Origin of the sequence: Rhizobium sp. H4, from assembly GCF_003013335.1 — a bacterium.
Lineage (GTDB): Bacteria > Pseudomonadota > Alphaproteobacteria > Rhizobiales > Rhizobiaceae > Rhizobium > Rhizobium sophoriradicis.
In genome coordinates this window covers 112,561-168,338 of record NZ_PSOW01000008.1, presented here as the reverse complement: position 1 = coordinate 168,338, position 55,778 = coordinate 112,561, and the positions used below count along the sequence as shown (strand labels likewise).

Genomic DNA, 55,778 nt, shown 5'->3' with positions numbered 1-55,778 from the left:
CCGATTACAACAGGGCGCCTGTTCCGCCTGAAATGCAAGTGCCGGAGCGCTATTGAAGGCATGGCGCGACAGGTCGGCTGACGCAGCAGAAAGTCCAGGGACCCGATGGCCCTGGATTTCCTGTTATAATAGGCCAAGCGCAGCACGTGTGCCGGCCGCCGGCACGCTTCACATGCCGTCAGGCAGCGATATCGGCCATCCGGTTCAATTCCTCGATGGCTTCATCCGGCAGCACGAGCCCGGCGGCCGCGAGGTTCTCCCTAAGATGGCCGACGGAGGAGGTGCCGGGGATCAGCAGGATGTTGGGCGCGCGACGCAGCAGCCAGGCGAGTGCCACCTGCATGGGTGTCGCATCGAGGCGTGCGGCGACATTGGAGAGCGCCGAGGACTGCAGCGGCGTAAAGCCCCCGAGCGGGAAGAAGGGCACATAGGCGGTGCCCTCGCGGGCGAGTTCGTCGATCAGGCGATCGTCTGCCCGATGTGCCAGATTGTACTGATTCTGCACGCAGACGATCTCGGTGATTCCGCGCCCTTCGGCGATCTGCTTCGATGTGGCATTGCTTAAGCCCACGTGGCGAACCAAGCCCTGTCGTTGGAGATCGGCAAGCACCGTCAGCGGCGCTTCTATCGACCCTTCGGCCGGGCCATGCACGTCGAACATGATCCTGAGGTTGACGACGTCAAGCACGTCAAGACCGAGGTTGCGAAGATTGTCGTGCACTGCCTGCGTCAGCTCATGGCGCGAGAAAGCCGGAATCCAGGATCCGTCCGTGCCGCGCCTGGCGCCGATCTTGGTGACGATGACGAGATCATCGCGATAGGGGTGGAGGGCTTCGCGGATGATCTGGTTGGTGACGTGCGGACCGTAGAAATCGCTGGTGTCGATGTGGTTCACACCGCTGGCGACCGCCTCGCGCAGCACCGCAAGCGCGGCGCCATGATCCCTGGGCGGGCCGAACACGCCTGGCCCGGCGAGCTGCATGGCGCCATAGCCAAGTCGCTTGACGTTGCGGTCGCCGAGATTGAAGCTGCCGGCCTGATCGATAATTGACATGATCTCACTCCTTTCAAGAGATGCCGCCAAGACTACGCCTTGGCGGATCGTGTGAAAACCGGGTACAATCCGTACGAGCCGTGCGGAGTGGCGAACAGTGAAAGCAGATTTGAACGATCTCAATGCCTTTGTCGCCGTGGCGCGAGCCGGAGGTTTTCGCGAGGCGGCGCGGGCCAGCGGCAGCAGCGCCTCCTTCTTGAGCGAGGCGGTGCGTCGCCTCGAGGCTGAGCTCGGGGTCAGACTGCTCAACCGCACCACGCGAAGCGTCGTTCCAACCGAAGCGGGCAAAGGCCTGCTGGAACGGCTTGGCCCTGCTTTGACGGAGGTGGAGGCCGCGCTCGATGTAGTCAACCGATTTCGCGACAGGCCAGCCGGTTCGCTGCGGCTCAATGTGCCGGTCAGTGCGGCGCGCCTCGTGCTGCCAGCTATCGTTCCGCCATTCCTCGCCGCCTATCCCGATATTCGCCTCGAGATCGTCGCCGAGGAGAGTTTCGTCGACGTGCTTGCTGCCGGATGCGATGCCGGCATCCGCTATGACGAGCGGCTGGAGCAGGATATGATCGCGATTCCGATCGGGCCGCGCCAGCAGCGCTTTGCCACTGCCGCATCCCCCGACTATCTCGACCGTCATGGCCGGCCGCAACATCCGAGCGAACTTCTCGATCATGCCTGCCTGCTGGGCCGTTTTGACAGCGGTGCGCTGACGACGCCCTGGGAATATGAGCGGGACGGCGAAGTGGTGCGGGTCGAACCATCAGGACCACTGATCGTCAAAGTCGGCGGGGCGACCGATCTGTCTGTCGACGCCGCCATAGCGGGCACGGGCGTGATCAGCATTTTCGAAGACTGGCTGCGCCCGTATTTTGACAATGGTGTTCTCGAGCCGATTCTCGAACCCTGGTGGCAGCGCTTTTCCGGGCCGTTTCTCTATTATCCCGGACGGCGCCTGGTGCCCGCACCGCTCCGCGCCTTCATCGATTTCGTCAAGGCGTCAGCTAACCCGGCTTGAACGAAGTTGCCGGCGTTAGAGATTGACCGCGACGTTATCGCCCATGTCCGGTTTGCTGTTGGAGACCGCTGCGGCCGCCATTTTGATGTAGCTGATGATTGTGCCCGGGCTGTCCCAATATTCGGCCGAAGACGGGGTAATCTTGAGAATACGGATGGAAGGGTCGTCAGGGTTGTCCCACCATGCCTTTGCCGGCGTCGCCCATAATTCCCGGATCTTCTCGCGATCGTTCTGCACCTCGGCCGTTCCCGATACGGAGACATATTTCTGTCCCTTGCTGTCGGCGAAGGCGAGGCACACGTTGGGCCAGCGGGCGATCTCATCGTCCTTGTGGCTGGCGAGATCGGTTAGAAAATAGACCGCATTCTCAAGCTGTGCGCTATAGGCTGACATCGGTCGGGCGCGCAGGTCGTCGCCGTTGCGGGTCGTCAGCATGCAGAAGCCGATCCTGTCGATCAACTCCCACACGCGCGTCACATCGTCATGCTCGACCATTATTACCTCCATCTGTGCAAAAGACGGAGTAACCATCTGCTGACGTCGATGTTCCCGCGACTTACCGAGCCAACTCCCGGAAGGTAACCGAATAGCGCAGACGGTCGACGGGCGGGATGGAATGTTCCCAGAGCTTTCTTGACGCGCCGGCCAGAAGATAGGCTGAGCCGGGATCAAGCACGAGCGATTGCCTTTGCCATTTGTCGCCATTCCGACGTCTCAGCCTGAAGGTGCAGGACGAAAGCAGGGAAATGCCAATGACACGGCCGAACACCAATTTGTCCCTGTGCCAGCCGATCGGAGCCCCGGGTGCGTATTCGGTCACGAGAGCATGCTCGAGCGCCTCCGCCTCTATTCCCGCGAAACCTGCCGCGATCTCACGAATAGGTAGCAGCAATGACGGTATCGGCTCTATTTTCCTGATGCTCTGACTGTCGAAGTCATATTTCCAGCCGAAGGAAACCGTCCTGCGCTTGCCTTCGAACCCATGGAAGTCGAAGGCTTTGAACGGCAGGGCGGGTACCGCTTCGAGAATGGAGCGCTGCAGATCCGGGGGAACGACATCCGGCGAATATCGGAATCCCTCCGGAAAGCGGTCGCCGGCCTGCCCAAAGAGATCCTCCTGCCCCGTCACCATTCGTTCCTCAATGCACGCTTGGAGTTCCCGTGACCGTTGCGAAGTCTTCTGCGACCAGTTCACTAACGGCTATCAGGATTTCCTCCCGTGAAAAGCCCGATGTCAGCGCACGCTGGATCAGGTCCTGCAGATCCGGCTCGACCACATCACGGCAATCCTCGAGGCGTTCTTCTGAAACGACAAGACTATTCAATTCGTCCATTGTCTATCCTTTCGGGAAAGCTATCAACGCGCTGCCGTCTGCTTACGCCCGGCCAGCAGTCCTTCCCGCTGCATCTTCTTGCGTGCGGCCTTGCGCTGCCGGCTGATCGCCTGGGCCTTTTCTCTGACGCGGCGTTCGGACGGCTTCTCATAGGCGCGCCGTTCCTTCATTTCGCGGAACAGCCCTTCGCGCTGCATTTTCTTCTTCAACGCCCTCAGGGCTTGATCGATGTTGTTGTCTCTGACGAGTACCTGCATTCGCATTCTCCTTGTCTGGCTCCTTGTCTGGATGGCAGGCCGCTCCTCCGTCAGCCGCGTTTATCAGGCAATCAGGCCTGCATTCATGGCGGCTAAGAAGGGAAATCCCTTCACGCTCCAGCAGTTTGGGACAGGATCGCGACCCCTGCGCCGGCCGATCAACGACCGCAACCGCAGTCGCCATGTCGTGGTTCAAAGAAATCCTCTGACGGCTGCCGGCTAAATCAGCTTGCTGCTGGGATTGCCCATGGCCCGCCCGGATGGCGCAGCCGCCGATCCTGTTGCGTTCATTCACGTGTCGGCACCGCTTGGGTGTCCGGTCAGATCGACTGCGGCCACAAGGTAGGTGCCGGCGTCACGGATTGCAATGGTGTGCAGCCGGCATAGAAGCAGCGTCAGAAGAGCGCCGCCGCAGCATAGTCACGAGGGAGGTTCTTTCAAGTTTACCGGGTGTAAATTGGTCCAAATTGCTTCAAATTTGATTGAAGGAGGTAACGTATTGGTCGCTTCTTAAGCGTCAACGCACGTTATGGATGAATGTTAACCTTGCGTTAAATACCCCATTGACTTGCATTGTTAATAAGTTGTTAAAGAAGCCGCTCGCAAAGGTCAAAATGACCCACTGAAAAACAATTTTAGGAGAAACTAATGGCTTCCCTGATTCACGCAACTGATGATAGTGCAACTTTTGCAGAAACCGACGTAATTTCCGGAAATCTTCTGTCCAACGATTCCTCCGACAACGGCAACCTATTCCTGCGCGCCTTCGACCAGCAGACGGTCGGCGCCAAGCGGGCCGGTCAGATCACCGAAATCCAGGGCGACTACGGCACGTTCTTCGTCAAGGCCGACGGCAGCTACACTTATGTGCTGAGCGATGCTGCCAAGATCGGTTTCGCCAACGGTGAGACGCTGGTCGAAAAGGTTTCCTACAAGATCTCCGACGGCGCCGGTCACACCGACATGGGCCTGTTCACCCTGAACATTCAGGGCGTGACCCAGATCAAGCCGGTCGCGGTCGATGACACCTACGACTTCACCGAAGGCCAGCCCATCGGAGGCAACGTTCTGGACAACGACATTGCTGGCGACAACGGCAAGATGTTCCTGCGCGAGTTCCTGAGCACCAAGGTAGGCGCCGCTGCCGACGCCGTAACCGACGTTGCCGGCACGTATGGCATGTTCCATGTCAAGTCGGACGGCACGTTCACCTACGACCTGACGGCCGATCTGGATGCAGGCGTGACCTACACGGAAGTTCTCCGCTACTACAAGATCTCCGACGGCGAAGGCCATACGGACACTGCCAAGGTAACGCTCAATATCCTCGGCACGGACGCTCATCCCGACGGCGTCGGTGTTTAATCTGAAGCATCAATGAGACAAGACGCCCGCCGCACGATCGGCGGGCGTTTTCGCATCCGCGTTCCTCATATATCCTTCTTGGAGAGGGCGTTGTCACGTTGTTTGAGGACGCATGAAGCGCTTCTCTTGAACTCAGACAGTTGCTGCGGTCACTGCTTTCCGCTGCGCCCGAACGTAGCCGTCTTGGTCAACGGCGCGCCAAAGCCAATGTTTCCGGCCGCCGATGGACACCACCACCTCGTCCAAATGCCAGATATACTTTTGCGACGGCTTCTTTCTACGCAACTGCTTGGCATAAGCCGCCCCGCCGGCCCCATCGCCGGATCGTTTCGTAAGATCCGACAATGCCCCGCTCCAACAGCATTTCCTTCGACCAGCCGCAGGCTCATGGAAACTGGAAGTACAGCCACACCGCATGGGTGATGATTTGCGGTGGAAAGCGGTGGTTCTTGTAGCTGATCGTCGGCGAGCTCATCCTCGCCCATTATCCCTCAACCGTTAAGCTGCAGACAACGTCACATCGGTTCCACGTGGTATGAACAGGCGACCGCATGCTGATTCCGGTGCTTCGCATTATCATTCTACCTTGGGGATACGGACAGACCACCGAGTTTCGGCCAAAGGGTTAAGGCACTCGACGCTGCCGATAATGTTCCTATGTTCCACTGCGTGTGGTGGCAGGAAGCCCACGCGCTTGTACCCAAGTCGGAGGGATTATGTCGGTCATCGCAAGGAACAATGTCACCGTGCGGGGTGAAGGACGGCGTGCCATGGTCTTTGCTCACGGCTTCGGCTGCGACCAGAACATGTGGCGGCATGTCACGCCGGCCTTTGAACAGGACTACAAGGTCGTCCTCTTCGACCATGTCGGGTGCGGCAAGTCCGACCTCGGCGCCTATGAGAATGCCAAGTATTCCAGCCTTGCAGGCTACGCGGCTGATATCGTCCAGATAGGTCAGGCACTGGATATCACAGGTGGCGTATTCGTTGCACATTCCGTCAGCGCGATGATCGGCATTCTCGCCTCAATCGACGCACCTGATCTGTTCAGCGAGCTTGTCCTGATTGGACCATCGCCCCGCTATATCAACGAAGAAGGATATGAGGGTGGCTTCACGCGGGAACAGATTGAGGAGCTGCTTGAGTTCCTGGACGATAATCACATGGGATGGTCTGCCGCCATGGGCCCCGTAATCATGGGCAACCCTGATCGCCCCGAGCTCAGCGAAGAGCTTGTGAACAGTTTTTGCCGTACCGACCCGGATATTGCCAAGGCGTTTGCGCGCGTCACCTTTCTGTCCGACAATAGAGCGGACCTTCCACGCTGCCAGGCACGGGCGCTTGTGATCCAAAGCAAGCAGGATGTCATCGCCCAGCAGGGGGTGGGGGAGTATGTGCGGGACCATCTGCCGAACGGGGAAATGATCGTGATCAACGCAACAGGGCATTGTCCGAACTTGAGCGCGCCTGCTCAGGTTATTTCCGCGATCAAAGCCTTTGTGTAAGGCTGGGCCTCAAGGAGGGCTGGAGGGCACCATGGAGGATCTGGACGACCTCTACGAGAATGCCCCGTGTGGCTACGTCTCCCTCGCAGCTGACGGCGTGATCGTAAAAGTCAATCGAACGCTTGCAGGATGGTTGGGTACGCAGAGTTTTGAGCTCCTCGGCAAGCGGTTTTACGATCTGCTGAACGTGCCGGGCAAGATTTTCTACGAGACACACTTTGCTCCTTTGTTGCGAATGCAGGGGTACTTCAATGAAGTCGCACTGGACCTCGTCGGTCCGGACGGGCGGAAGCTGCCTGTTCTGGCCAATGCGGCCGAACGCCGATCGAGCGACGGAGGTGTTCAGTTTACGCGCATAACCCTGTTTCAGGCGGCGGATCGACGGCGATACGAGCGCGACCTGGTGGACGCGAAGAACGCCGCCGACCGAGCCCGCCGAGAGCTCGCGGACCTGAACAGAACTCTGGAAGAGCGTATCGATGCAGGTATTGCCGAGCGGCTCCAGCTTGAGCAAGGGCTGCTTGCGGAAAAGGAGGTGGCTCGCTTAAGGGAGCAGTTTGTCGCAATCCTGGGCCATGATCTGCGCAATCCGCTCGCGTCGATTTCAGGAGGGCTCAACATTCTGTCGCGGGAACCTCAGACCGACAAGGCACGGCGCGTTCTGACGATGATGAGCCAAAGTACCGAGCGCATGTCCAGCCTGATCCGGGACATGCTCGACCTTGCGCGCTGCAGAGCTGGGCAAGGCATCGCTATCAATCCGAACCCGACCGACTTGCGGGCCGTGCTTGAGCAGGTTGTCCACGAATTACATACCGCACATCCCGGCCGAGACATCCAGAGCTCGCTTGATATCGGGATCGAGGTACGTTGTGACGGCGGCCGGGTCGCTCAGCTGGTATCCAACCTGCTGGGTAACGCATTGGCGCATGGGGCCCCCGACCGGCCGGTGACGGTCGTCGCGGCATCGGCCCTGAATGAAATCCTGATAACGGTTGCGAATGAGGGCAAACCGATCCCCAAGCACGTAAAGGACCACCTGTTCGAGCCCTTCTTCCGGGTCACAAGCTCTGCGGAGAAGCAGGGGCTTGGCCTTGGTCTGTTCATCTCATACGAGATTGCTCGAAGCCATGGCGGTAGGCTTGAGGTCCACTCCGACGACAACCATACCGCATTCCTGTTTCGGATGCCGGTTTAACAGCGGCAGCAGAAAATTTGCGCGACAAAGGCGGGAACGACTCGAGGGTGGCACGGATACCGTGCCCCGCATTGCGCTAGCGCCGTTAAAATAGCTGGCATTGTTCGCCCAGCCGCGGGCACAGCTTACACATCAGTTCTCGGCCTCCCACTCCGTATTCGCGGGCTTGGACGTTGTTGAGGTGCGCGGCGTCTCCGCGCCCCTCAATCTGTCGATCATGCAGATGGTAAGGTCGCCTTGCCGAGTTTCACGGAAGGCTCGCGACCCCAGACGCGCAGCTTGCCAAGCTCCGCCACGAAAGTGGAAAGGCCTTCCTCGCCTGACAGGGCAAGGACACCCTCATCGAGCGCATTGGCGACGCCGGCCTTTTCCAGGAGAGGCAGTGCCGACTGGTCGTAGCCGATGAATTTGCAATGCTGGAAGGCGTCGGCGACAAAGTCGCGCGCGGCAGCTTCGTTGACAAGGTCACCCATTGCTGCCGGAGAGGTCAACAACGCAACCGCATCAAAGAGGACCGATGGACCACCGTCGATCATATGGTGGGCCTCGATCCAGGTACCATCGGAGGCCGTCACGCCACCGACCTTTGGTGCTATCAGCTCGCATACGGCTTTTTCTTTAGCGATCGCCGTGGTCAGACCGTTCAAAAGCGATGCGTCCACACCGTCGGTGATCAAAATGCCCAGCTTGCGCCCTTCGAATCGCTTGGGGCCGCGCTCAACGATGCTGAGGGCCGGCGAAGGCTCGAGATCCTGACGGGTCGGCATCGCCGCATCCGCAGGCTTCGGCATGGATTGGAAGCCGAGCTTCTGGGCAACGGTTGTTGCCAACGTCTCGTCGATGTTGAGGAGATGAGCCACCATGCGTTCACGGATGACCGGCATCTCAACCTTGCTGAGTTCGAATGTCAGGGCCATGGCGATGTGCCGCTGTTCCGGCGGCGTCTGGCTGATATAGAATTGCCGTGCCTGGCTATAGTGATCGGCAAAGCTTTCGGGACGAAGCCGGACCTTCGGACCCCGTTCCTCAGACGCGAAGTGCCGAAAGCCTTGGACCGGCGACTCCCGCGGCCCCCCGTTGCGCGAATTCGGTTGGTAATTGGTTCGACCGACCGGGTTGCGCATTGCCATGTGGCCGTCCTGCTGGAAGTTGTGGAACGGACACTTCGGGGCGTTGATCGGCAGATGGGTGAAGTTCGGACCACCGAGGCGCTTCAGCTGCGTGTCGAGATAAGAGAAGTTGCGGCCCTGCAGCAGCGGATCGTTGCTGAAGTCGATCCCCGGCGGCACGTTCTGGGTCATGAACGCCACCTGCTCGGTTTCCGCGAAGAAGTTGTCGGGCATTTTGTTGAGAACAAGGCGGCCGATCGGCTGGACCGGCAAAATTTCCTCGGGAATGATCTTGGTCGGATCGAGCACGTCGAAATCGAAGCTGTCGGCGAACTCCTGGTCGAAGAGCTGGACGCACAGTTCCCATTCCGGAAAGTTGCCTGACTGGATCGACTGCCAGAGGTCACGGCGATGGAAATCCGGATCGGCGCCGTTGATCTTGACCGCCTCGTTCCAGGCCACCGACTGAAGACCCAGCTTCGGTTTCCAGTGAAACTTGACGAAAGTTGATTCGTCCTTGGCATTCACGAACCGGAAGGTATGCACGCCGAAGCCTTCCATGAAGCGGAAGGAGCGGGGGATCGTGCGGTCCGACATGATCCACATGACCATGTGCATGCTTTCCGGTGTCAGGCTGATAAAGTCCCAGAAATTGTCATGGGCGGTCTGCGCTTGTGGGAAAGCCCGGTCCGGCTCCTGCTTGGCGGCATGAATAATGTCGGGAAACTTGACGGCGTCCTGGATGAAGAATACCGGAATGTTGTTGCCGACGAGATCCCAGTTGCCCTCCTGCGTATAAAGCTTGACGGCGAAGCCGCGAACGTCGCGCGCGAGATCGGCGGAGCCCTTGTTGCCGGCGACGGTGGAAAAGCGGACGAAGGCCGGTGTCTTCTCGCCGTGCCGCTGGAAGAGGTCGGCTCGCGTATAGCTCGCTAAAGATTCATATGTTTCGAAGAACCCGTGGGCTCCATAGCCGCGGGCATGGACGACGCGCTCGGGAATCCGTTCGTGGTCGAAGTGGAAGATCTTCTCTCGGAAGTGAAAATCGTCGATGAGGGCAGGACCACGGGCGCCGAGACGCAGCGTGTTCTGATCGTCGACGACAGGTCCGCCCTGAGCGGTCGTCAGGAGGGGTTGACCGTCCTCCGCGAACTGATGGAGTTCGCCGCCTTGACCTCGATGGAGCGTCTGGTCGTGGATTGTGGCCGTCGCCAGTTTAGGGCTTGCTTTGGAAGCCGTCGTCTTCTTGGCCATGGGGAGTCCTCCGTAACGTCTGTTGGGGGAAGGCATGCTCAAATGAAAAAGCCGCCTTCAAAAGGCGGCCTGATTAGGAGGACCAAGGCTTAGCTGGCCTTCTTCTGCGAGCCCTTGGGATTTGCCGAGGCTTCACCGAGCGCTGTCAGCTTCTGGTCGGTGGCAATCTCTTCCTGAAGGTTTGCATCCAGCAGCGGGATCGCGTCGTTGAGGCCCAGCTGCCTTGCCCAGGATTTCAGGGTGCCGTAGCGGGCGATCTCGTAGTGCTCGACGGACTGCGCCGAGGAGATGAGACCGGCGTCGAGCGCTGCGGTTCCCTTGTATTCTTCCATGATCTCTTCGCCTTCAGCGATAATCCCCTGGATGGCTTCGCAGGTCTTACCGCGGGCAGGCTTTCCGAGAAGCTCGAACACCTGTTCTAGGCGTTGGATCTGGCCTTGAGTTTCATCGCGGTGCTGCAGGAAACCGGCCTTGCCTTCTTCCGCTTGCGCCGCGCGCGCCATCTTGGGCAGAGCTTTCAGGATTTGCTTTTCGGCAAAATAGATGTCTTTGAGAGTGTCGAGGAAGAGGTCATCGAGTGTTTTTTCCATAGCCATGGGCGAATCCGATTACCGTTTCGAGTGTGGGGACCAGACTAACTCTTGAAGTTGGTCGAAGTTCCTTGAGGGCCACAGCGCTGGCGCCCCTGCGATCCCCCAGTTAGCCGCTCCTCATAACCTCTTGATTTGCATCCCATATAACGATCTCTCCTGACGAAGCCTCCCTCAAAGTGCGTTGCGGTAATCAGCCCACCATTGCCGGTCGACCTCATTAATCATCACTTCGAGAACGACGATCTGGTCTTGCTCGACGACAGCGCTATTGGCGACCTCCACAGAATCAGGCAGCGACTTAAACACTGCGGAGGACAATGAGATCGTTTTCTAGAACGTGACGGCTGCGAGTCTTCCACCGGTGAATGTGCTATTCTTATGATTAGCTTGTTCTCACCGGCCGCTTGACGCCGCCAGGAGGTTCCCGCTAAATCCCGGACTGCGCGGCGGTCATGCCTGTCTTTTTCGAGGATCGCCTGGTACGAATCTTGCGCGCGGGGGTCACCAATGATGCTGGTGCATCGGCGCGTGCCTCGCAGGCAGCTGAGGTCAAGGTCGTGGCAACGAAATCCGCCTCCCGAGGCGTAGGCGGTTGCCGTTCCTCCTGGTTTTCCACCCAAAGGACCGCGCCGACGCGAATGGCCGGGTATATGCGCTTGAACCGACGAATAAGTATGCTGGCGTGCCGTGCCGAGTCCTCGTTGAGGAAGCAAACCACGATGGCGTTCGATTGTTTCGGAACGAGGCTCATGGCGCGCCGATTGGGGATGTCAGAATGCCTCGCTGCGACCACCTCGGCTCCCTGTACCTGAAGAACCTGGGCGAGCATCGCAGCCGACGCGTCGTCGAGCGGACCCCTGCCTCCGATGCAGAAGACGGTCTTGCCACGTCCGTCAGGGAGTTCGCTTTCATTTTCATTGCCTTCTTTCGGCAGGGTGCTGGGCCGACCTGCCGATGATTCCTTCTCCTTCTGTTCTTCCTCTTCCTCTTCTTCTTGTTCTTCTTCCTGCGCGATTTCCGCAAGGTTCGAGACCAGCGTGATGGCGGTCCCGAACACCTGTTCCATCTGCTCCGCGGTCAACACGCCTCGACGCCTATCTTTCTCCGCCAGTAGAAGGGCGGGAATGGCAACCTTGCCGTAGTAGTCCTCGAGATAATCCTCCTCAAGGAATTCCTCAGCGTAATCGGTCGCCTCGTCCGGATCGCCGGCAAGGAGCCGCTGGTACAGCCGCTCCTTGGGATCGAGCACCGGGTCACTACCAAAAACCACCTCAAGGAACTCGAACTGCGGGACGTACCGCCCCAGGACTGCAAGACACACCGTCAATGGCGTGGACAGGACAAGACCGACTGGGCCCCACAGCCATGCCCAAAAAATCGCCGCGACGATGATTGCCAGCGGAGAGAGTCCGGTACGAGAACCATAGAGCCAGGGCTCGATGACATTGTTGCTGGTCAATTCCAGCACGACGAAAATGGCCGCAACCCAGAGAACAAGGCTCCAGCCAGGGTCGACTGCAAAGGCCAGGAACAGCGGCAGAACTCTCGCGATGACAGGGCCGATATAGGGGACAAATCGAAGGACGATGGCCAGCATCCCCCAGAGCGCTGGATTTGGTATGCCGACCGCCCACAGTCCGAGCGCCAATGGAACGCCGTAAGCGCAGTTCACCACCAACTGCATAAGAAGATACCGCGCGACGCGGCTTCCCGCCTCCTGGATGGCTTCTGTTGTGCGATGCAGATCGCCATAGCCAACGAGCCGAATAAAGCGATCGCGAAGCTCTTCCCGCTCTAACAGCATGAATATTACGACGACGATGATCAAACCCAATGAGGCGATGGGGCCAAGCAGAGGACCAATCAGGCTAGTAAGCGTTTCAATTGGTCTGCTCGGCGCGAATATTTCGACGAGCACGGGCTCTCTTGGTCTTGATGCGTTACCGGGAGCAACTGGGCGCTCCTCCGCATTGCTGAGCTCACGACCGACGCTTTCAACGACGGATGTCAGGCGCCGCACAATACCGCTGTCCGTTCCACTTTCCTGGAGAGACCGGATTTTTGCAATGATGTTGCCCTGGTAGGCCGGAAGGTTCTGGGCGACTTCGGCAATGTGTCCCGCTACGACAAGCCCGAACAGGACGAGGACAAGAAAAGCGAGCACGACAGTGATGATGACCGCCGGAATACGAGGCAGGCCAAGCTTTCGAAGACGAGAGGAAATGGGAGCCAAGGCGAACGTCAACAGGACTGCGATTGCTAGAGGAAGAAGTACTTCCTTGCCGAAATACAGAATAGCAATAACAGCGAGGACACTCGCGAAGGCAGGCATGCGTGAAGGGGAGGATGGCGAGGTCGAATAGACGCGACGGGGGCCGAGGTCATTTTCCAATTCCGCCTCCGTGATCTTTGGCGTTACTCGAAGACATCGATGCACCGGTCGCTCTCGCCAAGTCTTTGCAATTAGGGCGCAGTGTGGCCTCGGCAATGGTTGCGACGTACCTCACTTGACTGCCTTTATGCCGTCGTGTGCGGAGGTGACCGCACGGGCAAAGAGGACGTACAGCAAAAAGCCGCAACAAATGTCACGACGAGCACTGCCGGTTTCCTTCACGATAGTTGACCCCGTCTAGGTTTGCTCCTTGGCCATGGGGGAAATGTGTGCGAGCGAGCTGCCGAGAGGGCATTGTCACGTTGCTTGACTGAGGACGCATGAAGCGCTTCCCTTGAACTCAGACAGCTGCAGCGGTCACAGCTTTTCACTGCGCCATTGCGCGAATTCGATGAATGTGGGGGTCCAGGGCTGAGCGTTTACGGTGCGGGGCGAAAAGATTCTGCCTGCGGAGAAGACCGAGATGAAACGTTGCAAGCCTTCGACAAATCGGAAACCCTGCATCACCCGCTCTCGTTTTCGGAGCGGCAGATGGGAATTTTCCGCACGATTGTTCACGCCTTTGTGTGAGCGATGTTCGACGCCCGGGCATTCGATCGCGCCTTGCTGCTCCATATGAGCGCGCAGTTTGTCGCTGACGATGCGCTTCGGCGACAGGCCCTTCTTCTTCAGCGGCCTGACCAGCAATCGCTTGGCAGCCTTGGTATCGCGGCGGGCCTGGACGATCTCGTCGAGAACGTAGCCGTCTTGGTCAACCGCGCGCTAAAGCCAATGTTTCCGGCCGCCGATGGACACCACCACCTCGTCCAAATGCCAGATATACTTTTGCGACGGCTTCTTTCTACGCAACTGCTTGGCATAAGCCGCCCCGCCGGCCCCATCGCCGGATCGTTTCGTAAGATCCGACAATGCCCCGCTCCAACAGCATTTCCTTCGACCAGCCGCAGGCTCAATGGAAACCGGAAGTACAGCCACACCGCATGGGCGATGATTTGCGGTGGAAAGCGGTAGTTCTTGTAGCTGATCGGCGGCGAGCTCATTCCTGCTTGATTATCGCCAACCTTAAGCCACTGACAACGTGACATCGCCTTAGATATAGTTGCTCGTAATCCTTTTTAGCTAGTTCTTATAAAATCCTCGGGGGCGTAGTCTTGATGCTCGGAGGACACGCCGTTGACTGAACACATCGAACCCAGGCAAATCGAAACGGACGATCTGATGAAAGTCTGGTCCGTCACGGAATTCTGCGCTCGTCACTATATAGATGCCGAGGAACAAGCGATGCTGCTCAAGCTTTTCGGGCCCTTCGCGACAGCCTGCGAGCTGCTGCACAATGCCAGACGTGCACAGCGATTCCGATAGTGTCCTTCTTAATTCCTTCGCCCTTGCGTGCGGAACACGAGCGGCGCCGACATACGCCCTGACCTAGGTCCTGACCTTGCGTTTACGGGCGGCTGCTTAATGTGGCAGCGTCCTCTGCGCGTCTGAACGGACGCGCGGCGCTTAGGGCAATTTCCTGAATTGCTCCTCGCTTTTTGCACAAAATCTGCAATCCGGCGCGCCATCTTCCTGCCATGAGCAAGAACAGCAACCCGCCCCGTCCCGCACCCTTCGCTTTACCGGATCGCCTCCGTAATGACGGCTGGTGGCTGACGGACGGGTCTCAAAACGCGCCTGCCGCCGCGAGATCGGACACGAGGCTCATCGTGATCTCAACCCGGCCTTTGCAAGAGAGTAGCAATGGATACAGCCGATATTTTGACAGAGCCGATGCCGATCAAACGCGGCGGTGGCCGTCCCGTGGCCCTGCTTGCGCTGGTGGCGCTTGCGGATTTTCTGATCTTTGGCCGGGCGCTGGGGATAAACCTCTTCCTTTTTGCGCTCGCCGTCTGCGTCGGCATTCTGTTTTCGGCCAGGAAGAGGCCTCAGTTTCCGATGGCGGCTTTCCTGCTCGGTTTTTTGGTCCTGGCGTCGGCGCCCCTTGTGGAAATTCCCTCGCTCACGGGCCTTGCCCTTTGTTTCGGCGCACTGACGTGGATTGCTCTCGTCAGCGCCAGGCTGATGCCTCGCCGCCTTACCGCTCTGCCTCTGGTGTTCTTCCGCTTCGCTCTCGTCATTCCCTTGCGGCTTGGCGAGAGTATCCGGAAATATCTTGCGACGCCGGCCAAACGGTTTTCTTTTGCTGTGATCCGACAAGGCGCTGGCCTCTGGATCATGCCGGTCATTCTCGCAGCGATCTTCGTATCTCTCTTTTCGCGGACGTCGTCCGGCTCGACGCATTATTGCAAAGCGGCTGCGGGAACTGGCGCAGGCGGAAACGCCTGTGAGCGAGGGCGGAAGCAGTGTCGCCGGCATCATAACGTCACTGCGCGGACGTTTTCCCGCCCTTGATGTTTCGGCGGCCGGAGATGCGGAAACATCGATCGCGCTCCCGCACGAAGCAGCCGTCATTGTCTTTGCCAACCTCGCCGAAAACGCCTTACAGCACGGCGCCACGCTGTTGGAGTTCGTCATCTCGGCCGACGACCGCAAAGCCGTCTTTCTCGTCCGGGACGACGGCGGCGGTATTTCCGCGGCAAATCGCGAGCGCATCTTTCAACCGTTCTTCTCGACCCGCCGCGAACAGGGCGGCACCGGCATGGGCCTCGGTACTATCCGCGCCATGCTGAGTTCTCATGGTGGCACGATCCACCTTCGGCCGACGGTCGGCACCGGCGCCGAGTTCGAAATCACCCTGCCCGTGCCATCGCTGCGCAGTTGAGGTGGAGCCTCCTGCCCTCAGCTTTTCAGATAGCTGACGACGGCGTCGGCAATCATGCCGCGATGGCGTTCGATGGTATCGCCGTCCGAGAGATTGCGCCTGAAGATCGTCCCGAACGTATAACGGTTGGACACGCGGAAGAAGCAGAAAGCGCTGATCATCATATGGATGTCGATCGGGTCGGCCTTGCGCCGGAAGATGCCCTGGTCGAAGCCGCGCTCCAATATGCCGGCGATGGTTTCAATGACCGAAACGTTGAGATCGCGGATCGCCTCCGAACGAAGCATATGTGCGGCGTGATGGATGTTCTCGATGCTGACTAGGCGGACAAAATCGGGATTGGCCTCGTCGTGGTCGAAGGTCGTCGAGATCAGCGTCCGCAGCGCCTCTTCCGGTTCAAGGTCGGAGAGATGCAGATCGGATTCCAGCGAGCGGATCTTGCGGTAGGACTGTTCCAGGACGGCAAGGTAGAGCCCCTCCTTGCTGCCGAAATAATAATAGATCATCCGTTTCGAGGTACGCGTCTTCTCGGCAATCGAGTCAACGCGGGCGCCGGCGAGCCCATGGGTCGAGAATTCTTCGGTCGCAACGAGGAGAATGTCCTCCTTCGTCTGCTGTGGATCGTTCTTCCGGCCGTTTTCGCCCCGTTCCGCCATGGACCTCGTTACCGCGCTTTCTAATCTATTGTTTTATATTTCGAATTTCGGTCTTCGGCTTTGGTGGAAGCATGCGTTTCTGTTTCCGATGCCCGTCAGTCTTATTCACGTTGGCGACATGTTTCAATAGATGCTGCTTGACATACGAACTAGTTAGTACATTTTGGAAGGGCGAACAGTGGAGGAATTGATCGCGACGGCAATATTTCGGTCACGACGCGCTCTGGCGGGTCTGACGACGGTCGGCCAACAGGGCAAGGCCACGCTTGGGAGGAGCGAATGATCCGTATCATCGATTTCTATTTCTTCGCGCTGAAGGTGACGATCGCGCTCCTGCTGGCAGCTATGGTCGTGCTGGTTTTCGGCAATGTCGTGCTCCGTTACGCCTTCAACCAGGGCATCACCTCTTCGGAAGAACTCTCGCGCATCTTTTTCGTGTGGCTGACCTTCCTCGGCGCCGTCGTCACGATGCGCGAGCACGCGCATCTCGGCGTCGATTCCCTGATCACCCGCCTCCCCAAGCCCGTCGCCAAACTCGCCGTGCTTCTCGGTTATGGCATGATGCTCGCCGCCACCTGGCTGATGATCAGCGGCAGCTGGACGCAGACGCTGATCAATCTTCATGTGTCGGCTCCGGCAACCGGTATTTCGATGGGTGTCTTCTACGGCGCCGGACTTGCCTTCGGTGTGCCGGCCTTTTTCATCCTTCTGTGGGACGCCTTCGCGATCGTCACCGACCGCATCGATGTGACGACGGAAGCGCTCGTGCGCGACAGCGAGGAAGAGGCTGCGCTCGAAGATCCCGCCCACACGGCTTTTCCCGTGCTGAAGCCGAAGCACTGAGGAGGCCGTCATGACCGTCACCATTTTCCTCGGCGCACTTCTCGGCCCCATGGCGCTCGGCGTGCCGATTGCCTTTGCCCTCATCATAACAGGCGTGGCGCTGATGATGTATCTCGGCATGTTCGACGCGCAGATCGTCGCGCAGAATGTGCTGAACGGCGCCGACAGCTTCCCGCTGATGGCCGTGCCCTTCTTCCTTCTCGCCGGCGAGGTGATGAATACCGGCGGCCTTTCGCGCCGTATCGTCAATCTCGCCATGGCCATGGTCGGCCATATCAGAGGCGGCCTCGGCTTCGTCGCGATCTTCGCGGCCTGCGTATTATCCAGCCTTTCGGGATCGGCTGTCGCCGATGCCGCCGCCCTTGGCGCCCTGCTCTTCCCGATGATGCTGAAATCGGGACATGATCCGGCTCGCGCCGGCGGCCTGCTCGCCTCGGCCTCGATCATCGGTCCGATCATCCCGCCCTCGATCGGCTTCATCCTTTACGGCGTCATCGGCGGAGTTTCGATTACCAAGCTGTTCCTGGCCGGCATTGTTCCCGGCCTGCTGATCGCGGCTGCCCTCTGCGTCACCTGGCTGATCGTCGCCCGCAAGGAACAGTTCGCCCTGCCGCCGAAACAGAGCAGCGCCGTGCGGATGAAGGCCTTCGTGGAAAGCATCTGGGCGCTGATGCTGCCCGTCATCATCATCGTCGGCCTGAAATTCGGCGTGTTCACGCCGACCGAAGCCGGTGTCGTCGCGGCGGTCTATTCGCTGTTCGTGTCGATGGTCGTCTATCGCGAGCTGCCGCCGTCGCGGCTGTTCGAGGTCTTCGTCGCTGCCGCGAAGATCACCTCGGTGGTGATGTTCCTGGTGGCCTGCGCCGCCGTCTCGGCCTGGCTGATCACCGTCGCCGATGTGCCGGGCGAGCTTGCAAGCCTCGTCGAGCCGCTGATGGACAATCAGACGCTGCTGCTGCTTGCCATCATGGTGCTCATCGTCGTCGTCGGCACCGCCATGGACATGACGCCGACGATTCTGGTGATGACGCCGGTGCTGATGCCGATCATCAAGCAGGCGGGCATCGACCCGGTCTATTTCGGCGTGCTGTTCATCATCAACAATTCGATCGGGCTGATCACGCCGCCGGTCGGCACGGTGCTCAACGTCATTTGCGGCGTTTCGAAGCTTTCGATGGAGGATCTGATGAAGGGCGTCATTCCCTTCATGATCGCCGAGCTGATCGTTCTGCTTCTGCTCGTCCTTTTCCCTGCGCTGGTGACCGCTCCGGTCGCCTGGTTCGGACACTGATGTCGCCGATGACGGCGATGGAATTTCAACGCAGCCGGAGGGAGATGCCGGCTCTATCCTGGGAGGAAAACAATGCTGAATAGATTGACGAAACTGGCGCTGGGACTGGCCCTGCCAATTGCCCTCTTGGCAAGCGGCCCAGCAATGGCTGAAATCCGCGAACACAGCCTCAAATTCGCTGCCGCCAACAATAAGGGCCATCCCCAGGTCATGGGCATGGAGAAGTTCGCCGAGCTGGTGAAGGAAAAGAGCGGCGGCAAGATCGAGGTCAAGCTGTTTCCGGGCGGCGTACTCGGCGGCGACGTTCAGACGGTGTCGGCCCTGCAGGGCGGCGTCATCGAGATGACGGTGCTCAACGCCGGCATTCTCGCAAGCAACGTCAAGCAGTTCGGCGCCGTCGACCTGCCCTTCCTCTTCAACAGCGGCGAAGAGGCGGACAAGGTGATGGACGGCGCGTTCGGCACCAGCCTGATGAAACTCCTGCCCGACACCGGCCTCGTCGGCCTCGCCTATTGGGAGCTCGGCTTCCGCAACCTCACCAACAACCGTCATGCGGTCACCAAGCTCGAGGACATCAAAGGTCTGAAGATCCGCACCATCCAGTCACCGATCCCGATCGAGCTCTTCAATAGCCTGGGCGCCAATGCGGTGCCGCTGCCCTATACGGAACTCTATACCGCGCTCGAAACAGGCACCGTCGACGGCCAGGAGAATCCGGCTGCCAACATCATCAACGCCAAGTTCTTCGAAGTGCAGAAGTACATGACGGTGACCCGTCACCAGTACAATCCGCAGATCGTGCTCATCAGCAAAAAGTTCTGGGACGGCCTGAACGACGAGGAAAAGGCGGTCTTCGAGGCGGCTGCGACCGAAGCCCGCGACTATCAGCGCAAAGTTTCCAGGGAGCTCGACGCCAAGGCGATCGACGAAATCAAGAAGACCGGCATGGAAGTCGCCGAACTCAGCCCCGAAGAAACGCAGAAGCTGCGCGATGCCGTCAAGCCATTGGTTGACAAGTTCGCGGCTCAGATCGGCGCCGATACCGTCACGCAGCTCTTCAAGGAGCTCGACACGGTTCGCGGCAAGTAAGCAGATCGGGCCCGCGGGCGACCCCGCGGGCCTTCCCCATCACGAGCAAGACAGGAACTGGCGCATGGCCGAGACACTCCTGAAACCGTTGAAGGCCGGGCTGATAGGCTCCGGCATCCAGGCCTCGCTGACGCCTGCCATGCATATGAAGGAAGGTGCGGCTCAGGGGCTGGATTACGACTACGAGCTGATCGACCTCCTCAAACTGAATGCGTCGCCGGCCGATCTTGCGCGTTTGATCGGCGATGCCGAAGCGCGTGGACTTGCCGGTCTCAATATCACTCATCCCTGCAAGCAGCTCGTCATTCCCCTGCTCGACGAGTTGTCGCCTGAGGCCCGGGCGCTCGGCGCCGTCAACACCGTCGTCCTGAAGGACGGCCGGCGCTTTGGCCACAACACCGACTGGTGGGGCTTTGCCGAGAGTTTCCGGCGCGGGATGCCGCAGGCAGACCTTTCTTCCGCCGTACAGCTTGGCGCAGGCGGGGCCGGCGTGGCAACCGCCTATGCGATCCTGACGCTCGGCCTTAAGCGGCTGACCGTCTTCGATCGCGAGCACGAGCGCGCCGTCTATCTGGCCGAAACGATGTCCGCGCTCTTTCCCGGCGCCTCGGTCGCCGCGGGAAATGATCTGGAAGCACCGATGAATGGCGCATCCGGCCTGATCCATGCGACACCGACCGGCATGGCCAAATATCCCGGCGTGCCGCTTCCGCCCGAACTCCTCGAACCAGGGCACTGGGTTGCAGAGATCGTCTACTTCCCCCTTGAGACCGAACTTTTGCGGCAGGCGAGGCAGCGCGGCTGCCGGACGCTCGACGGCGGCGGCATGGCAGTCTTCCAGGCGGTTGGCGCCTTTCGGCTGATCACCGGCAGGGAGCCCGATGCCGGCCGTATGCTTGCGCATTTCAAGACGATGACGACCTAACGCGTATCGGAAGGACCACTGCGATGAAGACATCGATAGCGACCGTCTCGCTGAGCGGCGACCTCAGCGATAAGCTGGAGGCGATCGCCAAGGCCGGTTTCGACGGGGTGGAGATTTTCGAGAATGATTTCCTGATCTTCGACGAGAGCCCGAAGGAGGTCGGCCGCATGGTGCGCGATCTCGGCATGGAGATCACGCTGTTTCAGCCGTTCCGCGACTTCGAAGGCATGCCGGAGCCGCTGCGCAGCCGTACCTTCGACCGGGCCGAACGCAAGTTCGACCTCATGCAGGAGATGGGCACCGACCTCGTGCTGGTCTGTTCGAACGTCTCGCCGGCCGCACTCGGTGGCCTCGACCGGGCAGCGGCGGATTTTCATGAACTCGGTGAGCGCGCCGCCAGGCGCGGCCTGCGCGTCGGCTACGAGGCACTTGCCTGGGGCCGCCACATCAACGATCACCGCGATGCCTGGGAGATCGTCCGGCGGGCCGATCATCCGAATATCGGCCTGATCCTCGACAGCTTTCATACGCTGTCGCGCAAGATCGACGTCAATTCGATCCGCTCGATCCCGAAGGAGAAGATCTTCATCATCCAGCTCGCCGATGCGCCGCTGATCGACATGGATCTGCTCTACTGGAGCCGGCACTTCCGCAACATGCCCGGTGAAGGCGACCTGCCGGTGCTCGACTTCATGAAGGCGGTCGCCGCCACCGGTTATGACGGCTATCTGTCGCTGGAGATCTTCAACGACCAGTTCCGCGGCGGATCCGCCAGTGCGATCGCGGTCGATGGCCGCCGTTCGCTGATCTATCTCGGCGATCAGGTCAAGCGCCAGCAGCCGGAGAGCGCCCTGCCGGTGCCGGTGATGCCGCCGCGCGCCAAGGTCGAGGGCATCGCCTTCATCGAGTTCACCGCCGACGAGGACGAGGCGGCGGCGCTCGAGGCGCTGTTTGCAAGCCTCGGCTTCCGCAAGGCGGCCAGGCATAAGAGCAAGCAGGTGACGGTCTTTCGCCAGGGCGCGATCAATCTCGTCGTCAACACCGAACGCAAGGGTTTTGCCAGCGCCTCCTATGCCGTGCACGGCACCTCGGCCTATGCCGCAGGCCTGATGGTCGACGATGCCAAGGCGGCGCTGCAGCGCGCCGTCGCACTCGGGGCGGAACGCTTCGAGCAAGCGCTCGATGCCGGCGAGATCGAGATGCCGGCGGTGCGTGGCGTCGGTGGCGGTGTTCTCTATTTCCTCGACCGACAGAGCGAGCTTGCCCGCATCTGGGAGATCGAATTCGATGCGATCAACGACGAAGCCGCGCTGCAGCCGGCCGGGCTGCAGTCGATCGACCATATGGCGCAGACGATGAAATACGAGGAGCTTTTGACCTGGCTGCTCTTCTACACCTCGCTTGTCGAGGCCGAGAAGACGCCGATGGTCGATATCGTCGATCCCTCCGGCATCGTCCGCAGCCAGGTGGTGGAGAACAAAGAAGGCTCGCTGCGCATCACCATGAACGGCGCGGAAAACCGCAACACGCTCGCCGGCCGCTTCATCGCCGAGACCTTCGGCTCCGGCATCCAGCATCTCGCCTTCAGGACCGACGACATCTTCGCGACCGCCGCCGCCCTTGCCGCGAACGGCTTCGTGTCACTTTCGATCTCGCCGAACTATTATGACGATCTCGAAGCCCGCTTCGGCCTCGATGCCGAATTCGCCGAACGCCTCAAGGCCAACAACATCCTCTATGACCGCGACGAGGCCGGCGAATATTTCCAGCTCTACAGCCCGACCCATGGCGAGGGACTGTTCTTCGAGATCGTCGAGCGGCGCGGTTACCGCGGTTATGGCGCCGCCAATGCCATCTTCAGGATTGCCGCGCTGAGGAAACATTTGCGGCCGCCGGGACTGCCTCGCGCCTGAGGCGCCACGTCACGCCGAGGTCCGCAGCATGAGCTCGGCATTGAGAAGAATGCGGGCCGCCGGCGTGGTGGCAAGACCCTCGCCCTCGTCGAGCCTGCCGAGCAGCATTTCGATCGCAAGCCGCCCGATCTCGTTATAATTCTGCGCCACCGTCGTGATCGGCGGGCAGGCGTATCGCGACAGCGGGTGATCGTCATGTCCGGCGACCCGCAAGTCGTAATTGGCGCCATGGCCGACCTTGAGGCCGAGCTGGAATGCGGCGGCGATGACGCCGAAGGCGACGCGGTCGTTGGCGCAGAGCACGGTGCGCTTGGGAAAACCCTGGCCCGACGTCAGGATGCGGGTCGCTTCCTCGAAGCCGAAGCGCTCGAAGTCCCAGCTCTTGCTGTCTGTCAGCTCGACGATGCTCGGCGCCATCTTGAACTGTTCCATCGCCTCCAGATAGGCCGTCTGCCGCGTCAGCGCATTGGTGTTGACATGCGGCATGCCGAAATAGCAGGGCGGTTCGCCCGACCGGCAAAGATAGTCGACGATCAGGTTGAAGCTCTGGCGGTTGTTGGTGCCGACGAAGGAGGATGTCTCGTCGAGCGGCGAGTCGACATAGATAAGTGGAACGCTGCGGCCGAGCTCGTCGAGCGTGGCGTGGTGAGATTCCACGCCAAGCGGCGCGATGATCGCCCCGGCGACATTCATTGATTTCAGCGTCTTGATCGCCCGGTCCTCCATTTCGGCCTTGCCGTCTGACGACAGGACGAAGGCGAGGAAGCCGGCCTCGTTGGCGATCATCTCGATGCGGCGGGTGAGCGCCATATAGAAAGGATCGGTGGAATTGGGGATGATGACGCCGAGAATGTTGCTGCGCCGCCGGTTGAGGTTGACGGCGAAGATGTTCGGCCGGAAACCTGATTTCTTCAGCGCCTGCTCGATCGTCTCCCGCGTCTTCTGGCGCACCGACATCGGATCGCTGAAATATTTCGAGACGGTTGGACGTGACAGGCCGACGAACTCCGAAAAGTCCTCCATGGTTTTGATCGTCTTTCCCACCATCTGATCTCCTGACGCGGCGTCTCCGACGGTTTCTAGATGACTCATCGCCGGACGAAAAGCGGCGCTGTCGATCACCCGAACCTAGTCTATGGAGAACTGCACCTTCATCGTTGCCGGATCGGCGGACTTTTTGGTGATGAAGGGAAGCACTTCGCCAAGCGGCAGCCGGTGGGACACCAGCTGCGCCATGGCGCCAGTATCCCTCCTGAGAAGGTCGAGCGCCTGAGGAATGTTGCGGTTCAGCGAATGAGAGCCGGCGAAGCGGATCTGCCGCCGGAAGATTTCGAATGGCGCAATGGAAATGCGCTGATCGGGGGAGCAGACGCCGAAGACGAGAACCGTGCCGCCATCGGTGGCGAAGTCGATCATGCCTTCGACGACGCGGGCAACGCCGGTTGCATCGGCAACGAAATCAAAGCTGCGGCGGCGGCCGGCGAGCGCTTCGGAGCCGGAGACGGCCGTCTCCAGTCCCAGCCGTTCGGCAAAGGCCAGGCGGCCCTCGTTGATATCGGCAACCGTCACCGACGAAACGCCTTCGGTCTTCAGGGAAAGCGCCAGCAGCAGCCCGATCGGTCCGGCGCCGAAGACCAGCGCCGTTTCGGTTCCCGCCGCGCCGGCCCGCAGGCCGGAGCTGCCAAGGCCGTTCAAAACGCAGGCGAGCGGCTCGGCGAGCGCGGCGAGATTGAAGTCGAGATTGCCGATCTCATGCAAGTGGTCGGTTCTGACCAGGCTGTATTCGGCAAAACCGCCGTCCTCCGTCACACCATAGGCCTTCAGATCGCGGCAGAGGTTGGTCAATCCCTTGCGGCAGGCCCGGCACGCTCCGCAGGGAAGATTGGGATCGACGACGACGCGGGCGCCGACGGCAAGGCTGGAGACATCGCCGGCCACGGCCTCGATCACACCGGCATATTCATGACAGGGGACCAGCGGAAAGCGGCCCTCGCCGTAACGGCCGTGGAGGACGTCGATATCGGTGTGGCAAAGACCGGCGGCGCGCACGCGCACCAGCGCATGGCCGGGCCGCATTTCCGGCAGCGGCAGCGCCTTTGTGACCGCGATGCCCTTTTCGGTATAGCAGATGGCTTCCATTTCAGACTCCGGACTTCTTGCGCAAGGGCGATCAGCTCATCCAGTTGCCGCCGTCGATATTGTAGGTCTGGGCAAGGATATAGTCGCTGTCCGATGAGGCGAGGAAGACAGCGAGGCCCTTGATGTCGTCGGGTGTGGCGAAGCGGCCGATCGGAACGGATTTGGCGACGGCGGCCTTCTTCTCGCCGGGCTTCAGCCCCTCCCATTTGGCAAAATGCGCGTCGACGACATCCCAATGCTCGCCGTCGACGACGCCCGGCGCGATGGCATTGACGTTGATGCCGTGTTTGACGAGGGCCAGTGCTGCCGACTGTGTCGCCGAGATGATCGCCGCCTTGGAAGCGCAGTATAAAAGCACAAGCGCCTCGCCGCGCCGCCCGGCCTGGCTGGCCATATTGATAATCTTGCCGCCCCTGCGCCGCTTAATCATGACGTTCGAGACCGCCTTCATCATGAAGAGCGGCCCCTTCAGGTTGATCGAGAAGACCTTGTCGTAGCTGGCCTCGGTTATTTCGTTGACCGGAGCCATGTCGAAAATGGCGGCGTTGTTGACGAGGATGTCGATGCCGCCGAACTCCTTGTCGATCTCTGCAACGAGAGTGTCGATGGCCGGCAGATCCGTGACGTCGAGCTTCATCGCCTTGGCCGCAGGGCCCATCGCGGCGGCGGATTTCGTTGCCCGTTCGATGTCGATATCGGCAATGACGACCTTGGCGCCTTCCTTGACAAAGGCCTCGGCAAAGCCGAGGCCGATACCGCGCGCGCCGCCGGTGATGAGGGCGACCTTGTCTTTCAGTCTCATGTCGTTCTCCAGTCTAGCCGGTTTGATGCCGGTAATGCGAAATGCGGCCACTCGCCTGACCAGAAGGTCCCGCCAGTCGTGCCGCCGGGACTTTCCGGGAGGAACTCGCGGCAAACCGCGAGGATGAAAGGTTCACTTCGGGTAGCCGGCCTTCTTCATGTCGCGTTCGACCTGTTTCTGGGCATTGTCGAGAGCGGCATCGACCGATTGCTGCCCGGACAGCGCGGCGGCGATCTGCTGGCCGACGAGTGTGCCGATGCCCTGGAACTCGGGAATGGCGACGAACTGAACACCGGTATAGGGAACGGGATCCTTGGTCGGCTTGGACGGATCGGCCGAGAGGATCGCCTTCAGCACGGTGTCGGCAAAGGGGGCCGCCTTTTGATATTCCGGCAGGGCGTAGGTCGATTTTCTGGTGCCGGGCGGCACCGCGACCCAGCCCTCCGTCTCACCAACCTTCTTGACGTAGTCCTTGGACGTCGCCCATCTCAGGAACGATTTGGCCGCATCGAGCTTGGTCGAGGTAGCCGGGATCGCCAGGTTCCAGGACCATGACCAGCTCGATCCATTCGCAGTGACGGCGATAGGCGCGCGCGTGAAAGCGATCTTGTCGGCGACCTTGCTCTGCTTCGGATCGTAGACACGGCCGGCAGCCGACGTGGCATCGATCCATATTGCGCAGTGGCCGGTCGAAAATAGCGCCTGGTTTTCGTTGAAGCCGTTGGCGGTCACGCCGGGAGGGCCGTATTTGGTCATCAGGTCGACGTAGTCTGTAATTGCCTTCTTCCACGGCTCCGAATTGATTTGCGGCTTCCAGTCCATGTCGAACCAGCGTCCGCCATAGGCGTTGATCATGGTTCCGAGAAACGCCATGTTCTCGCCCCAGCCGGGCTTGCCGCGCAGGCAAAGGCCGTATTGTTCCTTCGATTTGTCGGTCAGCTTGGCCGCATATTCCTTGATCTGGTCGTAGGTCGGTTCATCAGGCATCTTGATGCCGGCGACATCGAAGAGGTCCTTTGCGGTACAGCGTGAACGAGCTTTCTGTATAGAAAGGCACTGCATAGAGCTTGCCGTCGACGGTCAGGCCCGTCTTGATCGGAGCGAGCAGGTCGTCATAGTCGTAGTCGGCGCCGAGATCGTCAACGGGCGCCAGCCAGCCTTGCTTGCCCCAGATCGGCGCCTCATAGCCGCCGATGGTGATGATGTCGTACTGGCCGCTCTTCGTAGCGATGTCGGTCGTCACCTTCTGGCGCAGGACGTTTTCTTCGAGCACCACCCCATTCACCTTGTTGCCGGTCTCCTTCTCCCATTCCGGCGACAGTTTCTGCATGATGATCATGTCGCCATTATTGACGGTGGCGATCGTCAGTTCCTCTGCAACCGCCAGTCCGGCGGTGAGCGCGAGGCAGGCGACGGATGCAGATAAAACGCAAATGATCTTGCTCATGGTCTCCGCTCCTCCTTTACGGATATTCACACGTAAAATTACATGCGTAAAGTTTATCCGTCATCTTGTCAACCTTGTCAAGGAGGTTTTGGAGGGGCAATCGGCCGGAATTCGAGCGTTTCGCGCGGAAATTTGGTTTGGTACGGGTCAAACGTGAGTTTCGCACGCAAAATAAACTCAGCCTTTCTCTATTGCAGCGCAATATTGAAATTATCGCGCGTAAAATTATTCTTGACTGGTTCTCCTAACCAAGTTACGGGCGGATCGAGGTTTTTTGACGAGTGCGCGGAGCGCAGATGCCGCAGCTTCCCGCATGAAGGAGTTTGCAGATGCCGTCACCGCAAAGGGCGATTGCGCCGGAAGCGCTTGGGCCGACGATCACCGTCGGCGAAATCCTCGTGGAGATCATGGCGACGACGGTCGGCGCGGGTTTCCTCGAGCCGCAATCCCTGACGGGGCCTTATCCGAGCGGTGCGCCGGCCATCTTCATCGACCAGGTTGCGCGTATGGGCGGAGCGGCCGGCATCATCGCCGCCGTCGGCAATGACGATTTCGGCCGCTTGAATGTCGATCGGCTGCGCCAGGACGGCGTCGATGTCTCCGCCATCGCAATCCATGAAGACTGGCCGACAGGCAGTGCTTTCGTTCGATACCGGCCGAATGGCGCCCGTGATTTCGTCTTCAACATCGCCAGATCTGCGGCCGGCCAGGTCGGTTTGACCTCTGCCGCTGAGGCTCTCATCCGGCGTGCCGGCCATGTGCATGTCATGGGAACGGCCCTTACCATTCCCGGTGCCCGCGAGGTGATCCTCTATGCCGTCGAGACGGTGCAGGCCCGCTGCGGTTCGGTGTCGCTGGATCCTAATCTCCGTAAGGAATTGCTGACCGATGACGGCGCGCTGGACAGCTTCAACCAGGTGCTTGCCACAGCCGACCTGCTGCTGCCTTCCGGCGAGGAGCTTTTCACCGCCGCCGGCAGCACTGACGAAACTGCGGCTGTCGCCAAGCTTTTGGAGAGCGGCATTGGCGAGATCGTGCTGAAGCGCGGCGAACTGGGCGCTTCCTTCTTCGGCCGTGGTCTCCCGCGCATCGATTGCGCAGCCCTCACGGTTGACGAGGTCGATCCGACCGGCGCCGGCGACTGTTTCGGCGCGGCCTATCTCACCTGCCGCCGCAAGGGCATGGCGCCGGATGCCGCCCTGCTCCACGCCAATGCGGCCGGCGCTCGCAACGTGACCCGGCTCGGTCCGATGGAAGGCGTCTCCACCCTTGCCGAACTCACAGCCTTTATTGCCGCAACCCCGAGGAGATAGACGATGGACCGGATGTTGACCCGTCTTGCCGCTGCCCGGCGCGAAGGCAGACCCTTCGGCATTACCTCAGTCTGCTCCGCCCATCCCCTCGTCCTCAGGGCTGCCATCCGGCGGGCGGTGCGCGAAGGCGGGCCGGTCCTGATTGAGGCGACCTGCAACCAGGTCAACCATCTCGGCGGTTACACCGGCATGACGCCGGAAGACTTCATCCGCTTTGCCGAGCGCATTGCCGCTGAGGAAGGCCTCGATCGCGCGGGGATGATCTTCGGCGGCGATCATCTCGGCCCCAATCCGTGGCGCAAGAAGACGCCGGAAGCAGCGCTTGAGCAGGCATCGCTTATGGTTGAAGCCTATGTCAGAGCCGGGTTTGGCAAGATCCACCTCGACGCCTCGATGGGCTGTGCCGGCGAGCCGGCGGCACTCGACGACCGGACGATCGCCGAGCGGGCCGCAGGATTGGCAGAGATCAGCGAAAGGACGGCGAAAGCGATCGGCGCGCCGCCGCCGCTTTATATTCTCGGCACCGAGGTTCCGGTGCCTGGTGGCGCCGATCATGCGCTCGAAGAACTCCAGCCGACCGCGCCGGAGGCCGCTCGCGCAACGATCGCCATCCATCGCGAAATCTTTTCGCGAGCTGGGTTGGAGGACGCCTTTTCCCGCGTCATCGCCTTCGTTGTCCAGCCGGGCGTCGATTTCGGCAGCGAGAACGTCATCGGCTACAGGCCCGAGCTTGCGACTGAATTGACCGCGCTTCTCGACGAGGAGCCGCAATTCGTCTTCGAGGCCCATTCCACTGATTATCAAACGCGGGAAGCCCTGACGCGGCTGGTGCGGGATGGCTTCCCCATCCTGAAAGTCGGCCCAGGCCTCACCTTCGCGTTGCGCGAGGCCGCTTATGCGCTCGACATGATCGCGACCGAGATGGTTCCCGGCTACGGCAACAGGCCGCTGGCCGCAACGATTGAGGCGGCGATGCTGTCGGCGCCCGGCGACTGGCAGGCTCACTATCACGGCGATGAGACGGCCTTGCGTCTGCAGCGGCACTATAGCTACAGCGATCGTATCCGCTATTACTGGAACCGGCCTGAGGCGGATAATGCCTTCGAAACACTGCTCGCCGCTCTGCGCGGCAAGACAATCCCGGAGACGCTGCTGCACCAGTTCCTGCCACAGTTCTCGCCGGCCGAAGCTGGCGATCCCGAGACTATATTGATTGCCGCGGTCGACCGCGTGCTTGCCGACTACCAGAGCGCCTGCGGCACCACGCCCATGAACTTCTGAAAGTGAAACAGCATAGCGGCTGGTCGGGACGCCGCCCTGCCCTCTCTAGCTTTACCGCGTCGTATAACCGCCGTCGATCACAAGCACTTCGCCGGTGACATAGCTTGCCGCCGGCGAGCACAGAAACAGGGCAGCACCGGCGACCTCCTCCGGCTGCCCGACGCGCCCCATCGGCGTCATGCTGCGCCAGGTCGGGAACCAGTCGGGATTGTCGATGCCGCCCCGCGACATATCGGTTTCGATATAGCCCGGCGCAATGGCGTTGACGCGGATGTTCTCGGCGGCAACTTCGCTGGCGAGGCTCTTGGTCATCATATGAACCGCCGCCTTGGACGTATTGTAGGCGACCTGGTTCTGCGGGATGTTGGAAACGATGCCTGAGATCGAGCCGATATTCAGAATGACGCCGCCGCCCTGGCGGCGCATGGGCGCGAGCGCGGCGCGGCAGGCGCGGAAGACGGCATCGACGTTGACGGTCATGATCTCGCGCCAGATGGCATCGGAAAACTCGCCGCTGTTGCCATGAATGGCGATTCCGGCATTGTTGACGAGGACGTCGAGCCGGCCGGTCCGCGAAAGGGTTTCCGTCACGAGCTCATCGGCAGCAGGCTCCTTCACCAGATCTGCGGCGATGAACTCGAACTCGACACCGGCCTTGGAGAGCCGTTCCTCAGCGGCTTCGTTGCGCGTTCGTCCCGCGACGACGATCTTGGCGCCCGCCTCGCCGAGCGCTTCGGCGATCGCCAGCCCGATGCCGCGCGTGCCGCCGGTCACCAGCGCCACCTGTCCATTCAGGCGGAATCTGTCGAAGATCATATCCGTTTCCTTTCTGCGTTTGCCGGACGGCTACACCTTCATCAGATGTCCGTGCTCTGCGGCAGGATGACGAGATCGCGGATCGTGACGTTGCGCGGGCGTGTCAGCATGAAGAGCACGGCCTCGGCTACTTCCTTCGGCTCCATCAGGCCGCCGGCGGCGAGCGCCTCATCCAGCTTTTCCTGCGGCCAGTCACTGAGAAGCGCAGTGACGACCGGACCGGGCGCGACGGCGCCGACGCGCAGGCCATGCTTGGCCACCTGCCGTCTGAGCGTGTGGACGAAGGCCTGAACCGCGTGTTTGGAAGCCGTGTAGATCGGCTCCCAGACGACGGGAACCATGCCGGCGACGGAACTCGTCAGGATGATGTCTCCGGTCTTGCGCTCGACCATGTGCGGCAGGATGGCATGCACGGAGCGGAAGGCGGCGTTGATATTCAGGTTGAGCATTCGGTCCCAGGCATCGGGATCGCCGCCCAGCACCTCGCCGCCGATATAGGAACCGGCATTGGCGTGGAAGATGTCCAACTGGCCAGCCTTCTGCAGGATTGCTGGCATCATCTGCGCCACGCTTTCGGGGTTCAAGAGGTCTACCACCAGCGGAATGGCGTCTGCACCGAGTGTCGAGCAGATTTCCCGCAAGCCTTCCTCGTTGCGATCGATCAGCACGACCCGGGCGCCGGAGCCAAGCATCGCTTTGGCGCATTCCAGGCCGATACCTGACGCTGCCCCGGTGACGGCCGCGACTTTTCCAGACAGATCCTGTCCCATTTGCTTCCTCTGCTTTCCTGGTTGTTTAGGCTCGACCGTGCGAAATGCGCGATCGGCGTGCCAGAGAGTCGACGATGACGGCGACGGCAAGAACGGCGCCGGTGATCATGTAGCGAAGCGATGACGACAGATCGAGGAGCGTCAGCCCGCTGGCGATCGACTGGATGACGATGATGCCGAGAAGGGCCGAATAGGCGCTGCCGCGCCCGCCGAACAGGCTGGTGCCGCCGATCACCGCCGCAGCGATGGCGTTGAGATTGACGTCGCCGGTGCCGGCCTGCTGGCTTGCGGTTGCCAGCCGCGCCGCCGAGAGCACGCCGCCGGTTGCGGCAAGCAGGGCACAGGCGACGAAGGCGCTGGCATAGATGCGCGACACATTGATGCCCGAGCGGCGGGCAGCCTCCCTGTTGCCGCCGACGGCCTGCATGGATCGTCCCCATTTCGTGCGCGTCAGCGCATAATTCATCGCGATGACGAGGCCGACGAAGAGGCCGAACATCCAGGGGACACCACGCGACTGGTTGAGATAGAAGGCTACCGCCTCCAGAGCAACGGTGATGATGACGGCGCGCAGAACAAGTCCGCCGGTCGATTTTGACGACAGGCCGGCCGCCCGCCGCCGCGCCGCGGTGCGGTAGCTGGAGAAAAAGAATGCAATGCCGGCAAAGGCTACGAGGGCATAGGCGACAGGATCCGGCATGACCATGATCTGCCCGAAATTCACCAGCCACGAGCCATAGGTCAGATTGATCGAGCCGGTCGATCCGAGAATGTAGAGCTGCAGCCCGAGAACCGCGAGCAGTCCAGACAGGGTGGAGACGAAGCTCGGCATGCCGAAGCGGTTGAAGAGGAAGGCGTAGAGCGAGCCGATCAAGGCGCCGACAGCCATGGCGGCGAGGATGGCGAGCACTACCGGCCAGCCCTGGTTAATCCAGAAGACACCGGTGAGCGCCGAGGCGAAGCCGCTGACGGAGCCGACGGACAGATCAATTTCTCCAACCATCAGAATGCAGACGATGCCGAGCGAGATGACACCAACCGTCGAGCAGTCGAACAGCATGTTGACAAGATTGGCGCTGGAGAGAAACACCGGATTGAGCGCCTGGAATACCGTCCAGATGATCGCCAGGCCGACGATGACCGGCAGCGAGCCGAGGTCCCCGGAGCGGATGCGGTCGATAAAGCCGCGGACCCATCCGGTGAGGCTATCGTCATGGCGTACTCGTTCATCACGCCGGTCTAGAAGCGGAGGTGCTGCCGGTTCGCTCTGAATGGTCTTCATCATGGCCTGCCCTCCTCGTTCTCTTGGCCTTGCGCCTTGCGGCGCATGGCGCGGCGGGAGACGGAATTGTTGGACGCGCCGGTGATCGCGCTGACTAGCGCTTCGTTGGAGGCATCAGGCATGAAGGTGCCGTTGTTGCGCCCGAGCCGAAGGACGACGATGCGGTCGGCGACGGCACGCACATCCTCCATGTTGTGGCTGATCATGATGACGCCAAGGCCGCGCTCGCGCACGCGTTCGATCAGATCGAGCACTTCGGCCGTCTGGGCGACGCCAAGTGCCGCGGTAGGCTCATCGAGCATGATCAGTTTCGGCTCGAGCAAAAGCGACCGGGCGATCGCTACGGTCTGGCGCTGCCCGCCGGAAAGCGACGCCACCGGCTCGCGCACGCTGGGGATTCGGGCCGAAAGCTCGTTCAACAGCTTCCAGGCGCGGATTTCCATGGCGACCTCATCCAGCTGGAAGGGGTTTAGCTCCTTGCCGAGAAAGATATTGGCGACCACGTCGAGATTTTCGCAAAGCGCCAGATCCTGAAACACGGTAGCGATGCCAAGATCAAGGGCAGCACTCGGACTCGACAGATCGACCTGTTTTCCCTCGAATAGGATGGTACCGGAACTGGGCTGGTGCACGCCCGCCAATATCTTGACCAGCGTCGATTTGCCGGCGCCATTGTCGCCGACGAGCGCCACGACTTCGCCGGCATGCACGTCGAGTTCGATATCGGTGAGCGCTGAGACCGCGCCGAAGTTTTTCGATATTCCGCGCAGGCTGAGAACGGGCTGGCGGGCGCCGTCGAGTATATGAGAGGTGTCGGACATCGCCTGGCCTTTCCGAAGCGAAATACGGCAAGCGCAACCGGCGATCCGGCCGCGCTTGCCTTGGCTTGATTAGTTGGTGATGCCGAGCTTCTTGCAGCCCTCGGCATAACGGCCGGTGCACAGTTCCTCGGCGGTGTTGATCTTCTTGTCGATGATCTCGGCCTTGAGGTTTTCGGCGGTGACGACAGCTGGCACGAAGAGCTGTGCCGGCGTGTCATAAAGCGTCATTTCCGCCTTGATCGTCTCTCCTGCCAAGAGCTTCACCGCGACGTTGGCCGCGGCCGCGGCGACGATTTCGCTCGGCTTGGAGATCGTGTTGTACTGATCCCCCGATATGATCAGCTGCAGTGCGGCGATCGTCGCATCATTGCCGGTCACCGGCGGTACGGGGTCGACACCGGCTGCCTTGAAAGCGGCGATGGCGCCTCCGCCGGTCCCGTCATTGGCGGCGACGACGCCGACAATCTGTTTGCCGAAACGGGTGATCTGGCCGGCTGCCCATTGCTGTGCGTTCGCCGGCTGCCAGTTCGGCGTGTCGAATTCGGCAAGCGTCTTGTAGCCGCCGCTGGCGAGGCCCTCGTGAATGCCGTCCTTGATCAGCCCGGCGGCCGCATCGGTCGGCGAACCGTTGATCTGCAGGATGCCGCCGCCGTCGGTCGGCACATTCTTCGCCTTCAGATGCTGGACGAGCGATTCCGCGATCGCCTTGCCGATCGCCTTGTTGTCGAAGGAGACGTAGAAATCGGCCCTGCCCTTCGGGATCGGACGGTCATAGGCGATCACCTTGACGCCCTGGCTCTGGGCGAGCTGAACGAGGGAGGCGGCCGCCGCCGAATCCACCGGATCGAGCACGATGACCTTGGCGCCCTGGGTGATCGCCGAGTTGAATTGCTGCTGCTGTTTGGCGATATCGGCATCGGCATTCTGATAGATGACCTTGCAGGACGCGCAGAGCTTTTTCATCTCCGCGACGAAGCCCGGATGATCATGCTCTTCATAACGGGTCGAGCCCTGGTCCGGCATGAGGAATGCTACCGTCGCATCCGCAACGGCGCTTTGCGCGAAGGCGGAAGTACCGCCGAGCAGGGATAGGGCAAGTGCCGCGGCGCCTGCCGCTTTTGTCGAGAATTTCATCATTTCCATCTCCTCCCATTGGAAAAATTGTGTCGTTTCGTTGTTGCGATGTTCTACTGAACGAGCCGCCTCGCCTGTCCCGGCGGTTTGCAGTTTTCTAAGGACAAGCGTCTGCTGTCGCGAACCGCTCATTGCGTGTTCGCGTTCAAACCAGTGTTAGTATTTGTCTCTCCTCCTCGTCCTCCCTGTCGCCATTTCAGCGGATGGTTGCTTCCTATTACCTGGAACCGTGCTCGTCCGGCGCCCTTATGCCGCCTTGACCACGTTGATATTGTCGCCCAGCAATCGTCGGAAGCGGGAGGGCGTCATGCCCTTTTCCGCGAGGAACTGGCGGTTGAAATTGGATAGATTGTTGAATCCGACCTCGAAGCAGATATCGGTGATCGATGCGTGATCGTCGCTCATCAGGATCTGACAGGCGAGATTGATGCGCAGGCGTTTCACATATTGCACGAGCGACATGCCGGTGTGGCGGCGGAAGGCGCGCGAAAAGGCGCCGGTGGATTGTTCGGCAATCCCGGCAAGATCGGCTTCGTCGAAGGATTTCGTCAGGTTCTCCCTGATATAGGCGAGTGCCTTGTTGATGCCGGCCGACATGTAACCTGACGGATCGGGCAGATAGCTTGGGCTGGCGAGAAGCTGGGCATCCTGCGCCCGGCTGAGCAGGCCGACGATCATCATGAAAAGCTCGATGCGGCGCACGCCGTGGGCCTGCTGCACCTCGTTCATCAGCGGCGCGACCTGCCGGCTGGTCTCGGCGCCGAAGAGCACCCCGCGGCGGGAGGCTTCCAGCACCGGCTCGAAGGGGCCGAGCTCGGCCAGCACCTTCATCGTATCGCTGATGAAATTTTCGCTGAACTGGATGAGCTGGCATCGGAGCGGAATGCTTGATCCCTTGGGGACGTCGCTGATCCAGTTATGGGGAAGATTGGGGCCGGCAAGCACGAGATTGCCCGGTTCGAACTCTCCGATGAAATCGCCCACGAAATAGCGCCCGGTTGTCGCCACGACGAGATGCAGCTCATATTCCGGATGAAAATGCCAGCGAACCGTATGATAGGGATAACCGTGAGCCTTCGTAGCGAAAGATTCGCCCGGCCTGATCTGTACGACTTCCAAGTCAGGTTCCATCGGCTCCTCCTCCGAGGACGGGTTCCAAGCCCACCCGCCAAATTCCCTTTTTGGCTTTATTATTGAGCGGAGTGTAGTGGTCTCGTTTCGCCCTTGCCACCACGATTCGCGGTCAAAACCGATACTTTTTTGACGATCGACGCCGCGCAGGCGGTGCAAAAGATGGCGGCAATCCGCATCGAAGATCGCCCAAACCTAACTCAGGCGGCCAGCGCGGCGATGACGTTCCTGACGAGCGCCGCCGAAGACAGCCGGCTTGTGGCGCAGCTCGGAGCGCCGATCGCCCCGACGCGTATGGAAACGCCGCCACGCGCATTGGCGATCGCAAACATCGACTCATCGGTCAGATCATCGCCGATGGTGATCGGGCACCGGTTCCTGAACGGGTCGGACTGGAAAAACCGCTCCAGCGCATCACCCTTGCTCGAGCGTGCCGGTCGCAGTTCGAACACCATCTTGCCGAGCTGCAGCGCCCAGTTCGGCCCTGCAAGCTCGGCATAATGATGCATGCGCTCTTCGAGCACCTTTTCATATTCGGGCGCGAGGCGGTAATGGGCGGCAACAGCCGCGCCCTTGTCCTCGATCAGCACACCCGGATAGTGCTCGGCTTCCGCGGTCAGCGCATGCTTCAACGCCTGAAACTCGGGTGACGCCTCGAGCGTATGCATCCCGGCGGCACTCCTGATCTCGGCGCCGTGCAGGCCCGCAGTCGGAAATGCAAAGGGTTTAAACAGGGCATCCGCATAGGCAAGCGATCGTCCGGTCACCAGCGCCAGGGCGCCGCCGAGCTTGTTCGACAGACGATGAAGTTGCCCGGGAAGGGCCTCCGGGACCTCGATCGCATCCGGCGTGGGCGCAAGGTTGAGCAGCGTCCCGTCGATATCGAGAAACATTGCCCAGTGCTCCGGCTCATCCAAAACCAATGAAAGCATTTCCTGTGTGGCGTCGTCGTCCTGCACGGTCTTCTCCTAACTCTGCAATCATTGAAGCTAGGTCGCCGACCGGCCGCGACAAGATGACTTGGCAGTCGGGAACATCCGGAGGCAAGTCAGCGTTTTATCTCGCCGCCCGTTCGAAGCACTCGCGTCGTAAAAGGTACATTGATGGCCAAAAGCAGTTCCAAGCATAGCGAGGAGGTCAATGCTCCGTTGGCGCATGGTGCGACTGTTCTGCCGCTGGTGACTATCGACGACTACAACAACGAACTGCGTGACAAGAACGGCTTCGTTGGCGACAACGCCAACAAGAAGACCTTTCAGCAGAAGCTCGACGATTGGAGAAAACATGTCCGCAAGTTCGGAGACGACCCGATCGGCAAGGTTGCAACCGCGAAGCTCTCCAAGAAAAAGATCGAGGCTCTGCTGAAGGGAGATGACATGGAGGCCGCCGCACTGATCATGGGCGCCATGGAAGATTTCGCGCAGGACTTTGCCGTGGTGATCAGGAAGTTCCTCAAGGACGAGCGCTGGTCCAAGACCGAACGCATCGTCGTCGGCGGCGGTTTCAGGCAAAGCCGCTTCGGGGAGCTGACGATCGCCAGGACCATGGTTATCCTCAAGGCAGCCGGAATCGCTATCGAGGTCGTGCCGATCGTCCATCATCCCGATGAGGCAGGATTGATCGGCTCCGTCCATCTCATGCCACCCTGGATGTTCAAAGGCTATGAGGCGATGCTGGCCGTCGATATCGGCGGCACAAACGTCCGGGCCGGCGTCGTCGAGTTTGGCAGGGAGAAAAAGCCGCATTTTGCCGACGCGAGCGTCTGGGAATCGGCCATCTGGCGCCACGCCGACGATGAGCCGAGTCGCAGTGCGACGGTGGAAAAGCTGGTGGCGATGCTGCAGGAGCTGATCGACAAGGCTGAAAAGGCCAATTTGAAGCCTGCTCCGATCATCGGCATTGCCTGTCCAGGGATCATCAAGGCCGATGGCTCGATCGAACGCGGCGGGCAGAATCTGCCAGGCGGCAATTGGGAAAGCGACAGCTTCAACCTCCCCGCTGCGCTGATGAAGGCCATTCCGGAAATCGGCGATCACAGCACATTCGTGATGATGCACAACGACGCCGTCGTGCAGGGCTTGTCGCAGATCCCCTTCATGAACGATGTGTTCAGATGGGCGGTACTGACCGTCGGCACGGGCCTAGGCAATGCCCACTTTACCAATCGCGAGGGGATGAAGGCGCGATAGTGCCTGATCTGTCCGTGACCATGCTTGTCGCAGACATGGACGTCTTATCCTTGCCCTTATGCCTGCAATCGTCACCAGAGGCTTATGGTAAATAGTCGGTAAATAATGAGGAATTCAGCAGACGGAAGCAAAGCCCGCCATAAGTTCCGCTAGAGACAGCTCATTCTCAGCAGGAATATCTGGATCGGCCGGGCTGAAGAGTGGCTGTCGTCCAAAACCATCTGTCGCGGTTGAGCATATCCATCGGCACCTGATTCGCCTAGCAGGAGCTTTTGTCATCTTTGTCCGGGCAAGCCTGCCCCGTATTGCAGGCGCTCTCCCTCCCCCTTTGAATCGAAAAGATGGTGATAATGCCGGCAGGCAGTTCACCGCAGGTTCAAATTGCGCTTATCTCTGTGGCTCCTCACAAGCCCATACGCATACGAAAGATGGAAGATGAACTTCAAGGGAATAAGCGCTCCGCTCAATGCCGGCCGTCTCGAACAAATGCTCGGCCTTGCCCCGTCACGCCGCGATCCCGAAGCCCAAGACGCAAATGACAAGTCCTCCAGCAATGAACCCGTCCGCGGGCTGGACGCCGAAAGCCTGTACCGTTCGTCTGTCTATAAGTGAGAAACGGCATCGTCAGCCGGGCCGTGCCGAGCGGCGGAGCCATTCGGCGATAAGTCAACAACCACGTTTGGCTGCTCGGCGGATATGACGGATGCGGTGTCTGCGTGTTGTCAGCTGACAACGGCGCTAAGAATCCGAAATTCCAGGTAGTTTTCTGGTCGAATCCAGTTTGTTATCGATTGGGTAACCAAGAAATCGCTTGACCGACTCGCCAGACTCACGATCATTTGCGCAAAATTACCCGATTTATCAGGATTTGCGTGAATGCCGACCAAGGCCGCGATTGTTGAGAAAGCCAAGAGAGCGAGTCAGGTCTCGATCGACGAGACGATTGCGCAGGACTCGACGATGCTCAGCAGCCAGTTGCAGGTGCTGTTCGAGCGGTTGTTTTCGCCCGATGCCCGTAAATCGCTGCGGCGGTTCAGCAGCATCGAGACCGCCAAGCTGCTTGGCGTCACCGACAGCTATGTTCGCCACCTCGCCGCCCAGGTGGAAAGCATCAATCCCGAAAAGACGGCGGCCGGCCGCCGGGTGTTTTCGCTCGAAGAAATTCATGCGATGCGCCAGCATCTCGGACGCACCAAGCCTTCCTATCTGCCGATGCGCCGGCAGGGCGATCATCTCCAGGTGATCGCCGTCACCAATTTCAAGGGTGGTTCCGGCAAGACGACGACCTCCATCCATCTGGCGCAGTTCCTGGCGCTTCGCGGCTACCGCGTCCTTGCCGTCGACCTCGATCCGCAGGCATCGATGTCGGCGATGCTCGGCTATCAGCCGGAATTCGACGTCGGCGAAAACGAGACGCTCTACGGCGCCATCAAATATGACGAGACGCGCCGCGACGTCGCCGACATCGTCCGCCAGACCTATTTCCCCGGTCTCGATCTCATCCCCGGCAATCTCGAACTGCACGAGTTCGAACATGACACTCCAAAGGCGCTGGCCGATACCAACCGCGACGACAAGGACATGTTCTTCATGCGGGTCGGCAATGCCCTGCATTCGCTGGAGCAGAGCTACGACGTCGTCATCATCGATTGCCCCCCTACCCTCGGCTTCCTGACGCTGTCGGCTCTCTGCGCCGCCACCTCCGTGCTCATCACCGTCCATCCGCAGATGCTCGACGTAGCCTCGATGAACCAGTTCCTGACGATGACCTCCGACCTTCTGTCCGTGGTCAAGCAGGCTGGCGGCAATCTCGATTATGACTGGATGCGCTATTTGATCACTCGTTATGAGGCCAATGATGGACCGCAGGCGCAGATCGTCGCCTTTCTGCGCAGCCTGTTCGGCGAGCGTGTACTTACCTCGATGATGGTCAAGTCAACGGCGGTTTCGGATGCAGGCCTGTCCAAGCAGACGATCTACGAGGCGGGACGCGAGACGATGCATCGCCAGACCTATGACCGCGGCGTCGAATCCGTCGACAGCGTCAATGCCGAGGTCGAGCAACTCATTCGCAGTGCATGGAGCAGGACATGAGCCCAAAAGGTCGCGATATCCTGAAGAGCATGGTCGGCGCGGTGGAGCCGGCACGGCCGGAGGCGCCGGGAGCGCCGCCGCCGCATAGGCCCTCCGGCGCGGTTAAAGCGATGAACCTGTCGCTTGGACGGCTGGGCGAGGAAGCAGCGGCCGCCAAAGCGCTGCGGGAATCGCTGGCCTCCGGCGACAAGGTGCTGGAGATCGATCCGGCTGCCGTTGAAATGTCCTTTATTCGTGACCGCATCCCGATCGACAAGGACCCGGAGTTCGAGCGGTTGAAGCAATCGATCCAGGAAAGCGGACAGCAGGTTCCGATCCTGGTGCGGCCGGATCCGGTCAAGGCCGGGCATTATCAGGCCGCCTACGGCCACAGGCGGCTGCGCGCAGCGGCGGAGATCGGGGTTCCCGTCAAGGCCGTGGTGCGCAAGCTGACGGATGAAGAACTGATCCTCGCACAGGGTCAGGAAAACGGCCCGCGTGTCGATCTGAGTTTCATCGAACGCGCGCTGTTTGCGCGCCGTATGGACGAACACGGCTTCAGCCGCGATATGATTGCCCAGGCACTGGCGACGGACAAGCCGGAAACGTCGAGGCTGCTGCAGGTGGCACAGACGGTCGACCCAGAGATCATTCTGGCCATCGGACCGGCTCCCAAGGTTGGGCGCCCGCGCTGGCTGGCCTTTGCTGAGAGATTCAGGGAAGCCGGCGGACAGAAGAAGGCGAAGGCTGCGATCCATAGCGCTGGATTCGATGCGCGGGACACCAATAGCCGCTTCGGCATCATCTGGGAGGCACTTGAGGAAAAAAGCGCCCCGCAGCCGGCCGAGCAGACGCTTCGCACACAAGGCGGCACGCAGCTGGCTTCAGTGACCCGTTCCGGAAGAAACTTTCGCATCACCGTCAAATCGGCGGCGTTTTCAGAATTCCTGGCTCGGCGGTTGGCAGGCCTCGCCACCGAGTTCGAAGAGGAAAATGAGGTAAAATGAGGCAGTTAAGCCGATTGTCAGCTGACAACTCGGATAGGAGATAACGCGCAAAAGAAAAAAGCCCCCGAACGTCACCGTCACGGAAGCTTTCCTCGTAGTCCTGAACACCTCCGAGAATCGCACTTCCGAGAATCGCTGTCAAGAGTTTTTGGCGCCGTTTTGGTGAGCGGATTTCTTTTGCCTCGTCGAGGTGGAAGACATGGAAACCGGAAGTATAGCGACGCCGTTCGGGCGGCGGTCGATGACGCTTGGCATGCTCGCAAGCCAGGTGATGGCAGGCGAAATCAAGCCTGATCAGTCGGTCGACAAATGGAAGCTGTTTCGTGCGCTGTGCGAAGCAAAGCCGCTGCTTGGCATCAGCGATCGCGCACTGGCCGTGCTCAATGCGCTCTTAAGCTTTTATCCCAAGAACGAGCTGACCCAGGAAAACGGGTTGATCGTATTCCCGTCGAATGTCCAGCTTTCGCTCAGAACACACGGCATGGCCGAGCAGACCGTCCGGCGCCATCTTGCAGCACTCGTCGAGGCGGGCCTTCTGCTGCGCAAGGACAGCCCCAACGGCAAGCGTTATGTCCGCAGGGACAGGGCAGGGGAGGTCAACGACGCTTTCGGCTTCTCGCTGGCGCCGCTGCTTGCCCGCGCCGAGGAGATCGAACAGCTGGCCGCCGAGGTGATGGCCGAGCGGCTGCATGTTCAGCGTCTGCGCGAACGCATCACGCTTTGCCGCCGCGATATCGCCAAGCTGATCGAAGCGGCGGTCGAAGAAGACGTTCAGGGGGATTGGCAGGGCCTGTACCAGGAGTTTCGGAATTTGGTCGAGGGGCTGCCCCGGTCGCCGACGACAGCACAGCTCGAACAATTGCTGGACGCATTGACAGCGCTCAGGGCGGATATCCTTAACCGGCTGGAAATTCGAGTTAAATCGACAAAACAGCGCGGCAATGCCGATTATATCGAGCGTCACATACAGAATTCAAACCCCGAATCCATTTCTGAACTTGAACCAAGCTTCGACACGAAGCAGGGCGCGATGCCGGAGCAAGACAATGGGCGAGGGTCCGTGACGCTGGAAGAGGGGAGGGCTGCGATTAAACATCCGGGCAGGCAGGAGGAGAGGCAAGGTCGACGACCGGGGACGCGCGATGATGCCGGCGGGCTGAAATCCTTCCCGCTCGGCCTGGTTCTGCAGGCTTGCCCGGAAATCCTTGCCTACGGGGCGAATGGCGAAATCCGCAGCTGGCGCGATCTGATGGCCGCGGCCGTGACCGTTCGATCGATGCTCGGCGTCAGTCCGTCAGCCTACGAGGAGGCCGCAAACGCAATGGGACCGGAAAATGCCGCGACGGTGATGGCATGCATCCTTGAGCGCGGCGGCCATATCAATTCGGCCGGGGGCTACCTCCGCGACCTGACGCGGCGAAGTGAAAAGGGAGAGTTCGCGATCGGCCCGATGCTCATGGCGCTCCTGCGGGCAAATGCGCCGGCCGGCCGAAAGGCGGGATAGTTTTCGGCGTTCGTCCGGGTCATCCATGCTCGGATAAGCGTCGGCGGCGATGCCGAAGGAGAGGGGATATGCCGAATGTTAGGGATGAGCCTTCGTTCCAGGAAGGTCTGCATGTCGCGACGTCCGTCCGCCACGCAGTAGACGGCGACCTCGGTGCCGATGATACGGTAGATCATACGCCAGGGCTTGTGGTGCAGTTCGCGGTATTCGGTGGGGCAGATAGTGGTGAGCTCTTTCGGAAAATTTCTTGATTCATCGACGTCGGCAGGCGCTTTCGATTTCGCTCAGGATGCGCTCTGCCGTCTCGGCGCCGTCGCGGGCTGCATGAGACGATAAAGATCCTCGACGGCGCGTTCCGCGTCTTCGGCGAGAGAACTCGATAACGCATCAGGACTGGTTGGCGGCCAGACGTTTGCGGATGCGGGCGAAGGATTCCGATGCAGGGCGCAGCTTGCCTTCCTCGACCTGTCGATTGGTGAGCGCCAGCACCTTCAGCAGCGCCAGCGTCTCCTGCGTTTCTTCATATTGGGCGACCTCCTGAAGGATCTCTTTGGCCTCGCCGTGAAGGGTAATGACGACGGGCTGCGGATTGTCCTTCAGCGTTCGGATAATCTCTGACGCATGCGCCTTGAGATAGCTGATCGGTTTGACCTGTCCTGACAGCTTCATGCGACTACTCCATTTTGACCAGGATTTAGGTCATTGAACGGTCGATTGGAAGATCGCGAGAATGGCGGAGCGCATTCCCGAATTCGATTTTCCGTCTCGGCTACGGCTGCTTTTTTCCTCCCAATGTCCGCGAAAGAGAATGTGATTTCTTATAATCATAATTGTCTACTGATTTTATAGAATACATATTGCAACTAGTGAGTGGATCGTGGCGTTATGACCTACCTCCTCAGCCTTCTCGACAAAAGCCCGATCGAACAGGGCCTCACCGGAGCGGATGCGCTGCGGGCGACGGTCAAGATTGCCACCCGGGCCGAGGAACTCGGTTATCACCGTTTCTGGGTCGCCGAACATCACAGCATGTCCAATCTGGCGAGCTCCGCGCCGGAGGCGCTGATAGCCTATCTTCTCGCGAAAACATCAAGGATCCGGGTTGGCTCCGGCGGCGTTATGCTGCAGCACTACAGCGCCTACAAGGTTGCTGAGACCTTCAATCTCCTGGCATCACTTGCGCCTGGTCGCGTCGATCTCGGCGTCGGCAAGGCACCGGGCGGCTTTCCGCTGTCGACGCGCGCCTTGCAGCTTGCCGTCGATCCGTCCAGGAAGCCGGATTTCGAAAGCCAGCTTTCCGATCTCAACACCTATCTCGCGGCCGACCCCAGTTACCAAGGCGCGCAGGCGACTCCTTTCCCGCCGACGGCTCCGGAGCGTTTCCTGCTCGGGGCCAGCGTCGAGAGCGCCGAACTCGCGGCCGCGAAGGGGTGGGAGCTCGTCTTCGCCGGCCATCTGAATGGCGATCCTGACAATCTGCGCAGGACCTTCGAGGCCTATGAGCGGGCATCGGGCGGCAAGCGTCCCATCCTGGCACTCGCGGCCTTCGCTGCCGAAAGCGAGGAATATGCTCGCGAGCGTGTCGGTAAGCTCAGGATCGTCAAGGTGTTCCTGCCGGAAGGTCAGACCGTCAATGTCGGCAGCGAGGAGCAGGCAGCCGAATTTGCCCGCCAGGCCGGCGTCACCGATTACCACATCGACGAGAAGGTGCCGAGCGTGCTGCACGGCACGGCAATGCAGATCCGCAAGGAACTGGACGAGCTGCATCGCCGCTATGGCGTCAAGGAATTCGTGCTCGACACGCCGGCGCTTTCAACCGCCGACCGCCTTGCCTCCATCGAGCTGCTCGCCGCCGAGCGGCTTTCCCTCGTCGCCTGACCCTTTCCAAGGAGGATCGATCCTATGGCTCAGAAATACGTCACGTTCGGCATCATGCTGCAGGGTCCCGGCGGCCATATGAATGCCTGGAAACATCCAAGCGGACCGGCGGATGCCAGCGTCAATTTCGACTTCTTCGTGAGGACGGCACGCAAGGCGGAGGCGGCCGGCATCGCTTTCGCCTTCGTCGCCGACGGGCTATACATCAACGAGCAGTCGATCCCGCATTTCCTCAACCGGTTCGAGCCAATCGCCATTCTCTCGGCGCTGGCGGCTTCCACCTCGAAGATCGGCCTCGTCGGCACGGTCTCGACTTCCTACAGCGATCCCTTCACCATTGCCCGCCAGTTTGCCTCGATCGATCTCATCAGCTGCGGCAGGGCAGGGTGGAATGCGGTGACCTCGCCGCTCGAGGGTTCTGGCAGGAATTACAGCCGTGAACATCCCGAGCACGAGCTCCGCTACGAGATCGCCGAGGATTATATCGACGCGATAAAGGGTCTATGGGATTCCTGGGACGATGATGCTTTCGTGCGCAATCGCGAGACCGGCGTCTTTGTCGACAAGGCGAAGATGCATCGCCTCAACCATAAGGGCCGGTTCTTCCGCATCGAAGGACCGCTCAATATCGGCCGCTCGAAGCAGGGCCAGCCCGTCGTCTTCCAGGCGGGCGCGTCGGATTCCGGCATCAGGCTTGCCGGCAAGCATGCCGATGCCGTCTTCACCAATGGCGGGCCATTCGAAGAGGCGCGAGGCTTCTATCGTCAGCTCAAGGATAGCGTCATCGCGCATGGACGGCCCGCGGTCGAAGTCGGCGTCTATCCCGGCATCGGCCCCATCGTCGGCAGGACAGCCGAGGAGGCGGAAGCCAAGTATCAGGCGATCCGCGATCTCGTCACGATCGAGGAGGCGCTTCTCTATCTCGGCCGGTTCTTCGATCATCACGATTTCAGCGTCTACCCGCTCGATGAAGCGTTCCCCGAGCTCGGTGATATCGGCAGGAACAATTTCCGCGCCACCACCGACCGGATCAAACGAACCGCGCGCGAAAAGGGGCTGACGCTCCGCCAGGTCGCACTCGATTCGGCGACACCGCGCACCGCCTTCATCGGCACGGGGGAGCATATCGCCGATGAGATCATCCGTTGGGTGGATCATGGCGCCGCCGACGGCTTCATTCTCGGCTTCCCCGTCCTCGCCGAAGGCTTCGACGACTTCGCCGAGCACGTCCTGCCGATCCTGACTGCGCGCGGCTATTTCGATCCGGTTCTAAAGGGCGAGACGCTGCGCGATCATCTGGGCCTGCCCTTCCGGGAAAGCCGGTATGCGGCCAGTGCCGATCAGCTCGAGCCCGGAAAGGCTGTCGGCGCCTGAGGCGCTGACGGTACCGTCATGGACGTCATCGCCCAGAATCCGCGCAGCAACGATCCGATCGAGAAGGGCATCGCCGCCTATCTCGGCGAGATTATCGCGCTTCGGCACGATCTGCACCAATATCCGGAGCTTGCCTTCCAGGAGCTCAGGACCAGCAAGCTTGTGGCGTCTCGCCTTTCTTCCTGGGGCTATGAGGTGGCGACCGGCATTGCAGGCACGGGCATCGTCGCAACCCTCAGACGCGGCGAAGGCCGGAAACGAATCGGCATCCGCGCCGACATGGACGCGCTGCCGATCGAGGAGGCGAGCGACCTTGCCTATGCCAGCAGCAATCCCGGCGTCATGCATGCCTGCGGCCATGACGGGCACACGTCGATCCTGCTTGCCGCCGCCCGCTATCTTGCCGAAAGCGGCAATTTCAGCGGCACGCTCAGGCTGATCTTCCAGCCCGCCGAGGAAATCGGCGCCGGCGCCCGCAAGATGATCGCCGAGGGCCTGTTCGAACGGTTTCCCGTCGATACGGTCTTCGGTTTGCACAACTGGCCGGGTGTGCCGGCGGGCCAGTTCGGCTTCGTCACCGGCCCGGCCATGGCGTCTGTAGACCAGGCGGTCATCAGGATCGTCGGAAAAGGCGGCCACGGCGCCGAGCCGCACCGCGCCGTCGATCCGGTGCTGGCTTCGGCCTCTTTCATCACGGCCCTGCAAAGCGTCGTCTCGCGCAATGTCGATCCGCAGGATATGGCGGTCGCCACTGTCGGCTCGATCCATGCCGGCTCCGCCTCGAATGTCATACCCGAGAGCGTGGAGATGAAACTCACCATGCGGGCCTTCAGCGAGCAGGTTCGCCGGCTGCTGCAGGAGCGCATTCCAGCCCTTGCGCGTGCCCAGGCCGAAAGCTTCGGCGCGGCGGCTGATGTCCACTACCGGCTCGGTTTTCCGGCGCTGGTCAATCATCCCAAGGAAACGGCCTTTGCCCGCGATGTCGCCTATGACGCGCTCGGCCTTACGGCAATCGAGAAGGATTTCCGCCCGCGAACCGCGAGCGAAGATTTCGCCTTCATGCTGCAGGCCAATCCAGGCAGCTACCTCTTCGTCGGCAACGGCGACAGCGCGCCTCTCCACAGCGCCCACTACGATTTCAACGACGCGATCATCGCGCCGGCCGCCCGCTATTGGGTCCGGCTCGCCGAAACATTCCTCACTGAAGACAATGGGTGACGAACGATATGAGCGATACCTTTCTCTATACGAGCCCCCTCGATCCCCGCGCCAAGCCGCTGATCGATGAATTGATCCACGAATATGACAGCCGCTACGGCACCTATTTCAATGCCGAAGGCGCTGCAGCTGAATTGAACCGCTATCCCCCCGAAGCTTTCGCGCCGCCTCACGGCAATTTTCTCCTGCTGATCCGCAATGGCGAAACCATCGGCGGCGGCGCCTTCAAGCATTACGACGATCGTACCGCCGAGTTCAAACGCATCTGGACACGCTCGGACCTGCGCCGCCAGGGCCTTGCCCGCAAAGTGCTGATGGAGCTGGAAGCTCAGGCGGCCCGCCAGGGATATACGAGGATCTATCTGACCACCGGCTTCCGCCAGCCCGAGGCCGTCGGCCTCTACCTGAATGATGGCTACACCGCTCTCTTCGACACGTCAGCCGACCCCGAGATCTACAAGAGCCTGCCCTTCGAGAAGGACATCACCCACCTCGTTCCGCCGGCCTTCGGAGCCGAGGCGGCCGAACCGCGCCTGCGCGTGGCCGGCGCAAATCTCTGAACGCGACAAGACGTAATCATAAAAGGGAAGCAAGAATGGCACTGACGACGGATTTCGCCGGCATTGAGCCCGGCAGCAGGAGCAGGACGGCAGAACCCAAGCAGGATTATTCCCGCTACCGTATCGTGCCGGCGCGCCATCCCGAAAGGCTGGCGGGCACGATCTTCGCCGCTGTCGTCATCGTCGCCGTGCTCTATTCCACCTTCACCAATCCGCGTTGGGGCTGGGGCGTCTTTGCCGAATGGTTCTTCGCCGAACCGGTGCTGGTCGGCCTTGGCAGGACATTGCTGCTGACCGCGCTTGCCGCCATATCGGGCTCCATCCCTCGGAACAGCCCTGGCGCTCGCCCGCGTCTCCAGGTCGCCGCTGCTATCGGGACTTTCCTGGGGCTATATCTGGCTGCTGCGGTCGATCCCGATGATCGTGCTGCTGCTGATATTGAACAATCTCGGCTATCTCTACGAAACGATCAGGATCGGCGTCCCGTTCACCGAGACGGTCTTGTTCGACTATCCGACCGTGCAGTTGCTGACGCCTTTCGCCGCCGCCTTCCTTGGCCTCACGCTCAACCAATCGGCCTTCTTCGCCGAGATCGTCCGCGGCGGCATTCTCTCTGTCGATCATGGGCAGCTGGAAGCAGCTGCCGCGCTCGGTCTGCCGCGCCGCCGCCAGGCCTTCCGCATCGTGCTGCCGCAGGCGATGCGCTCCATCCTGCCGACCGGGTTCAACGAGCTCATCGGATTGGCGAAAAGCACGTCGGTCGTCTATGTGCTGGCGCTGCCGGAGCTGTTCTACACCGTCCAAGTGATCTACCGCCGCAATCTCGAAGTCATTCCGCTGCTGATGGTCGCGACGGTATGGTATCTGATCATCATGACCGTGCTGTCGGTCGCCCAGCACTATATCGAGCGCTACTTCTCCAAGGGCGCCGTTCGCAATCCAACACCGCTGCCTTTCCAGGCATTTTTCGAACGCTTCCGCCGCCCGCTGCCGGTTCTCGAGAGTGTGGCCGACAAGGCGCGTAATCTCGGTTTCCATGATGCGGGGGCTCTGCGGGCAGGCGGTGCGGTGCGCATCCACGGCATCTCGAAAAGCTTCGGCTCGCTGAAGGTGCTCGACCGTGTCGAGCTCAACCTGCCGGCCGGCAGCGTGACCGCCATTCTCGGCCCCTCCGGTTCGGGTAAGTCGACGCTGCTGCGGTCGATCAATCACCTGGAGCGTGTCGACGAGGGCTTCATCTCCGTCGACGGCGATTTCGTCGGCTACAGCAGGAAGGGCGACACACTCTACGAGCTCAAGGAAAAAGAGATCCTCAAACGCCGCGCCGATATCGGCATGGTCTTCCAGAGCTTCAATCTCTTCCCGCACCTGACCGTACTCGAAAACTTGGTCGAGGCGCCGATCGAAGTTCGCGGCGTCGGCCGTAAGGAAGCCGTGCAGCTGGCGCAGGAGCTGCTGGCACGCGTCGGTCTCAGCGACAAGATCAATGCCTATCCGCGTCAGCTCTCCGGCGGCCAGCAGCAGCGTGTCGCGATCGCCCGGGCGCTGGCGCTCCGCCCAAAGGTGCTGCTCTTCGATGAGCCGACGTCCGCACTCGATCCGGAACTCGTCGGCGAGGTGCTCGACGTCATCAAGGAGCTCGCCCGCACCGGAACGACGCTCGTCATCGTCACCCATGAAATCGGCTTTGCCCGCGAGGTCGCCGATACCGTCGTCTTCATGGACAGCGGCCGCATTCTGGAGGCCGGTCCGCCGGCACGTGTTTTCACGCAAGCGGAGCACCCGCGGACACGCGAATTCCTCGCCAAGGTTCTCTAGCGCCTGACAGCGCTGGCGAAATGCCGGGCCGCGACGGGCTGCTCGGGTCGAATGACAATAACCACAACCTTAAGATGAAATGGAGAAGGGGCATGGCATTTACAGATAGAGTTAGGCTTCTCATAGCGGGAGCCATCGCCATTGGAGCGATCGGTTTAGGTTCCGCTCAGGCGCAGCAGAAGTTCGATCTCAGCCCCGAACAGCCGAACCGGCTGCGGGTGGAGAAGAACGAGAAGCGCATCGCTGAAATCAAGGACTTCAAGTTTGTTGAAAACGGAGTCTTCACCGTCGGCATCAGCTCGAGCGGCAATCTGCCCCTGCACGACTATGCCTCCGATTCCAAGACCGTCATCGGTTATGACGTTGATCTTGCGCAGGCGATTGCCGACAGCCTGGGCCTGAAGCTCAATCTCGTCTCCGTCGCCTGGGCCGATTGGCCGCTGGGGCTCACCTCCGGCAAGTTCGATGCTGTGATCTCGAACGTGACTGTCACCGAAGAGCGCAAGGAAAAGTTCGATTTCTCGACCTACCGCAAGGATGAGCTCGGTTTCTACGTCAGGGCCGACAACCCGATCACATCGATCAAGGCGCCGAAGGATATTGCCGGCCTGAAGGTCATTACCGATGCCGGCACCAACCAGGAGAAGATCCTACTCGAATGGGACCGCCAGAATGTCGCGGCCGGCCTCAAGCCGATCGAGGTCCAGTATTACGACGACGACGCCGTGAAGGATCTTGCCGTTCAGTCCGGCAGGGCCGACGCCGTCTTCAGCGTCAACGCCACCCAGGCCTATGCGGCGGGAATCAACGGCAAGACCAAACTTGTCGGCACCGTCAGCGGCGGCTGGCCGATCACCGCCGAGATCGCAGTCACCACACGCAAGGGCAGCGGCCTGGCGGTGCCCGTCACCAATGTCGTCAACGATCTGATCGCCAGCGGCGCTTACAAGAAGATCCTCGACACCTGGAATCTCGGTCCGGAGGCGATCGACAAGGCCCAGACCAACCCGCCCGGCCTGCCGAAGAGCGGTTCGTAATGTTTACGGGACGGACGGCGGTTCGAGCCGGTCCGTCCCTGCCTTTCATTGCAAACGGAGACATATCGAACGTGGCGAGTTTTCTTGATATCCGCAGCTTTTTCTTCGCGGCGCTGACGGCAGCCTTGACTGGCCTCAGTGCCGCCCATGCGGCCGATGATTTCGACCTGAGCCCGCAACAGCCTGGCAGGCTTCCTGCAGCCAGGAACGATGCGGCGATCGCTGCGATCCCTAGGGAATTCAAGTTTGTCACACCAGGCAAGTTCACCATCGCCGTCAGCCCCGGCGGCCCGCCGCTTGCGACCTATGCCACCGACGCCAAAACCGTGGTCGGCGCCGATCCCGATTACGCCTATGCCATCGCCGACAGCCTCGGCCTGACGCTGGAGATCGTCCCGGTCGCCTGGATCGACTGGCCGCTCGGCCTTACATCGGGCAAATATGATGCCGTCATCTCCAATGTCGGCGTAACCGAGCAGCGCAAGGAGAAGTTCGATTTCTCCACCTATCGCCAGGGCCTGCATGGTTTCTTCGTGAAATCTGACAATCCCATCACCTCGATCAAGGAACCGAAGGATGCGGCGGGTCTGAGGATCATCGTCGGCGCCGGCACCAACCAGGAGCGTATCCTGGTTAAGTGGAGCGAAGAGGACGTCGCCGCGGGCCTGAAGCCAATCGAACTGCAATATTACGACGACGAGGCGGCGAGCCTTCTTGCGCTGCGTTCGGGTCGCGCCGATGTCATCGTCCAGCCGCATGCGCAACTCGTTTTCATCGCGGCGCGCGACAAGAACATCAAGCGGGTGGGCACGCTGAGCGCCGGCTGGCCGGATCGATCGGATGTCGCCATCGCCACCCGCAAGGGAAGCGGGCTCGCCGATGCGCTGACCATCGCCACCAATGGCCTCATTAAGGACGGCACCTATGCAAGAATTCTCGACCATTGGCATCTTTCCGAAGAAGCCTTGCCGGCATCCGAGACCAATCCGCCCGGCCTGCCGAAATATTGATCAGCGGAAGACATGACATGAGCGGCGGCGATATATCGATCAGCCATATCGGCTTCCTCACCCCCGGCAACTATTCCGGCGATGATCCCTTGTCGGGACTGGAGCAGGCGCTCCAGGAGCTGCATTATGGCGAGAAACTCGGCTTCGACAGCGCCTGGGTCCGCCAGCGGCACCTGGAGCCGGGGATCTCCTCCGCCAGCGCCTTTCTTGCGGCGGCCACCCAGCGCACCAGCCGGATCGAGCTCGGAACGGCGGTCATTCCGATCGGCTATGAAAGCCCCTACCGGTTGGCCGAGGACCTTGCCACGGTTGATGTCCTCTCACGCGGACGGCTGAATATCGGCGTCAGCGCCGGCCGGCCGCTGCATGCCGAGCTGATCGGCCCGCTCGCCTTCGACGGTGACTGGACGAGCTACGATTTCTCGCATGACTGCGTGCTGCGTTTTGCCGACAATCTGCGCGGCACCTATCTCGGCGACGACGAGACCTTTATCAAGACGCCCTTTGGCCCGCAGCGGCCGCGCCTGCAGCCCTATGCCAAAGGACTGATTGACCGAATCTGGTATGGCGGCGGGTCGCAGCGTTCGGCCGGCTGGGCCGGCCGCAACGGCTTCAACCTGTTGACCGGGAATGTGATAACGGGGGAGGGGACCGACGATTTCTTCGTTGCCCAATCCAGGCTGATTAAAACCTATCGCGACTCTGGAACGCAGCGCCGCGTCGCGCTCGGCCGCGTCATCGTGCCTTTCGACAGCGCCGATGCGGCAACGCGGCGCCGCTACCGCGATTATGCCGACGGCCGCCATCAGCGGACGCTTTCGCCGCAGGGCGAGCGGCGTACCTTGTTCGCCCGCGATATCGTCGGCACATCGGAAGAAATCTTGGAGCAGCTTTTCGCCGATCCGATCCTACCCGAGGTCAGCGAGTTGCGGCTGGAGCTCCCTTACGAGTTCGAGCACGAGGAATACCGCCAGATCCTCCACGACTTCGTCACAAGAATCGCCCCGGAGCTCGGATGGAAAGCGCAGCCGGAAATTCGGGCCGCTTCCTGAGGGGCCGTCGGCAGACGACGTCACCCATTCGCCATCAAACAATCATCCTAGCAGGAGCATTCGTCAGTGACCAAATCGGTGGAATATTTCTTTTCGATCGGCTCGCCCTGGTCCCACATCGGCTTCGATGCCTTTACCGAACTGGCGGCGAAGAATGACGTCGTCGTCACGCCTTATCTGACGACGGTGGTCGAGGAGAATGGTGGCATCTTCTCGCGCAACCGGCCGGAGATCCGCCGCGCCTATTGGACGCGGGACCTCAAACGCTGGGCGCGCGTGCGTGGCAAGGAACTGCTGCTCGAACATCGGCCGGAGCTCAGCGATCCGACGCCGGCCTCCCTCTTCGTGATCGCCGCCTATCTCGACGGGCAGGATTGGATTGGCATTGCCCGCGCCCTGCAGCATGCTTTTTGGAGCGAGGCCAGGGATATCGGCAAGGCTGATATACGCGAGGCGATCGTTACATCAGCAGGTTTCGACGGCGCAGCGCTTCTCAGGCGCCAAGCCCACGACGACGTTCAGAACAAGTGGTCGGCAGACCGGGTGCATGCGCGCGACAGCGGCGTCTTCGGTTTTCCCAGTTATATCTATGACGGGGAGCTCTATTGGGGCCAGGACAACCTGCCCTTTCTTGAGCGTCATCTGCGAGGCGACAGACGGTAGACTTAAAGGCGAATCTTTTTTCAATCGAACCCCGAAGGAGAGATGCACATTCCTTTTATCGAGTAATTTTATAGACAATATTTGAAGCAACCATAGAGAGGAAAAACCATGTCAGGTTTCAAACTCGTCGGCATTGCCGGCAGCTTCAACCGCCCATCGAAGACATTGGCGCTCGTCCGGCATGTCGCCGAACGCGCCAGCATCGGATACGGCTTTTCGAGCAAAACCTATGATCTGCACGATGTCGGTCCGTCGCTGGGCGGCGCCTTGTGGCGCAAGGACCTCGACGAGCAGGCCAGGCGAGTCGTCGACGAGATCGTAAGGGCCGACGTGTTGATTATTGGTTCGCCGACTTACAAGGGCTCCTACCCCGGCCTTTTCAAACACCTCATCGATCTCATCGATCCGCAGGAGCTTCGCGCGAAGCCGATCATCATTACGGCAACCGGCGGCGGCGACCGGCATGCCTTGATGGTCGAGCATCAGCTTCGGCCGCTGTTCGGTTTCTTCATGGCCCATACGCTGCCGACTGCCGTCTATGCGTCCGACCGTGATTTTGCGGATTACGCGGTTTCATCCGATGCGCTTTCGAACCGCATCGGCGAAGTGGTCGGCGAATTGTCGGCCTTCTTTCCAGAGACAAGACCGGCAGTAGCGGCGGCCGAATAAGGCGCGTCACGAACTTCGTTCTCAGGAGGCAGCGATGGATGATGCAGGCCCGCCGGGATCAAGCGAGCAAATCTGGAGTGTCTTTGACTTTGCCCACCGATATCGGCTGGCCAAGCGCGAGGAGAACCGCCTGCTTATGCTCTACGGGCCGACTGCATCGCTGCGCGATCTTCTCGCCAATGCGCAACGTCATTCGTTGATTCCCCAACCTACCAGTTCCTGACAGGAGGTTCGCATGAAGCTTGATTTCCATCTCTGGCTGAAGGCTGCGATCGCCCGCTTCCAGCGCCAGCTGCGAAAGCCTGCAGACGCAATGGTCACCCGCGACGAGCAGCAGGACCGGTCGGCGCGCGAATACGAGCTTCACTATTGGGGCTCGATGCCTGGACTTTGGTATTGAGGAGGGTGGCGGGATGGCGATTGCTGTTGAGACCGGCGTCAGTCGGCACGACACCAGAAGAGCAACAGGAAACCTCATATCGCAGCTCAGGCATGCGGCCGGAATATGCACGATCGTCGGTTCCTTCACCTTCCTCTTCGCGCTGGTAATCGGGCTGATCCAATGAGCGAAGTCCTCATTCTTCCCGGATTGTTCGGCTCGGGAGAGGGGCATTGGCAACAGCACTGGCTGCAGGATCAGCCGGGCAGCCATTTTGTCGCTCAGGAGGATTGGGATCATCCCACCCTCGACAGCTGGCTGCCGCGATTGGAAGAAGCGCTTGAAGAGGCTGGCGAAGCCTATCTGGTTGCCCATAGTCTCGGATGCCTGCTCGCCGCCAGGCTGGCCGGACGAAGCGCTGCCCGCCGCGTGAAGGGAGCATTGCTCGTTGCGCCCTGCGATCTCCCGGCCACGGAAAATCTGCATCCCGGGCATATCGCCTTCGGCGGCATGCCGACGGCGCCTCTGCCATTTCCGAGCATCGTCGTCGGCAGCATGAACGACGCCTACATGACAGTCGATCGGCTGTCCTTGTTTGGCCGCCTGTGGAAAGCCGAGACCAGGAATATCGGCCTGGCCGGCCACATCAATATCGCAAGTGGTTTTGGCCGCTGGCGAACCGGCTACCGGCTGCTGGATGCCTTGAAGATGCGCGCTGGCGATCGAAGGCGCAACGTTTTCGCGCGGCCGGCTTTTGCGATGTGAATGGAAGCGGAATGTCCGATATCATCGACGATCTCCTGCGCCTCAGCGAAGATCCGAATGCCGACCCGAGGAGCAGGCGCCGGCAAACCATGGAGCGCCTGGTGCAGACGCTGCTTGCCATGGCCGATGCTGAAATTGGGCCTGACGAGGCGCAACATCGCCATTCGATCATTTATTTGACGACGATCATCCACGACATGACTGGCAGGATCGCCGAGGCTGACGATACGACATTTGCGGCAATCGTCAGGGAGGCCGCGATGTTGATCCGCAGCCTGCAGCGGCGCCAGGCCGATGCGGCCAGATTTACGGTGCATTGAAAGGTGAGGGATTTCACCGAGCATAGGCAGGCTTTGATGCGGCGAAGCGAGGTCCGGATGTTCGGCGCAACCGGCATGGCTCTCACGAACGAGCTCGTGTCGCTCAGCCTTCGCCCGAGCTTGATCCCGGTCCCGAGCCGCACCGGACACCGCTGACCGAGATGGAGGTGGAGACGTTCGCCAGGCGGCTGCTGCAGGAATCCGCCGGCGCGCCGCTCTGGGTTTTTGCCTATGGATCATTAATATGGAAGCCGGATTTCGATGCGGTCGAGTGGCAGCGCGGCGCAGCCAGGGGTTGGCATCGGTCCTTTTGCCTGAAGATGACACGATGGCGGGGAACCCAGGCTCAGCCTGGCCTCATGATGGCTCTTGATCGGGGCGGACGATGCAACGGCATCCTGTTCAGACTTGCCGATGAAGATCGCCTTGGCCAGATTCGACGCTTGATCCGCCGTGAGGTCGGCACGATCGAAGATGCGGCGACGGTTCGCTGGATTCCTGTCGAGACCCGACATGGCTTCGTGCGCGCGTTGGTTTTTTGGGCTGGCCCGAAGGGGGAGCGCGTTTCGCGGAAATTGCCCTTGGAGACGGTGGCGCGCGTGCTTGCCAGGGCCTGCGGACACGTGGGCTCTTGCGCCGAATATCTCTATCTGACGGTGAAGCATCTGGAAGAACGCGGCATTCGTGATCGCAATTTATGGCGCCTCCAGAAGCTCGTCGCAGCCGAACTCCTGTCGATCCATGGCCTTAACGACATCACGCAAAGCCGTTAAGCGCC

General features: G+C 60.6%; 53 protein-coding genes and 7 pseudogenes (1 of these 60 running past the window's edge). 35 read left to right on the top strand and 25 right to left on the bottom strand.

Annotated elements, in window-relative coordinates:
• Nucleotides 1–56: the 3' portion of a polyphosphate kinase 2 gene (gene ppk2, locus C4N04_RS14480; RefSeq protein ID WP_106796343.1), read on the top strand. 859 nt of this gene lie to the left of the window's left edge; the window shows 56 of its 915 coding nt (coding positions 860–915); the start codon falls outside the window, past its left edge; its stop codon occupies nt 54–56.
• A gap of 122 nt (nt 57–178) precedes the next feature.
• Here the strand turns inward: ppk2 and C4N04_RS14475 are convergent, their stop codons facing one another.
• The gene (locus C4N04_RS14475; protein ID WP_106796342.1) at nt 179–1,054 is read right to left on the bottom strand and encodes an aldo/keto reductase family oxidoreductase; all 876 of its coding nucleotides are present in this window, start codon (nt 1,052–1,054) and stop codon (nt 179–181) included.
• 97 nt (nt 1,055–1,151) lie between these two features.
• Here C4N04_RS14475 and C4N04_RS14470 point away from each other — a divergent pair, with 97 nt between their 5' ends.
• Nucleotides 1,152–2,063 (top strand): LysR family transcriptional regulator, encoded by a 912-nt coding sequence (locus tag C4N04_RS14470; RefSeq protein WP_106796341.1) that lies wholly within the window; start codon nt 1,152–1,154, stop codon nt 2,061–2,063.
• Between the two features lie 15 nt (nt 2,064–2,078).
• Here C4N04_RS14470 and C4N04_RS14465 read toward each other — a convergent pair whose 3' ends face one another.
• The 4 genes from C4N04_RS14465 to rpsU form a co-directional block, all read right to left on the bottom strand.
• Nucleotides 2,079–2,558, bottom strand: coding sequence for a pyridoxamine 5'-phosphate oxidase family protein (locus C4N04_RS14465; RefSeq protein ID WP_106796340.1), 480 nt, complete (start codon nt 2,556–2,558; stop codon nt 2,079–2,081).
• A 61-nt stretch (nt 2,559–2,619) separates the two neighbouring features.
• The gene (locus C4N04_RS14460) at nt 2,620–3,195 is read right to left on the bottom strand and encodes an alpha-ketoglutarate-dependent dioxygenase AlkB (RefSeq protein ID WP_106796339.1); all 576 of its coding nucleotides are present in this window, start codon (nt 3,193–3,195) and stop codon (nt 2,620–2,622) included.
• 7 nt (nt 3,196–3,202) lie between these two features.
• Entirely contained in the window at nt 3,203–3,397 is a 195-nt protein-coding gene (locus C4N04_RS14455) for a hypothetical protein (protein ID WP_106796338.1), read from the bottom strand.
• 23 nt (nt 3,398–3,420) lie between these two features.
• On the bottom strand, nt 3,421–3,654 hold the full coding sequence (rpsU, locus tag C4N04_RS14450) for a 30S ribosomal protein S21 (protein WP_077994409.1): 234 nt from the start codon (nt 3,652–3,654) through the stop codon (nt 3,421–3,423).
• Nucleotides 3,655–4,302: 648 nt separating this feature from the next.
• On the opposite strand from rpsU, the gene C4N04_RS14445 reads away from it, so the two are divergent.
• The gene (locus C4N04_RS14445) at nt 4,303–5,019 is read left to right on the top strand and encodes an Ig-like domain-containing protein (RefSeq protein WP_106796337.1); all 717 of its coding nucleotides are present in this window, start codon (nt 4,303–4,305) and stop codon (nt 5,017–5,019) included.
• A 171-nt stretch (nt 5,020–5,190) separates the two neighbouring features.
• On the opposite strand, the pseudogene C4N04_RS14440 reads toward C4N04_RS14445, so the two are convergent.
• A pseudogene (locus C4N04_RS14440) lies at nt 5,191–5,504 on the bottom strand (DDE-type integrase/transposase/recombinase); the annotation flags it as partial.
• Between the two features lie 231 nt (nt 5,505–5,735).
• Here C4N04_RS14440 and C4N04_RS14435 point away from each other — a divergent pair.
• Both C4N04_RS14435 and C4N04_RS14430 read left to right on the top strand, forming a co-directional pair.
• Entirely contained in the window at nt 5,736–6,524 is a 789-nt protein-coding gene (locus C4N04_RS14435) for an alpha/beta hydrolase (RefSeq protein WP_096763920.1), read from the top strand.
• Between the two features lie 31 nt (nt 6,525–6,555).
• Entirely contained in the window at nt 6,556–7,722 is a 1,167-nt protein-coding gene (locus C4N04_RS14430) for a PAS domain-containing sensor histidine kinase (protein WP_106796336.1), read from the top strand.
• Between the two features lie 215 nt (nt 7,723–7,937).
• Here the strand turns inward: C4N04_RS14430 and catE are convergent, their stop codons facing one another.
• The 4 genes and pseudogenes from catE to C4N04_RS14410 all read right to left on the bottom strand — a co-directional run bounded on the left by catE (nt 7,938) and on the right by C4N04_RS14410 (nt 14,110).
• Entirely contained in the window at nt 7,938–10,085 is a 2,148-nt protein-coding gene (gene catE / locus C4N04_RS14425; RefSeq protein ID WP_106796335.1) for a catalase C, read from the bottom strand.
• An 89-nt stretch (nt 10,086–10,174) separates the two neighbouring features.
• Nucleotides 10,175–10,681, bottom strand: coding sequence for a ferritin-like domain-containing protein (locus C4N04_RS14420; protein ID WP_096763922.1), 507 nt, complete (start codon nt 10,679–10,681; stop codon nt 10,175–10,177).
• Between the two features lie 424 nt (nt 10,682–11,105).
• The gene (locus tag C4N04_RS14415; RefSeq protein ID WP_245425572.1) at nt 11,106–13,010 is read right to left on the bottom strand and encodes an AI-2E family transporter; all 1,905 of its coding nucleotides are present in this window, start codon (nt 13,008–13,010) and stop codon (nt 11,106–11,108) included.
• Nucleotides 13,011–13,437: 427 nt separating this feature from the next.
• Nucleotides 13,438–14,110: pseudogene (locus C4N04_RS14410) on the bottom strand (IS6 family transposase).
• A gap of 133 nt (nt 14,111–14,243) precedes the next feature.
• On the opposite strand from C4N04_RS14410, the gene C4N04_RS32150 reads away from it, so the two are divergent.
• Complete coding sequence (locus C4N04_RS32150) at nt 14,244–14,432, top strand: hypothetical protein (protein ID WP_096763924.1); 189 nt, start codon at nt 14,244–14,246, stop codon at nt 14,430–14,432.
• A 339-nt stretch (nt 14,433–14,771) separates the two neighbouring features.
• Here C4N04_RS32150 and C4N04_RS31580 read toward each other — a convergent pair whose 3' ends face one another.
• The gene (locus C4N04_RS31580) at nt 14,772–15,266 is read right to left on the bottom strand and encodes a hypothetical protein (protein WP_158775556.1); all 495 of its coding nucleotides are present in this window, start codon (nt 15,264–15,266) and stop codon (nt 14,772–14,774) included.
• A gap of 50 nt (nt 15,267–15,316) precedes the next feature.
• Between C4N04_RS31580 and C4N04_RS14395 the strand changes: the two are divergent.
• Nucleotides 15,317–15,831 (top strand): annotated as a pseudogene (locus C4N04_RS14395) (sensor histidine kinase); the annotation flags it as partial.
• Nucleotides 15,832–15,848: 17 nt separating this feature from the next.
• Here the strand turns inward: C4N04_RS14395 and C4N04_RS14390 are convergent.
• Nucleotides 15,849–16,487 (bottom strand): TetR/AcrR family transcriptional regulator, encoded by a 639-nt coding sequence (locus C4N04_RS14390; protein WP_064685073.1) that lies wholly within the window; start codon nt 16,485–16,487, stop codon nt 15,849–15,851.
• A gap of 279 nt (nt 16,488–16,766) precedes the next feature.
• Between C4N04_RS14390 and C4N04_RS14385 the strand changes: the two genes are divergently transcribed.
• The 5 genes from C4N04_RS14385 (at nt 16,767) to C4N04_RS14365 (ending at nt 22,548) form a co-directional block, all read left to right on the top strand.
• Nucleotides 16,767–17,330 (top strand): TRAP transporter small permease, encoded by a 564-nt coding sequence (locus C4N04_RS14385; RefSeq protein WP_106796332.1) that lies wholly within the window; start codon nt 16,767–16,769, stop codon nt 17,328–17,330.
• Nucleotides 17,331–17,340: 10 nt separating this feature from the next.
• Nucleotides 17,341–18,621 (top strand): TRAP transporter large permease subunit, encoded by a 1,281-nt coding sequence (locus tag C4N04_RS14380; RefSeq protein WP_097606139.1) that lies wholly within the window; start codon nt 17,341–17,343, stop codon nt 18,619–18,621.
• 72 nt (nt 18,622–18,693) lie between these two features.
• Nucleotides 18,694–19,710, top strand: coding sequence for a TRAP transporter substrate-binding protein (locus tag C4N04_RS14375; protein WP_096763928.1), 1,017 nt, complete (start codon nt 18,694–18,696; stop codon nt 19,708–19,710).
• Nucleotides 19,711–19,774: 64 nt separating this feature from the next.
• Complete coding sequence (locus C4N04_RS14370) at nt 19,775–20,635, top strand: shikimate dehydrogenase (protein WP_106796331.1); 861 nt, start codon at nt 19,775–19,777, stop codon at nt 20,633–20,635.
• 23 nt (nt 20,636–20,658) lie between these two features.
• Nucleotides 20,659–22,548: a sugar phosphate isomerase/epimerase and 4-hydroxyphenylpyruvate domain-containing protein gene (locus C4N04_RS14365; RefSeq protein WP_106796330.1), complete on the top strand. Its 1,890-nt coding sequence runs from the start codon at nt 20,659–20,661 to the stop codon at nt 22,546–22,548.
• 9 nt (nt 22,549–22,557) lie between these two features.
• Here C4N04_RS14365 and C4N04_RS14360 read toward each other — a convergent pair whose 3' ends face one another.
• The 4 genes and pseudogenes from C4N04_RS14360 to C4N04_RS14345 all read right to left on the bottom strand — a co-directional run bounded on the left by C4N04_RS14360 (nt 22,558) and on the right by C4N04_RS14345 (nt 26,936).
• Nucleotides 22,558–23,571 carry a LacI family DNA-binding transcriptional regulator gene (locus tag C4N04_RS14360; RefSeq protein ID WP_096764520.1) on the bottom strand — a complete coding sequence of 338 codons (1,014 nt, stop codon included), beginning with the start codon at nt 23,569–23,571 and terminating at the stop codon, nt 22,558–22,560.
• A 105-nt stretch (nt 23,572–23,676) separates the two neighbouring features.
• A complete protein-coding gene (locus C4N04_RS14355; protein WP_106796329.1) occupies nt 23,677–24,687 on the bottom strand; it encodes a zinc-dependent alcohol dehydrogenase family protein in 1,011 nt (336 codons plus the stop codon).
• A 31-nt stretch (nt 24,688–24,718) separates the two neighbouring features.
• The gene (locus tag C4N04_RS14350) at nt 24,719–25,489 is read right to left on the bottom strand and encodes an L-iditol 2-dehydrogenase (protein WP_106796328.1); all 771 of its coding nucleotides are present in this window, start codon (nt 25,487–25,489) and stop codon (nt 24,719–24,721) included.
• A 132-nt stretch (nt 25,490–25,621) separates the two neighbouring features.
• A pseudogene (locus tag C4N04_RS14345) lies at nt 25,622–26,936 on the bottom strand (sugar ABC transporter substrate-binding protein).
• A gap of 329 nt (nt 26,937–27,265) precedes the next feature.
• Between C4N04_RS14345 and C4N04_RS14340 the strand changes: the two are divergent.
• Complete coding sequence (locus tag C4N04_RS14340; RefSeq protein ID WP_106796327.1) at nt 27,266–28,249, top strand: sugar kinase; 984 nt, start codon at nt 27,266–27,268, stop codon at nt 28,247–28,249.
• A 3-nt stretch (nt 28,250–28,252) separates the two neighbouring features.
• Nucleotides 28,253–29,530, top strand: a complete 1,278-nt coding sequence (locus C4N04_RS14335) for a D-tagatose-bisphosphate aldolase, class II, non-catalytic subunit (protein ID WP_096769072.1) — start codon at nt 28,253–28,255, stop codon at nt 29,528–29,530.
• Between the two features lie 51 nt (nt 29,531–29,581).
• On the opposite strand, the gene C4N04_RS14330 is transcribed toward C4N04_RS14335, so the two are convergent.
• From C4N04_RS14330 to otsB, 7 genes are all read right to left on the bottom strand, one after another.
• Nucleotides 29,582–30,346 carry an SDR family NAD(P)-dependent oxidoreductase gene (locus C4N04_RS14330; RefSeq protein WP_096769073.1) on the bottom strand — a complete coding sequence of 255 codons (765 nt, stop codon included), beginning with the start codon at nt 30,344–30,346 and terminating at the stop codon, nt 29,582–29,584.
• A gap of 41 nt (nt 30,347–30,387) precedes the next feature.
• The gene (locus C4N04_RS14325) at nt 30,388–31,116 is read right to left on the bottom strand and encodes an SDR family oxidoreductase (RefSeq protein WP_096769074.1); all 729 of its coding nucleotides are present in this window, start codon (nt 31,114–31,116) and stop codon (nt 30,388–30,390) included.
• Nucleotides 31,117–31,141: 25 nt separating this feature from the next.
• Complete coding sequence (locus C4N04_RS14320; protein ID WP_096769075.1) at nt 31,142–32,401, bottom strand: ABC transporter permease; 1,260 nt, start codon at nt 32,399–32,401, stop codon at nt 31,142–31,144.
• Nucleotides 32,398–33,219, bottom strand: coding sequence for an ATP-binding cassette domain-containing protein (locus tag C4N04_RS14315; protein WP_096769076.1), 822 nt, complete (start codon nt 33,217–33,219; stop codon nt 32,398–32,400). The genes C4N04_RS14320 and C4N04_RS14315 overlap by 4 nt, the downstream gene beginning before the upstream one ends.
• Before the next feature lie 69 nt (nt 33,220–33,288).
• A complete protein-coding gene (locus C4N04_RS14310) occupies nt 33,289–34,362 on the bottom strand; it encodes a sugar ABC transporter substrate-binding protein (protein ID WP_199852468.1) in 1,074 nt (357 codons plus the stop codon).
• A 237-nt stretch (nt 34,363–34,599) separates the two neighbouring features.
• Nucleotides 34,600–35,484 (bottom strand): AraC family transcriptional regulator, encoded by an 885-nt coding sequence (locus C4N04_RS14305; protein WP_040113115.1) that lies wholly within the window; start codon nt 35,482–35,484, stop codon nt 34,600–34,602.
• A gap of 200 nt (nt 35,485–35,684) precedes the next feature.
• Nucleotides 35,685–36,443, bottom strand: a complete 759-nt coding sequence (gene otsB, locus C4N04_RS14300) for a trehalose-phosphatase (RefSeq protein ID WP_040113116.1) — start codon at nt 36,441–36,443, stop codon at nt 35,685–35,687.
• A gap of 144 nt (nt 36,444–36,587) precedes the next feature.
• Between otsB and C4N04_RS14295 the strand changes: the two genes are divergently transcribed.
• The 5 genes from C4N04_RS14295 to repC all read left to right on the top strand — a co-directional run bounded on the left by C4N04_RS14295 (nt 36,588) and on the right by repC (nt 42,257).
• Nucleotides 36,588–37,673 (top strand): ROK family protein, encoded by a 1,086-nt coding sequence (locus tag C4N04_RS14295; RefSeq protein WP_106796326.1) that lies wholly within the window; start codon nt 36,588–36,590, stop codon nt 37,671–37,673.
• Nucleotides 37,674–38,108: 435 nt separating this feature from the next.
• Entirely contained in the window at nt 38,109–38,285 is a 177-nt protein-coding gene (locus C4N04_RS31835) for a hypothetical protein (protein ID WP_179363906.1), read from the top strand.
• Between the two features lie 264 nt (nt 38,286–38,549).
• Nucleotides 38,550–39,767 (top strand): plasmid partitioning protein RepA, encoded by a 1,218-nt coding sequence (gene repA, locus C4N04_RS14290; RefSeq protein ID WP_096764502.1) that lies wholly within the window; start codon nt 38,550–38,552, stop codon nt 39,765–39,767.
• Nucleotides 39,764–40,753 carry a plasmid partitioning protein RepB gene (gene repB, locus C4N04_RS14285; protein ID WP_106796325.1) on the top strand — a complete coding sequence of 330 codons (990 nt, stop codon included), beginning with the start codon at nt 39,764–39,766 and terminating at the stop codon, nt 40,751–40,753. The genes repA and repB overlap by 4 nt, the downstream gene beginning before the upstream one ends.
• 199 nt (nt 40,754–40,952) lie before the next feature.
• Nucleotides 40,953–42,257: a plasmid replication protein RepC gene (gene repC, locus C4N04_RS14280; RefSeq protein WP_106796324.1), complete on the top strand. Its 1,305-nt coding sequence runs from the start codon at nt 40,953–40,955 to the stop codon at nt 42,255–42,257.
• Between the two features lie 83 nt (nt 42,258–42,340).
• Here the strand turns inward: repC and C4N04_RS32145 are convergent.
• Together C4N04_RS32145 and C4N04_RS14270 are read right to left on the bottom strand one after the other, a co-directional pair.
• Nucleotides 42,341–42,645: pseudogene (locus C4N04_RS32145) on the bottom strand (type II toxin-antitoxin system RelE/ParE family toxin); the annotation flags it as partial.
• Complete coding sequence (locus C4N04_RS14270; protein WP_106796323.1) at nt 42,645–42,926, bottom strand: type II toxin-antitoxin system Phd/YefM family antitoxin; 282 nt, start codon at nt 42,924–42,926, stop codon at nt 42,645–42,647. The pseudogene C4N04_RS32145 and the gene C4N04_RS14270, both read right to left, overlap by 1 nt.
• A gap of 216 nt (nt 42,927–43,142) precedes the next feature.
• Between C4N04_RS14270 and C4N04_RS14265 the strand changes: the two genes are divergently transcribed.
• From C4N04_RS14265 to C4N04_RS14200, 16 genes and pseudogenes are all read left to right on the top strand, one after another.
• The gene (locus C4N04_RS14265; protein ID WP_106796322.1) at nt 43,143–44,135 is read left to right on the top strand and encodes an LLM class flavin-dependent oxidoreductase; all 993 of its coding nucleotides are present in this window, start codon (nt 43,143–43,145) and stop codon (nt 44,133–44,135) included.
• 24 nt (nt 44,136–44,159) lie between these two features.
• Entirely contained in the window at nt 44,160–45,509 is a 1,350-nt protein-coding gene (locus C4N04_RS14260) for an LLM class flavin-dependent oxidoreductase (RefSeq protein ID WP_106796321.1), read from the top strand.
• Nucleotides 45,510–45,527: 18 nt separating this feature from the next.
• Nucleotides 45,528–46,727: a M20 aminoacylase family protein gene (locus C4N04_RS14255; protein WP_106796320.1), complete on the top strand. Its 1,200-nt coding sequence runs from the start codon at nt 45,528–45,530 to the stop codon at nt 46,725–46,727.
• 8 nt (nt 46,728–46,735) lie between these two features.
• Nucleotides 46,736–47,287 carry a GNAT family N-acetyltransferase gene (locus tag C4N04_RS14250; RefSeq protein WP_106796413.1) on the top strand — a complete coding sequence of 184 codons (552 nt, stop codon included), beginning with the start codon at nt 46,736–46,738 and terminating at the stop codon, nt 47,285–47,287.
• Nucleotides 47,288–47,322: 35 nt separating this feature from the next.
• Nucleotides 47,323–49,105 (top strand): annotated as a pseudogene (locus tag C4N04_RS32485) (amino acid ABC transporter permease/ATP-binding protein).
• Between the two features lie 92 nt (nt 49,106–49,197).
• A complete protein-coding gene (locus tag C4N04_RS14240; RefSeq protein ID WP_096764495.1) occupies nt 49,198–50,142 on the top strand; it encodes an ABC transporter substrate-binding protein in 945 nt (314 codons plus the stop codon).
• Nucleotides 50,143–50,213: 71 nt separating this feature from the next.
• Complete coding sequence (locus C4N04_RS14235) at nt 50,214–51,152, top strand: ABC transporter substrate-binding protein (RefSeq protein WP_096764494.1); 939 nt, start codon at nt 50,214–50,216, stop codon at nt 51,150–51,152.
• 17 nt (nt 51,153–51,169) lie between these two features.
• Nucleotides 51,170–52,204, top strand: a complete 1,035-nt coding sequence (locus C4N04_RS14230; protein WP_106796319.1) for an LLM class flavin-dependent oxidoreductase — start codon at nt 51,170–51,172, stop codon at nt 52,202–52,204.
• A 66-nt stretch (nt 52,205–52,270) separates the two neighbouring features.
• On the top strand, nt 52,271–52,867 hold the full coding sequence (locus tag C4N04_RS14225; protein WP_106796318.1) for a DsbA family protein: 597 nt from the start codon (nt 52,271–52,273) through the stop codon (nt 52,865–52,867).
• A 108-nt stretch (nt 52,868–52,975) separates the two neighbouring features.
• Entirely contained in the window at nt 52,976–53,536 is a 561-nt protein-coding gene (gene msuE / locus C4N04_RS14220; RefSeq protein WP_106796317.1) for an FMN reductase, read from the top strand.
• A 34-nt stretch (nt 53,537–53,570) separates the two neighbouring features.
• On the top strand, nt 53,571–53,759 hold the full coding sequence (locus C4N04_RS14215; RefSeq protein ID WP_106796316.1) for a hypothetical protein: 189 nt from the start codon (nt 53,571–53,573) through the stop codon (nt 53,757–53,759).
• Nucleotides 53,760–53,771: 12 nt separating this feature from the next.
• Nucleotides 53,772–53,936, top strand: coding sequence for a hypothetical protein (locus tag C4N04_RS31830; RefSeq protein ID WP_010055200.1), 165 nt, complete (start codon nt 53,772–53,774; stop codon nt 53,934–53,936).
• A 13-nt stretch (nt 53,937–53,949) separates the two neighbouring features.
• Nucleotides 53,950–54,102 carry a hypothetical protein gene (locus C4N04_RS31825; protein ID WP_010055201.1) on the top strand — a complete coding sequence of 51 codons (153 nt, stop codon included), beginning with the start codon at nt 53,950–53,952 and terminating at the stop codon, nt 54,100–54,102.
• On the top strand, nt 54,099–54,680 hold the full coding sequence (locus C4N04_RS14210) for an alpha/beta hydrolase (RefSeq protein WP_106796315.1): 582 nt from the start codon (nt 54,099–54,101) through the stop codon (nt 54,678–54,680). The genes C4N04_RS31825 and C4N04_RS14210 overlap by 4 nt, the downstream gene beginning before the upstream one ends.
• 11 nt (nt 54,681–54,691) lie before the next feature.
• Nucleotides 54,692–55,000 (top strand): hypothetical protein, encoded by a 309-nt coding sequence (locus C4N04_RS14205; RefSeq protein WP_106796314.1) that lies wholly within the window; start codon nt 54,692–54,694, stop codon nt 54,998–55,000.
• Between the two features lie 57 nt (nt 55,001–55,057).
• Nucleotides 55,058–55,773, top strand: a pseudogene (locus tag C4N04_RS14200) (gamma-glutamylcyclotransferase).
• The last annotated feature ends 5 nt before the right edge of the window (nt 55,774–55,778 follow it).

What these genes read in the sequence shown, in the direction of transcription:
- C4N04_RS14370 (WP_106796331.1), top strand. Translation starts at nt 19,775, where the DNA reads ATGGCCGAGACACTCCTGAAACCGTTGAAGGCCGGGCTGATAGGCTCC.
- C4N04_RS31835 (WP_179363906.1), top strand. Translation starts at nt 38,109, where the DNA reads ATGAACTTCAAGGGAATAAGCGCTCCGCTCAATGCCGGCCGTCTCGAA.
- C4N04_RS14380 (WP_097606139.1), top strand. Translation starts at nt 17,341, where the DNA reads ATGACCGTCACCATTTTCCTCGGCGCACTTCTCGGCCCCATGGCGCTC.
- C4N04_RS14320 (WP_096769075.1), bottom strand. Translation starts at nt 32,401, where the DNA reads ATGATGAAGACCATTCAGAGCGAACCGGCAGCACCTCCGCTTCTAGAC.
- C4N04_RS14360 (WP_096764520.1), bottom strand. Translation starts at nt 23,571, where the DNA reads ATGGAGGACTTTTCGGAGTTCGTCGGCCTGTCACGTCCAACCGTCTCG.
- repB (WP_106796325.1), top strand. Translation starts at nt 39,764, where the DNA reads ATGAGCCCAAAAGGTCGCGATATCCTGAAGAGCATGGTCGGCGCGGTG.
- C4N04_RS14295 (WP_106796326.1), top strand. Translation starts at nt 36,588, where the DNA reads ATGGCCAAAAGCAGTTCCAAGCATAGCGAGGAGGTCAATGCTCCGTTG.
- C4N04_RS14305 (WP_040113115.1), bottom strand. Translation starts at nt 35,484, where the DNA reads ATGGAACCTGACTTGGAAGTCGTACAGATCAGGCCGGGCGAATCTTTC.
- C4N04_RS14340 (WP_106796327.1), top strand. Translation starts at nt 27,266, where the DNA reads ATGCCGTCACCGCAAAGGGCGATTGCGCCGGAAGCGCTTGGGCCGACG.
- C4N04_RS14420 (WP_096763922.1), bottom strand. Translation starts at nt 10,681, where the DNA reads ATGGCTATGGAAAAAACACTCGATGACCTCTTCCTCGACACTCTCAAA.
- C4N04_RS14230 (WP_106796319.1), top strand. Translation starts at nt 51,170, where the DNA reads ATGAGCGGCGGCGATATATCGATCAGCCATATCGGCTTCCTCACCCCC.
- C4N04_RS14375 (WP_096763928.1), top strand. Translation starts at nt 18,694, where the DNA reads ATGCTGAATAGATTGACGAAACTGGCGCTGGGACTGGCCCTGCCAATT.
- msuE (WP_106796317.1), top strand. Translation starts at nt 52,976, where the DNA reads ATGTCAGGTTTCAAACTCGTCGGCATTGCCGGCAGCTTCAACCGCCCA.
- C4N04_RS14355 (WP_106796329.1), bottom strand. Translation starts at nt 24,687, where the DNA reads ATGGAAGCCATCTGCTATACCGAAAAGGGCATCGCGGTCACAAAGGCG.
- C4N04_RS31825 (WP_010055201.1), top strand. Translation starts at nt 53,950, where the DNA reads ATGGCGATTGCTGTTGAGACCGGCGTCAGTCGGCACGACACCAGAAGA.
- C4N04_RS14315 (WP_096769076.1), bottom strand. Translation starts at nt 33,219, where the DNA reads ATGTCCGACACCTCTCATATACTCGACGGCGCCCGCCAGCCCGTTCTC.
- C4N04_RS14335 (WP_096769072.1), top strand. Translation starts at nt 28,253, where the DNA reads ATGGACCGGATGTTGACCCGTCTTGCCGCTGCCCGGCGCGAAGGCAGA.
- C4N04_RS14250 (WP_106796413.1), top strand. Translation starts at nt 46,736, where the DNA reads ATGAGCGATACCTTTCTCTATACGAGCCCCCTCGATCCCCGCGCCAAG.
- repC (WP_106796324.1), top strand. Translation starts at nt 40,953, where the DNA reads ATGGAAACCGGAAGTATAGCGACGCCGTTCGGGCGGCGGTCGATGACG.
- C4N04_RS14365 (WP_106796330.1), top strand. Translation starts at nt 20,659, where the DNA reads ATGAAGACATCGATAGCGACCGTCTCGCTGAGCGGCGACCTCAGCGAT.
- C4N04_RS14350 (WP_106796328.1), bottom strand. Translation starts at nt 25,489, where the DNA reads ATGAGACTGAAAGACAAGGTCGCCCTCATCACCGGCGGCGCGCGCGGT.
- C4N04_RS14430 (WP_106796336.1), top strand. Translation starts at nt 6,556, where the DNA reads ATGGAGGATCTGGACGACCTCTACGAGAATGCCCCGTGTGGCTACGTC.
- C4N04_RS14435 (WP_096763920.1), top strand. Translation starts at nt 5,736, where the DNA reads ATGTCGGTCATCGCAAGGAACAATGTCACCGTGCGGGGTGAAGGACGG.
- C4N04_RS14475 (WP_106796342.1), bottom strand. Translation starts at nt 1,054, where the DNA reads ATGTCAATTATCGATCAGGCCGGCAGCTTCAATCTCGGCGACCGCAAC.
- C4N04_RS14465 (WP_106796340.1), bottom strand. Translation starts at nt 2,558, where the DNA reads ATGGTCGAGCATGACGATGTGACGCGCGTGTGGGAGTTGATCGACAGG.
- C4N04_RS14260 (WP_106796321.1), top strand. Translation starts at nt 44,160, where the DNA reads ATGGCTCAGAAATACGTCACGTTCGGCATCATGCTGCAGGGTCCCGGC.
- C4N04_RS14415 (WP_245425572.1), bottom strand. Translation starts at nt 13,010, where the DNA reads ATGCCTGCCTTCGCGAGTGTCCTCGCTGTTATTGCTATTCTGTATTTC.
- C4N04_RS14390 (WP_064685073.1), bottom strand. Translation starts at nt 16,487, where the DNA reads ATGGCGGAACGGGGCGAAAACGGCCGGAAGAACGATCCACAGCAGACG.
- C4N04_RS14460 (WP_106796339.1), bottom strand. Translation starts at nt 3,195, where the DNA reads ATGGTGACGGGGCAGGAGGATCTCTTTGGGCAGGCCGGCGACCGCTTT.
- rpsU (WP_077994409.1), bottom strand. Translation starts at nt 3,654, where the DNA reads ATGCAGGTACTCGTCAGAGACAACAACATCGATCAAGCCCTGAGGGCG.
- C4N04_RS14310 (WP_199852468.1), bottom strand. Translation starts at nt 34,362, where the DNA reads ATGGAAATGATGAAATTCTCGACAAAAGCGGCAGGCGCCGCGGCACTT.
- C4N04_RS31830 (WP_010055200.1), top strand. Translation starts at nt 53,772, where the DNA reads ATGAAGCTTGATTTCCATCTCTGGCTGAAGGCTGCGATCGCCCGCTTC.
- C4N04_RS14240 (WP_096764495.1), top strand. Translation starts at nt 49,198, where the DNA reads ATGGCATTTACAGATAGAGTTAGGCTTCTCATAGCGGGAGCCATCGCC.
- C4N04_RS14385 (WP_106796332.1), top strand. Translation starts at nt 16,767, where the DNA reads ATGATCCGTATCATCGATTTCTATTTCTTCGCGCTGAAGGTGACGATC.
- C4N04_RS14455 (WP_106796338.1), bottom strand. Translation starts at nt 3,397, where the DNA reads ATGGACGAATTGAATAGTCTTGTCGTTTCAGAAGAACGCCTCGAGGAT.
- C4N04_RS14215 (WP_106796316.1), top strand. Translation starts at nt 53,571, where the DNA reads ATGGATGATGCAGGCCCGCCGGGATCAAGCGAGCAAATCTGGAGTGTC.
- C4N04_RS14325 (WP_096769074.1), bottom strand. Translation starts at nt 31,116, where the DNA reads ATGGGACAGGATCTGTCTGGAAAAGTCGCGGCCGTCACCGGGGCAGCG.
- repA (WP_096764502.1), top strand. Translation starts at nt 38,550, where the DNA reads ATGCCGACCAAGGCCGCGATTGTTGAGAAAGCCAAGAGAGCGAGTCAG.
- C4N04_RS14270 (WP_106796323.1), bottom strand. Translation starts at nt 42,926, where the DNA reads ATGAAGCTGTCAGGACAGGTCAAACCGATCAGCTATCTCAAGGCGCAT.
- C4N04_RS14265 (WP_106796322.1), top strand. Translation starts at nt 43,143, where the DNA reads ATGACCTACCTCCTCAGCCTTCTCGACAAAAGCCCGATCGAACAGGGC.
- C4N04_RS14255 (WP_106796320.1), top strand. Translation starts at nt 45,528, where the DNA reads ATGGACGTCATCGCCCAGAATCCGCGCAGCAACGATCCGATCGAGAAG.
- C4N04_RS14210 (WP_106796315.1), top strand. Translation starts at nt 54,099, where the DNA reads ATGAGCGAAGTCCTCATTCTTCCCGGATTGTTCGGCTCGGGAGAGGGG.
- C4N04_RS14330 (WP_096769073.1), bottom strand. Translation starts at nt 30,346, where the DNA reads ATGATCTTCGACAGATTCCGCCTGAATGGACAGGTGGCGCTGGTGACC.
- catE (WP_106796335.1), bottom strand. Translation starts at nt 10,085, where the DNA reads ATGGCCAAGAAGACGACGGCTTCCAAAGCAAGCCCTAAACTGGCGACG.
- C4N04_RS14445 (WP_106796337.1), top strand. Translation starts at nt 4,303, where the DNA reads ATGGCTTCCCTGATTCACGCAACTGATGATAGTGCAACTTTTGCAGAA.
- C4N04_RS14205 (WP_106796314.1), top strand. Translation starts at nt 54,692, where the DNA reads ATGTCCGATATCATCGACGATCTCCTGCGCCTCAGCGAAGATCCGAAT.